The following is a 52,785-nucleotide window of genomic DNA, read 5'->3' as shown; positions in this document are numbered from 1 at the left end:
GTACAGCTCCTGCGCCTCCGTGCCGCTGTCGGGGGACGGGCCGCCGAGGCCGCCCGAGAGGACCGCGGCGGCCAGGTCCTCGGCCGCGCCGCCCGCCCCGTCGCTCTCCGCGATGGTCGTCAGCCGTGCCGCCGTGTCCATGAAGGTGGGGTCGATGCGGTGCACCGCCCGGTACAGCGGCAGGGCGGCGGCGCTGCGTCCGGTGCCCTCGCGGGCGCGCGCCAGCCAGTAGCGCAGTTCCTTGCGCTGCGGTTGTTCGCTGCGGCAGCGCATCAGCGCGGCGGCCAGCAGCGGTTCGGCCTGCCCGTACATCTCCAGCCGCACCCGGGCCATACCGGCGAAGAGGCCCGCCTCGATGCCCAGCAGCGGGTCGTCCACCAGGGGTTCGGTGTGGGCGACCAGCCCTTCCCAGTCCTTGGCGAGGTAGGCGCGGCACGCGTGCAGGAAGCGCACCTGCGGATCGGTGTCCACCGGCGGGCAGCCGGCCAGCGCACGGTCGAGTTCGGCCACGTGGCGCCCGTCCAGCCAGTGCGAGGCGTGCGCCAGCAGCAGGTCCCGTTCGCTCTCCAGCACCGGTTGCACCCACCAGCCCAGCCAGTACCAGGAGTTGAGGGTGCGTCCGTGGCGGCGGCGCTGCTCGCCGAACCGGTCCCTGTGGTGGTACATCCGCAGCAGCGCGGTGGCGGTGTCGGCGCGCAGGGCGTGCAGGCCGAGCCAGGCGTCGGCCATTCCGGGGTCGAGGCGCACCGCGGTGCGGAACTCCTCCTCGGCCTGGGCGTATCCGCCGACGGTGTAGGCGTCCACCCCGCGAAGCCACGCGAGTTCGGCCGGGGCGTGCAGGCCCTGGGGGTCCTGCGTGCCGAAGTTCATCACGTCCCCCACGAAACGTCCCCCGTCATCTGCCGGTTATCACCCGGGGTTCCCACGCTGTTTCGCATCGTACCCGCGTACAGGGCGCCGCCGAAGAGCGGCGTCGGAGCGGACTGGGCGCTCGGGGCGCCGGGGCGGGGGCGCCGGTGTGCGCGGCGCCGCGGTCCGCACAAGCGGAAGCTTCCGCAAGCCATCACAACCAGTGAGGCAAATACGGTGTGGTGCTTCCGTTTCCCGCGTCAGGGCAGAACGAAGCCCCCGGTCACGGGGGAACAACCGGGGGCTCCGTGTCTGAGGACGACCTGCGAAGGTCGTTGCTGGAAAAGTAATCGGTCCAAGGCGTATGGGTCAAGCCGCACGGTTGCACTCGGTGCCCCGGAACGTCGTCAACTGCCGTGTCCTGTACGGAGGGTCATATTCACCCGAGGGACCGGCGCCCCTCTGGCGCCCTCCAGCACCTCGTATCCCGTACGCCCCTTACCCTTCTCCCGTACCAGACAGTCCGCGAACGGCCGTGAGGGGTCCGCGGCGAAGTGGGCGCGCTCCGCGGGGATCCATCCGGCCCAGAAGTCCCGCTGCGCGGGGCCGTCCCGCTCCTGGCCGCGCCGCCAGGCGTCCTCGGGCGGCACGTCCATCCACAGCAGGAGGGCGAGGTACGGCCGCAGCGCCGCGCGCCCCGCGCCCACGCCCTCGACGAGGACGACCGGCGCGGGCGGCAGCACCGCCTCGCTGGTGTAGGCCCGCGCCACCCAGTCGTACACCTGGTAGCGGGCCCGTCCGCCCTGCTCCAGCGGTCGCAGGACCTGTGCGGTGAGCCGGTCCGTCCAGGCGAACAGGGCCTCGTGACTGGCGAGATCGTCCAGGTGCAGCACCGGTGCCGCTCCCAGCAGCGCCGCCAGCCGCCGGGCCAGCGTCGTCTTCCCCGAACCCGCGTGCCCGTCCACACCCACCAGCCGCACCGGGCCGCACGAGGCGGGCAGCGTGCCCAGGCGCCGCGCGAGCGCTTCGAGGGACAGGGAACCGGGCATTCCCCCAGCGTACGCGGTGCCCCGGACGGGTGTGCGACCCCAGGTCGCGCACCCGGAGGGCCGCCGTTCACAGGCCCGGCCAATGGCGACGGCGTGCCGAACGGCCGAAGCCCTGGCACACGCCTGTCCGAGCCGTAATAGTGGGCTTCCCGCGGGCGACCGCGTACCCGTCACAACCCGCCGCACCGATCCACCGACTGGGGGCACCACGCATGACCAGCAGATCCGCCACCCGCCGCACCGTTCTGGCCGCCGCCGTCGCCGCGGCGGCCTCGGCCGTCGCGGCACCCGCAGCCCTGGCAGCCGACACCCGGTCGGGTGGTTCCACGGGCACGTACGGACAGGGCAGGCCCGGCCGCCCGGGCCGGCCGGGGAAGGCAGGCACGGTGGACTTCCACGCCTGGGCGTCCCAGCGCGACTGGGCCGCGGGCGAGGCCGAGGGGACCCGGGTGCGCACCGGCGCCCGCCCCGGCATCGTCATCGCCGCGCCCGCGGGCCGCACCGACTACACCGACCCGCACACCGGCAGGACGGCCACCTGGGAGTACGCCACCTGGACCTCGCCCCGCCACACCAGCACCGTGCCCGCCGGAGAGGTCATCGCCTCCTGGAACGCCCACACCCCCCACGGCACCTGGCTGAGGATCGAACTGCAGGGCACCTACACGGACGGCAAGGCGACGCCCTGGTACACCATGGGCATCTGGACCTCCGGCGACGGTGACGACGTCCCGCGCCGCACCTCCGTGGACGGCCAGAGCGACGGCAGGAGCACCGTCTACACCGACACCCTCTCCGTCGACGACCTGGCGGGCGGGCTGCGGCTGGCCTCCTACCGGCTGCGGCTGACCCTCCACCGCGCGCCGGGCACGAAGGCCACCCCGACGGTGTGGCGGGCCGGCGCGATGTGCTCCGACGTGCCCGACCGCTTCGAGGTCCCCGCCTCCACACCCTCGCTCGGCAAGGCCGTCGAGCTGAAGGTGCCGCGCTACTCGCAGGAGATCCACAAGGGCCAGTACCCCGAGTACGACAACGGGGGAGAGGCGTGGTGCAGCCCCACCTCCTCGCAGATGATCATCGAGTACTGGGGCCGCAGGCCCACCGCCGAGGACCTGGCCTGGGTGAACCCCGACTACGCCGACCCCCAGGTGTGCCACGCCGCCCGCCACACCTTCGACTACCAGTACCAGGGCTGCGGCAACTGGCCCTTCAACGGCGCCTATGCCGCCACCTACCGCGACATGAACGCCGTCGTCACCCGCCTGGGCTCCCTCAACGACGCCGAAGAATTCATCGCCGCCGGCATCCCGCTGATCACCTCCCAGTCCTTCATCGCCTCCGAACTGGACGGCGCCGGCTACGGCACGGCCGGCCATCTGATGACCGTCATCGGCTTCACGAAGGACGGCGACGTCATCGCCAACGACCCGGCCTCACCCGACAACCCGTCGGTCCGGCACGTGTACAAGAGGCGTCAGTTCGAGAACATCTGGCTCCGGACCAAGCGCAAGGACGCAAACGGCAAGGTCAGGAGCGGTACGGGGGGTGTCTGTTACGTCTACTTCCCGACGAAGCTGACGGCGGCGCAGAGGCGGGTGCTGCGCGAGCACGGGCTCGGCTGAGCCCGCCGGGCAGGTGGCCGGTGTAGGCCGTGGCCGCCATCTGACGGCAGCGCTCGTGGCCGTCCTGCGCCGGACGACCGTACCGCTTGGCCGTGACCTTGACCGAACGGTGTCCCCGCCCGCGGGCCCTTGGTGAGGGGGACACCGTTCGTCAAGGTCACGGTGGCCCATTTGTGCCGCAGATCGTGAGGAGTGTAAGGCCGCAGGCGCAAACGCTTGATGGTCCGGTTCCACGACCTCCTCAGCAGATCGGCATAGGGAATCGTGCCGGTCTCGCTGAGAATGGGGAATCGGGAGTCCCGTAACTGCTGGTCGGGTGAGATGATCTTGCTGTGTCTGGTGTGATCACGGCGTCGGAGCCGTCCTGGACAGCTCCGTTCACCGGGCTGAGCCCGCGCCAGTTCGGCAAGCTGATCACCGCGCTCCGGCGCGAGGGTGCCGGCCCGGTGCGCAAGGGCCGGCCCTGGAGCGCCTGCCGCTGGAGGACCGCGTACTCCTGGTCGCCGCCTCCTGGCGCACAAACCTGACGCTGCGCCAACTGGCTCCGCTGTTCGGGGTGTCCAAGTCAGCCGCCGGCCGCATCATCGACCACCTCGGGCCCGCGCTCGCCCTCCAGCAGCGCAAGCGGTACCGCAAGGACACCGTGCTGATCGTGGACGGCACCCTCGTCCCCACCCGCGACCACACCATCGCCGAGCAGTCCAAGAACTACAGGTACTCCACCAGCCACCAGGCCGTCATCGACGCCGACACCCGGCTCCTCGTCGCGGTCGGCCGACCAGTCACCGGCAACCGCAACGACTGCAAGGCGCGTGGGAGCTGTCCGGCGCGGAAGAAGCCGTCGGCAAGAAGACCACAGTCATCGCAGACGGCGGCTACCGGGGCACCGGTCTGGTCATCCCCCACCGCCGCGAGAGGGGCCGGACCGGACTCCCGGCCTGGAAGGAGGAGCACAACGCCTCCCACCGCACAGTCCACGCCCGCGTGGAGCACGTCTTCGCCCGGATGAAGGGCTGGAAGATCCTTCGCGACTGCCTGACGACGAAGCGTGGGCTTGCTTTTGGTGTTCAGCTCCAGCTCGGTGAGGGGCGGTGTGGCGATTTGTAGGGGATTGGTTTGCCGGTGACGGCATCCAGGAGCACGCGGTTGCCGACGGGCCGGTCCAGCTTCACCGTCACCTTCTGCAGTATCGCCTGCTTGGTACAGCGGCCCTTCTTCTGGCCCTTGACGGAGGGCGAGAGCACCACACTGCCGGAGGTCTCCTGTACGTTCACCACAGCGCCGTCGTCACAGGCGCCATGGAAGGCGACCACGCCTACCGAGCGTCCGTCGGAGGAGATGCGGACGAGCCGGTGGAGTGGGAGTCCGGGGACGTCGCCGTCCCGTCCGATGGGGGGTTGGGGGAGCTTCGAGGGCGAGACGGCGGCTCGTTTCAGTGGAGAGTCGTAGCCGTCGAGGCTGAACAGCCAGGCCGGGATCGTCGCTGCTCCGCGGCTGGTGGCCACACGCATCGTGCCCAGCTTCACCTTGGTCACCGTCAGGGAGGGCTCAGCCTTCTTCTGGGAGGCGGCCAGGGACTCGTAAGCCTTCTTCGCTCCCCACAGCGGGCGGGTGAGCGAGCCGCCTTTATCCCAGACCACCCGCCCCTCGGGTCGGTTTGCGGTGGGCAGCTTTGCTCGAAGAACGAAGCTGTAGTCCTTGAACGCTCGGCGGTCGGCCGAGTCCCGTAGGCCACCCTGCGGGAGTTGGACCACCCCGTCGATGGGGTGGTAGCCAGCGCGCCACGCGGCGGCTGACGCCGACCCGTCCCAGGCGGCGGCGACCTGCCGGGCACGGTGCGCCTGGGCCTTTGCGGAAGCGGTGTTGGTGGCGGTGCCGACGCCCCGTGCACCGTCCCCGGGTTCCTGCTGACTGCCGCAACCGGGTAGGGCCCCCAAGCCAGCGGATAAGGCAACCACGACAAGCAGACTGAGGGGACGCGAAACCCTTGCCCGCATGTGACCTCCCGGAAAAATGGTGTGACCGACCGTCACGTCGCTATGACGGGACTGGCCGAGGGTGCGTTCCATCGGTTGCGGCACAGCAGACGCGTCTGTCAGTAGACGCGAAGACCGCGTTGTTCCAACACCCTCTGCACCGGCGTGAAGTAGTTCCGGTACGTGCCGCTGGAGGAGGAGGTGCACCTCGTCTCATCGGTACCGCCGGAGAGGAGGCCCAGGGCTGTCGTTCCTCGGAGTGCTGGTCCGCCGCTGTCGCCCCCGAGAGCGCAGACGTCCGACTCGAACATGTTCTTCAGCTTGACGCCGTCGATATCAACGGTCACGACCTGCTTGGTGACGCGACCCGTTGTGTCCTGGCTGGTGACGCCGACCCGGTCGATGTCTTCCCCCTGCGCGGGGAAGCGCGACCTGTCGACTTGCTTATAGACGCCGCCGTGGTATCTGACAGTGCCGAGGGGATTGATACCGTCAGCGTTCGCCCTGATGGTGGCCCAATCTCCCTGCGGGCCACTGAAGCCCCACGCGGTTTGCTTCCCGATCGTGGCGGAGTTCCACTCCATGACCCACGTATTACCTGTTCCTGGCACGCAGTGGCCGGCTGTGAGCGTGTAGATGGCGCCCGAGGAGTTCTTCGTGTTGAATCCGGCGCTGCAGCCATGGCCTTGGGAGACGATCCCGTTGGCTCCACGCAGATCTGTGGCCTTGAATGACAGCTTCTGCTCGATCCGTTCGACGCGTATCGCGCCCGGGTGTGCTGCTGCGACCGTCTCGATCTTTTCCCGGCTGTCAGCGGGGGCTCCGTCGAAGATCTCGACGGACACCTGATTGGTGCTCGCGTCGGCGCCCCACGCCGCGTTGCGGAGGCCCTCCAGCTCGTCGAGTTCTTGGTGAACGGAGGCGAGTTCGGCTTTGCTGCGGGTCACCAACTCGGGTGTCCCGCCAGCCTCCCGGACTGTCTGGGAAGCCTCTTCGTCGGTAACGGTGACGACGAAGCGTCCGTCCTTGTAGTACATGCCGCCGGTTCGGTCGTCGCCGAGCTTGCTCTCCAATGTTTGTGCTTGGGGAACGCTCGTAAGCGGCTGGGCGGGGTCAGGGCCGTGGTCTTCGGCGGCTGCTGGGACCGTTGCAGCGACAGAGGCCAGAAGCGCAGCGGAGCCTAACCCCGCGAGTCTCTTTCGGGCATGCCTCACCTGTGACCTCCAGAGGTGTGGGTTACGAGTGGAACGATCGTGCGAATCGAGACACCTGCGACCTTATGCGGCAAGGATGCTGTGTGCAATCCATTCCATACGAGGAGTGACATCGAGACTTTGCTCCACGTGGGGGGAGGGAGGGGATGACGCGGCCAGAGGCATCTCGCAGTCAAGTTCCCAGGCTCTGCCACAGCTTGGTGGCGCCGAAGATCACCCGGGCCTCCGGGACTCGGGGATGGGAAGCTGGCTTCGTCCTGAGCCCTGGAATGCTCGGGGGCCTAGTTGGTGGAAGGTGCCGGGGGCTCGCACGCGCGGTGGCCCAGCAGTTCCTTCAGACAAGGAGGCGATTCGCCAGACGCAGGGCTTTCGTGGCCAGAGACATGACGGCGTGCAGCCCGAGTACCTCGTGGAGCGTGGGACGGACTACAGCAGCCCAATCGTCATGAGGGTTGGCCAGGTGGCGAGGAGGACCTCGGCGCTGGCCAGGCCGAGGTAGGCGGTCACATCCATCCCGCTGTCGAGGTCCAGGTTCAGGTTCTCCGCTAGCCAGCCCCGCGCGGCCAGCCGCTTCGCCTTCGACCGCACTCCTTCGATCTTCGCCGGGACCGGTTCGAGCCCCAATGCCTCAGCGATCTGCCGACAGATCATCGGCGTCTCACGGAAAGCCAGGATGTGCATGATCCGCTGGTAGTCCGGCGACAGCGCCGTGACTGCCAGTCCGTTCTGCCGCACCGGCACCGCCGAGCCGGGCACCTTCCCTGACAGACGCACCGCCGGCTCCGGCACGGTCGGCCCGGCAGCCTCGGGCACCTGAACGACACCCGACCTACCCGACTCCGACAGCACCCGGCTCACCGTCTCCTTCGCGATCGCCAGGCGTTCCTGCATGGACTCGGCTTCCTTCAACTCGGTCACAAGCCGATCCACCTCATCCCGCAGTGACTCCACCCGCTGCCGGGCGACCAGCTCCCGCTCCTCAATCAACTCCACCACCGACGGCATCCGGCACCTCCACCGAAGAGACGACACAACGTGCCATCCCTGCTGCACGGAAGCTGGTCTCATGCCTGACCTGTGGAAACCCGACCGTCACATCCGGAAAGACAACGGCTTCTGAGGAAGCACGGGCTGTGCTGAGCCCGCCGGGCAGGTGGCCGGCGTACGCCGTGGCCGCCATCTGACGGCAGCGCTCGTGGCCGTCCTGCGTCAGATGGCCGTACCGGTCGGCCGTGACCTTGATCGAACGGTGCCCCAGTCAGGGGGACACCTCGTGAAGGGAGACACCGTTCGTCAAGGTCACGGTGGCTTGTGCGCCGGCGTGGACCATGCCGGCCGGGGCGGGGGTACGGCCGCATGCCGAAACGCTTGATGGTCGGGTGCTTGAGTGGCCCACTGGTGGGCGTAAGGGCCGCCTCGTCCGTTCGTCCGCACCGGGTCGACGGCAGTGCGCTTGTGCCGGGTGGGTGGTGTAGGTGAACGCGGATGTCGTGCTCCACCCGGGTGGCGAAACCCACCGCGTCCCGCTCGCGGTCGAAGGATTTCTCGCAGCGTGCGGGGAACCGCAGAGGGCAGTTGCCTGAGGTGGCACTGGTTCTGTGTCAGGGGCGGGCGTCAGGGTTGCGCGAAGACCGCCGGGGATGGCGTCAAGGCGCTGCCAGGAGCGCAGGAGGGCGCGGGGCGGCTCCCGCACGCTGGGATCTCACCACCACGGAGGTCCCCTCATGCCCCTCTCCTCCAGACGCCCGCGTTGGCCTCACGAGTACAGCTCCCCCGCAAAGCCGGAGCCGCCGGACAGCCGTCCCGCCCTCCCCTCTGGCCGGTCGGACTCCGTCCCCGCCGGCGAGAGGTACAAGCTGACCTCGCTTCAGGGACTGGCCGCGCTTTCCCTGGACGCGATGGCGTCCGTCTCCTACGGGCCGGAGGCCATCGTCCTGGTCCTGGCGACGGCGGGCGGCCACGGTCTGGGGTTCACTCTGCCCGTCACCCTCGCCATCGCGGCGCTTCTGACGGTGCTGGTCGCCTCCTACCGCCAGGTGATCGCCGCGTTCCCCGACGGCGGCGGTGCTTACGCGGTCGCCAAGAGGTATCTGGGCCGCCGCAGCAGTCTGGTGGCGGCCGCCTCGCTCGTTCTCGACTACGTGCTGAACGTGGCCGTGTCGGTCACCGCCGGTGTCGCCGCGCTGACCTCCGCTTTCCCCGCCCTGTACGACCAGAGGCTGTGGCTGTGCCTGGGCGTGCTGGCCATGGTCACCGCGGTCAACCTGCGTGGTGTCGTCGACTCGGCACGGATCTTCCTCCTGCCCACCGTGCTGTTCGTCGGCTCGATACTGGCACTGATCGCCATCGGGCTTTTCCGGGACGCACCGGTCTCCACGGCGTCCGCCGACGGCCACGTCCCGGCACTGGGCGACAACGCGACGACGGTCGGCGCCCTCCTGCTGCTGAAAGCGTTCGCTTCGGGGTGTTCCGCGCTGACCGGAGTCGAGGCGGTGGCCAACGCCGTACCGTCCTTCCGCGCTCCGGCGGCCCGCCGCGCCCAGCGCACCGAGGTCCTCCTCGGTGCGCTGCTGGGCAGCATGCTGATCGGTCTGTCGGTCCTCATCAGCCGGTTCCATCTGCAACCGGTCGAGGGCGTCACCGTCCTCGCCCAGCTTGCCGATGCCTCGCTCGGGCACAGCGCGGCCTTCTACGTCGTCCAGTTCGCCACCGTGGTCCTGCTGGCTCTGGCAGCCAACACGTCCTTCGGCGGTCTGCCGGTGCTGATGGGCCTGCTGGCACGGGACAACTACCTGCCGCACGTCTTCGGCCTCAAGGCCGACCGGCAGGTTCACCGCCACGGCGTCCTGGCGCTGGCCGTCGCCTCTGCCGCACTCCTGGTCTTCTCCGGCGGGGACACCAACGCGCTGGTTCCGCTGTTCGCCATCGGCGTCTTCATCGGCTTCACCCTCAGCCAGGCTGGCCTGGTACGCCACTGGTGCGGCGAGAAGGGCAACGGCTGGCGGGCCAGGGCCACGCTCAACGGCACGGGTGCGCTGCTCACCGGAACGGCGGCGATTGTCGTCACCGCCACCAAGTTCGCCGATGGCGCCTGGCTGATCGCCCTCGCACTGCCGCTGCTGGTTCTCGCCTTCACCCGCGTCCACGCCGCGTACGCGCGGATAGGCGAGCGACTGGAACTGGGCCGGATACCCCGCCCCCCGCATCGCGACCGCTCACTGGTGGTCGTTCCCGTCTCCGGGCTGTCCCGCCTCACCAGTGAGGCCCTTACGGTTGCCCGCTCGCTGGGCGACGAAGTCGTCGCGGTCACCGTCGCCTACGACGACCACGAGGCCCGCCACGCCACCGAAGCGCTGCGCCGCGACTGGGAACTGTGGCGGCCGGGAACACCCCTGATCGAGATCCCCTCGGCCACCCGCTCACTCGGCCGCCCACTGACCGCGTGGGTGGACGACTTGGCACATCAACGCCCCGGAACACGCATCACCGTGCTCATCCCCGAGGTCGAGCCCGCCCGGCCGTGGCAGCGGCTGCTCCACAACCAGCGTGGCGCTGTTGTCGCGCACGCGCTGCGGCGGGACACCGCCGCTGTCATCTGCCGGTTGCGCTTCCGCCTCGGCAAGTGAGCGCGGTCCCGTGCGCGTCGCGTCCGGCGGGCCGCTCAACGGCGGTTCCCGTACTCGCGGACGCAGGCACGCAAGCGGTGGAGGAGGCGACGGCCGGGGCCATCGCCTCCCGGTGGCACGGGCCGTCACCGATGTGAGTCGGACGCTGTTCGCTAGCCGTGTTCCGGAATGCCGGTCGAAGGTGACCTTGATCCGCCATTGACAGGCCTTTGGCGTGCATCGATCCTCCGCCTTCGACAGCGCTCGCCGTAGCTCGCGGGGGAGGGCCGGGGCGGCGCCACGCGACGCCGGGACCGCGGCAGGCGTGACCTTCGCCGGAAATTTCCGCCGCTCGGCGTAGCGGCCCGGGCAGCGGGCGGAGTGGGTGCTTACGCTCGTGCCGTGGTCAAGATCGCCGGCTTGCTGAAGCGCGTCGTGATCGGTCGCGCGCTGCGCAGCGAGGAGCTGGGGGAGACCCTGCTGCCCAAGCGCCTGGCCCTGCCGATCTTCGCTTCGGACCCGCTGTCGTCCGTGGCCTACGCCACCGAGGAGGTCCTGCTGGTTCTCACCCTCGGCGGTCTGGCCTACCTGCACTTCACCCCCTGGATCGCGGCGGCGGTCGTCGTCCTGCTGGCGGTGGTGGTGATCTCCTACCGCCAGGTGGTGCACGCCTACCCGAGCGGTGGCGGTTCCTACGAGGTGGCCTCGCGGAACCTGGGGGTCAACGCGGGTCTGGTGGTCGCCGCCTCGCTTCTCGTCGACTACGTGATGACGGTGGCCGTGTCGGTCGCCTCGGGTGTGGACAACGTCATCTCGGCGGTGCCGGAGCTTGCCGGGTACCGGACAGCGCTGGCTCTGGGCTTTGTCGCTCTGCTCACGGCGATGAATCTGCGCGGGGTACGCGAATCGGGGCGCGCCTTCGCCACCCCCACGTACCTGTTCGTCGGCGGCGTACTGATCATGGTGGGCACGGGCTTGTTCCGCTATGTGCTGGGTGACGCGCCGGTCTCGGAGAGCGCCCGGTACGGCATCGAGCCGGTTCCGGCGGACGCGGATCTGCGGGGTATGGCCCTGGTGATGCTCGTCCTGCGTGCGTTCTCCAGCGGCTGTACGGCCCTCACGGGCGTGGAGGCGCTCTCCAACGGGGTGCCGGCTTTCCGCAAGCCGAAGTCGAAGAACGCCGCGACCACCATGGCGGTCATGGGGATCATCGCGATCACGATGTTCGGCGGCATCACCACTCTGGCCGTCGTCGCCAAGGTGCACATCACCGAGGATCCCTGCCAGCTCACCGGGCTGGAGGGAAGCTGCGGCTCCTACCAGCAGCGCACAGTAATCGCTCAGCTGGCGGCCTCGGTCTTCGGCGGTGAGCACAGCCTCGGCTTCTACTTCATCCAGGCCGCCACCGCGCTCGTTCTGATCCTCGCGGCGAACACCGCCTTCAACGGATTCCCGCTACTCAGTTCGATTCTTGCCCAGCACCGCTACCTGCCTCGCCAGCTGCACAGGCGCGGTGACCGGCTCGCCTTCTCCAACGGCATCATCGCGCTGGCCGCCGCGGCCGGCCTGCTCCTATGGGGCTTCGAGGCGAACGTCACCAACTTGATCCACCTGTACATCCTGGGAGTGTTCACCTCGTTCACGCTGTCCCAGACCGGCATGGTCCGGCACTGGAACCGCGAGCTGCGCGTCGAGACGGACCCGGCACTGCGCCGCCACCATCAGATGATCCGGGTCATCAACGCGATGGGTGCGGTGACCACAGGCCTGGTCCTGGTCGTCGTGCTGGCCACCAAGTTCACCCAGGGAGCCTGGCTGGCCGTGGTCGCCGCCGTGGTCATGTGGCTGATGATGCACGGGATCAAACGCCACTACGACGCCACCGCCGCCGAACTGGCCGTCACCGACCCGCGGGCCGAACTCACTCCGCCCTCCCGCGTGCTGGTGATCGTACTGGTCTCCACCATCCACAAACCGACACTGCGGGCCCTGGCATACGCCCGCGCCTTCAAGCCCCAGTGGCTCGAAGCCCTCACCGTGGCCGTCGAGCGCGACGAGGAACAGACACTGGAGCACCAGTGGCAGGACCTCGACATCGACGTCCCCCTCACGGTTCTGGACTCCCCATACCGGGAGATCACCCGACCCGTTGTCGACTACGTCCGCTCCATCCGCCGGGAGAGCCCGCGCGATGTGGTCGCCGTCTTCATTCCCGAGTACGTCGTGGGCCACTGGTGGGAGAACCTGCTCCACAACCAGTCCGCGCTGTGGCTCAAAGCCCGGCTGCTCTTCACCCCCGGGGTCATGGTCATCAGCGTGCCCTGGCAGCTCACGTCCTCCACCCGCGCCGACCGCCCGGCTGCCAGGGCACCCGGCTCGGTCCGTCGTGGCGAACCGTCTCGCTGACGGACACCCCAGCCCACTCCCCGGCGGATGCGGACCGCCTCCCAGCGCCGGGACGGGCCACTAGTGACCTGAGTCAGAGGTTCGTCGTTGGTTGGGTATGAGTCGTCCGGGTCCGAAGATTCCGCCGTTGTCGCTCACTGATGCCCAGCGGACCGTGCTGGAGGGCTGGGTGCGTCGCAGAACAACGGCCCAGGCTCTGGCCCTGCGGTCGCGGATCGTGCTGGAGTGCGCTGAAGGTCACTCGATCATGGAGGTGTCCCGCCGGTCAGGGGTCGTTCCGGACACGGTCCGCACCTGGCGGCGCCGCTTCCTCGAACGGGGACTGGACGGTCTGTGCGACGATCCGCGGCCCGGCGTCCCGCGGAAGATCACCGATGCTGACGTCGAGCGGGTCATCGTCAAGACACTCGAGGAGACGCCGAAGAACGCCACCCACTGGTCCACCAGATCGATGGCAGCGGCGACGGGAATGTCGCAGTCGACGGTCTCGCGGATCTGGCGGGCGTTCGCACTGGCGCCGCACCGGTCGCAGACGTTCAAACTGTCCACCGATCCGCTGTTCATCGACAAGGTTCGTGACGTCGTCGGCCTCTATCTCGATCCGCCGGAGAAGGCACTCGTGCTGAGCGTGGACGAGAAGTCACAGATCCAGGCCCTGAACCGGTCCCAGCCCATCCTGCCGATGATGCCCGGCGTTCCCGAACGCCGCAGCCACGACTACCTCCGGGCCGGCACGACCACCCTCTTCGCCGCCCTGGAGGTCGCCACCGGGAAAGTCATCGGCTCCCTCCACCGCCGCCACCGGGCGGCGGAGTTCAAGAAGTTCCTGACCAAGCTCGACAAGGAAGCCCCCGAGGACCTCGAAGTCCACCTGATCCTGGACAACTACGCGACCCACAAGACGCCGGACATCAAGCGGTGGCTGCTGGCGCACCCGCGGTTCCACCTGCACTTCACACCCACTGGTGCTTCCTGGCTGAACCTGGTCGAGCGGTGGTTCGCCGAGCTGACCCAAAACAAGCTCAAGCGCGGCGTCCACCGCTCCGTCCAAGCCCTCGAACGCGACATCCGGACCTGGCTCACCGACTGGAACGAGGACCCCAAGCCGTTCGTCTGGACCAAGACAGCCGACGAGATCCTCGACAAGGTCGCCACTTACTGTCGACGAATCTCTGACTCAGGTCACTAGGACGTTGGGCTTGACCCGGCGTCAGGAGGAGTCGGAGGACCCGGTGGGGCCCGTTGAGGGTCCGGGGAGCTGTCACACGGCGCCGGGCGGCAGGTGGACGGCCATGATCAGGTGGCAGGTCCCCGTGCCCACCGCACCGCAGTAGGCACGGGGAGCATGGGCCCCGAACACGGCGGTCCGGCGTCCGTCCTCGACGGCATGCTCGGTACCGCCGACGACGAGCGTCATCCGGCCCGGCGATGACACCGATGGTCTCGGTCAGGCCCGCCTGGTGCGGAGGACCGGGGTAATCTCCGCCGGGTTCCGGCTTCCAGCACCAGACCTCGGTGGCCGTCCGGCCGCCGGCGACCGGCATGAGCTGGGCCGCGCCGCCGCGCTCGCCCTTCCGCAGGGGCACGACACCGTCGGCGTTCCGCACCCGGACGCGCTCTTCCGCGCGGTCTTCCCTCAGGGCCGAGACGGATACGCGAAGAGTGTCGTCGAGGCGGACGAGGGTGGCGGAGTTCGGATTGCCCTGAGCCTTCTCCGGTCCCCCCGCCACCACCTGAACCTTGCCCAGGAGCCACGAAGAGGAGAACCCAGGAGCCACGAAGAAGAAAAGAGGGGGGCATCATGACCACCGCTCCGCCGATCGCCGAGACCGAGCACCTGCCGCCCGTGCCCGAGTCACTTCCCGTTCGCGCCGGGTTCCCCGCCGAGGGATTCCTGGTAGACGTCCGCGTAGGTGGGAGAGTCCTTGATCAGGTCGTCGCAGAACGCGGCGACGTCGGTGCCGATGAGTTCCAGAACTCCTCTGCCCGCGGCGGCACCCTCCTCGAAGAAGCCGACGATCCCGGGGAGCAGCGGCCCGTCAGGCAGGCTGACCGGTCCGACCTTGAACAGGTACTTCTGCATCTCCTTGTAGACGATCTGATAGTCCGGCGGCAGTGCCTTGACCCGGGCAACGTGCGCCCGCCACTGCTTCTTGCCTTCGATGATGTCCTGGATGCCCACGTCAGTCTCCCAGTCGGCTCAGTTTTCTCGCGACGTTCCTGTTCAGCTGCTCGCGCCACCGGTCGCGATAAGTCCGGGCCCCTGCTCCGCCGGCCAGCGCCGTGCAGAAGCCCCGGACATCGTCACCGAGCACCTCGTGGGCGCTCTGCCCGTCCGCCGCCGACACCTCCAGCAGCCCCAGGGCGGAGTCGAGGATCGGCGTCAGGTTGCGGCCGGTGAAGTCCCCGTAGGGGAAGAGGTGGGCGACGATCTGTCCCCACGCCGCCCGGTAGTTGTCCGGCAGCGCCTCGACCCGGACTTCGAACGCCTTCCAGTCTCTGGTGAGATCGCCGCCCGTGGCCTTTTCCCAGAAGTTCATCTCCCGCCCTCCTTGAGCTTGTTGATGCGCGATGAGAGGTACTGCCATTTCGCCCAGAACTTCGAGAGTTCCTCGCGTCCGGCGTCGTTGAGCGTGTAGAACTTGCGCGGCGGACCGACCCCGGAGGGTCGTTTCGTCACCTGGACGAGTCCGTTCCTCTCCAGTCGCAGCAAGATGGTGTACACCGTCCCCTCGATGACATCGGTGAAGCCGAGTTCGTTCAGCTGACGGGTGATGGCGTACCCGTAGGTCTCCTCGCTGCCGATGATTTCGAGCACGCACCCTTCGAGCGTGCCCTTCAGCATCTCCGTCAGGTCCTCCATCGCGGGTGCTCCTCAGCGTTGATCGGTACTATGTGCTACCGAGTACTGCTATACGGTACCACCGAGTACTGGAGCCGGCCAGGCCATTGCGTACGGCGTGGTCAGCATGGTCATGGCGGCCTTCGACGCTGTGCAGAGCGGCGCGACGGCCCGGCGCTCGACGCGTTCGGTGTCGTGGGTGGCCAACGAAGGAGCCCATGCCGCTCGGCATGTTGACGATGACCGGGTTCGCGGACTTGCGCGGCAGAGGCGGGAACGCGTGCGTGACGCGGACGATCCCCACGACATCGACCTCGAACACCGCGCCGGCGTCAGCGGCCGTGATCTGGTCGGCGGCGTTGTGGGTGCCGAGGATTCCCGCGGAGGTTCAGCGGATGCTGGCTCGTCTCGGGGAGTTTCCCGTGGGCGTGTTCAGCGCCGACTGACCTCGCTGTCGTGGACTCCGGCATGGGCGGCGCTGTCGGCGACCCCCGGCGGACGGACACACGTCGAGCGGAACCTGGTGCGAGCGGTCGTCGACTCGGGGCCCGGAGGGCTCGCGGCCTGGCCCGTGCGGCAGGACGGCGACCGCCTCGCCGCCCATACGTCCGAAGCTCTCATGAGACCGAGCCGCGTTCGACGCCTGCCGCCCCGTCACCGGTGAGCCGGAAAAAGCGACATCAGGTACCGCACCAGGCGACAGGTTTCAGGGCCTGTGCCCGCGCCGTCGGCAGCGACCGCGTCGAACTGGGCAATGGCGCCGGCACCAGTGTGAGCAGGGCCGGAGGTGGTTCCCAGGGCGCGGCAGTCGCACTGCCAGAGGCTTCCGGACAGTGGCGGCCGGATGGCTGGGGCACCGGCTGCCTCCGCTTTCAACACGTTCACGGAATCGCTCAGCGCATCCGTTCCGGAATGCTCGCACCAGGTGTTGCAGTGGGAGGTGTTCCGGCTACCGGGAGCGTTGCGCGTGTGAGGGAGGCGAAGAGGCGCATGGTCGGACAATTCGACCAGCTGGGACCGATGTACGAGGAGATGTTCACGCTGCCCTGGCGGGCGCACATGGAGTCCGTCAGCGTGCTGCGCTCCCTCGGCCCGGTGGAGGGCCGGCGCGTACTGGACATCGGCTGCGGCACCGGCCTGTACAGCAGGGAACTGAAGCGGCGTGGAGCCGCTCAAGTGCTCGGGTACGACGTTTCCGAGGGCATGCTGGAGGTGGCCCGCCGAGCCGAGGAGCAACACCCCCTGGGTGTGCGGTACACCCACACGCCCCCGGCGCGTGAGCAGTTCGCGGGGCGGTTCGACCTGGCGCTGGGCGTGTATGTCCTGCCCTACGCCCCGGACTACGCCTCCCTCTCCGAGCAGTGCGCCCTCGCCGCCCGAGCGCTGCGGCCCGGCGGCCGGTTCGTCACGCTGCCCGTCAACCCGTCCTTCCACCCCGACGGGACCTTCTACGAACGCTACGGCCTGCGGCTGTGGGAGACGGAACCGCGGGCCGACGGCTCGAAGGTGACCTTGGAGCTGTGTTTCGGCCGCTATCAGGAGCGCGTCACGGCGTACTACTGGAGCCGCGGCACTTTGGAGCGGGCATTGCGCGAGGCCGGATTCGGGGACATCAACTGGCCCGGATTCACCGTCTCTCAAGAAGGGATCGCCGAACACAGCCATGACTTCTTCCAGCCGTACCTCGATCGCCCCCACGCCGCGATCATCGTCGGCCGCAAGCGCTGAGCCGACAGCTCACACGCTCGCTCCCACCGACCCCGAGGCCACGGCCCTCACGACCGGCCGGCTCGCCAGCGTGAGCGAAGTGCCGCCACACGTATGGGATGCCCTGGTGGGTCCGGACAACTTCTACCAGAGCCACCGCTGGCTGCGCGGGGTGGAGCTGGCCAGCGGCCCCAGCCCGATCCTCACCGCCTGGGACGGGAACCGCATGGTGGGCGCTCTGCCCACCTGGCCTGGCGAAGGTGACGCCCCTGGGCTCTTCTCCCTGCCCGAGATGTTTCCCGACTTCCGCATCTCCCGGCCGTCGCGCTACCTGTGGCTCGGCACGCGGCGCTCCGTCTACAACGAACTCATGTGCGTGCGGGGCGCGATCCGCACCGAGGTGCTGCGGCAGCTGCTGCACGGCGCTCTTGCCACTGCCGAGCAGGAAGGCCGAGCGGGCGTCGTCCTGCCCTACCTCGCAGCCGACGACGCGCGGGAGCTGGCTCATCTGCACCCGCGAGCACGCGCGCTGCTGCACGACGCGGATGCGAACATCGACATCCCGGTCGGCGGTGTGGAGGAGCAACTCCATCGGGCGACCCGACGTGACCGGGCCCGACGCCGAGCCGAGCTGCGGGCCCAGGACCGGAGGGGGATCACCGTCACATGGCTCCCGCTCGATGCGGGTGCCGAGTCCGAGGCGGCACGGCTGGTCACCCAGAACCGGCAGCGTTACGGGAGCAGCGCCGGGCAGGAGTGGATGGACCGTTCCTTCGCCGCGCAGGAGGAGTCCGGCGTGCTGGACCGCGCGGTGGGCTGCTTCGCGCTGCGCTACGGCCGCCCCCTCGCGGTAACCGTCTGCTACGCACACCACGACCGGCTGTACGCGCGGTATTACGGCTTCGACTACGAGCACGCCACACCCTCCGGCGAATACTTCGCCCTCAACTACGGCGCGTTGATCGACTACGCGGCGGCGTGCGGCTTCCGCCGCTGCCGACTGGCCGTATCCGCCCAGCAGCTCAAGGTGCGCCGCGGAGCCCGGCTCTCACCGCTGGCGGCCGTCGTGCTCCCGGCGGAGGGCGAAGCGTGCACGCAGGAGGCGGCTGACGCGCACAACCACCGGACGGTGAGCCGTTGGCGCGAGCTGTGCGGCAGCAGGCCCTGGGCGGTGGGAACGGAGTGGGACGCGTGGGAGACGAGGCCCCCGGAGCCCCCGGAGCCCCCGCGCCCACCGCGCCCCCGCGGGCGTCGCCGCAGGCTGTCACGGACGGTGGGGTAGCCGACGACACCCACCACGGCAGGCGGCAGCGCGCGCACCCGCACGCGGATGGACGGAAGGGGAGATCACCGATGCTGCACATGGTCTACCGAATCGAACTCACCGAGGAAGCCGAACGGGACCCCCAGGCTTTCTGGGCGTGGTTGCAGAAGCGCGAGCAGTGGTTCTACGACGGCCTCGACACCGTACTGGCCACCCGCTGGACGGTGAGGACCATCGGCGCTCACGTCCACACGCTGGAGCACACCGTGACCTTCGCCGACGAGGCCGCCTGGGGACAGTACCGGCGTGCGGTCTCGCAGCGGGGCCGCGACCCGGTGTGGGAGAAGCGGCGCACGGAACAGACCCGCTGGTGGCGGCTGCTGGACGCCGCGCTGCTCAGCGATCCGCCCGTACCCCTGGGATTCGACCGGACCCGGGAGGAGGCGGCCGGCTCGTGAACGCTCCAGAGCAGGCATCCCTGACCGAGCGTAGCTGCCGCCTTTTCACCCAGGGGCGCTTCATGACGCTGGCGACGGCCCATGACGGCACCCCCTGGGCGTCCACGGTCAACTTCGTCGCCCTGGGCGCACCGCTGCGGCTGCTCTACTACTCCCTGACCCGCGCCCGGCACTCCCGCAACATCGAGCTGAGCGCGCAGGTGGCCGGATCCGTCTTCATGACCGGTCTGCCGGGGTTCGGCCTGGACGGACTCCAATTCACCGGGGAGTGCCGGGCGGTGGACGAACCCGAACTGGAGGAGACCCACCAGCTCTACTACGAACTGAACTTCCCCGACCCCGTCACCCGGACAGAGTGGACCCTTCCGGTGTCGGAGTTCCGGGACGACGGACCACGCCGGTTCTATCTGGTCACGGTACGGGAACTGTGGCTGCTCGACATCGACCGCTGGCTCGCCGACAAACACGACCAGCGCGTCGCCGTCCCTCTGGACATCCTTCCGAACAGCCTCTCGACCGCATAGTGAAAAGGCCGGCCCAAGCCGACGCCGAAGGCGTCCTGGACCGGGTTGCCGCGGTCGCCTTTGTCGTCGGCTCGGGCCGGCCGGGGGGGGTGAACACCTTCTCCCGGATGCCGTCAGCCGCCCACACGCACAGCCGGTCGCGCACTCCCTTCCACACGAGCCGAAATGCGCGGGCTCGGGCAGAGCACCGGCCTGTGGGGGCTTCCGTGTGTCCGTGAGGTCAGCCTGCCGGTGGCCTCTCGACCGCGGGCCCCGGCCGGTCGTCGATGACGATCCTCACCGCACGCCGTTCCTCCGCGCCAGCAGACTCCGGCACCTGTTCCGCGCCCTCCAGCGCTTCCCCGATGCGCCGGTATACCTGGGCAGCCATCCGCCGCGTCCCCTCCGACACCGTCGGCTCTCTCTGCACCTGCCACAGTTCGTCCACCGCTGCCAGCAGCGACCGGCCCGACACGTCCACCTCCACCGTGCCGTCCGGTTGCTCCGAGATATCCGTCGGCAGCCGGAAGTGTTCGCCGCGGGATGCCCGCTCCACGATGAACGCCCACGTATCGCGGTGGCACACCACCTCGGCGCGAGCCACAGCCGCCGCCAGGCCCAGCAGCCGCACCCGAGCCAAGCCCTCCTCATCGTCAGTGTCGGCACCAACGGCACCAACGGCACCAGTGGCACCTGCGGTCGCCGCCGGGGACGCGGGGTGGTGCCGCAGCGCGTAGATTTCCGTCCGCATCGCCGCGGACGAGTCCCGCAGCCCCTCCACCTCCTGCCGCAGCCTGGCCAGATCCGCATGCACCTGCTTCAGCAGCCCCCGCGATTCCGCGTTCTGCTCTCGCAGTTCGGTGAATCCCGAATCCGCCTTCTCGTACACGTCCTTGACGGCTTTCTGCAGCTTTTCGACATCCGTCTTCCAGCCCAACCGAACCCCCCAACCGAATCGGCCCATCACGCCGGAATACTCCCCTTCCTGACGGACGGCGACGCGGCGAATTCCGGACGCAACACAAGGCTTTCGCCCAGGTCAGACGGAGGCCAAAGCCTAACGAGGTGCTACGGATTGACGGTGGCTCCGCGCAGTTCTTTGAGCGCGTCGGTCACAACCTCCACCGGATTGCCGAGCCTTCACCTTCCGGCCCCGAGAAGGCACGAGCCCGACAAGGCGCAAGCGGGAAAAGAAAGGAACGCTGTCCGGGGCGGCGCCCTCACGTGCGGCTGCGCGAGCGCCGGTGGCCGCGGGTGCTGCTGGTACGCCGGAGGCCGAAGGGGCCGGGCAGGTTCAGTGAGGACGTGCGGCGGCCGGTGGAGCCGACGGTGCGGCGCGGCCCGCCCCGTCCGCCGAGGGTGACCGACCAGGAGCGGCGGCTCAGATTGAGCCGCACCCCCGGCAGGACGCGGATGCTCTTGCGGAAGGTCAGTGACATCGGCCCCTCCTCAGGTCGCGCCCTGGGTGCGGAAGTCCAGCTTCCCGTCCGCCACATCGACCAGCAGCCGGCTGCGGGGCTCGAGTTCCCCGCTCAGCAGCATGCGGGAGAGGCGGTTGTCCACCTCGCGCTGGATCGTGCGGCGCAGCGGCCGGGCCCCGTACTCGGGCTGGTAGCCCTGGTGGGCGAGCCAGTCGACGGCGGCGGGGGAGAAGTCGATGGACAGGCCCTGGGCGTGGACCTGCCGGCGGGTCTCCTCCAGCAGCATGTCGGTGATCTGCCGCAACTGGGCGTCGTCCAGCCGCCGGAAGATGACGATCTCGTCGATGCGGTTGAGGAACTCCGGCCGGAAGTGCTCGCGCAGCGGGCGCAGGACCCGTTCGCGCCGGGCTTCCTCGTCGGCCTCCGCCCCCTGGCCGAAGCCGAGCACCGCGCCACGCCCGGTGATGGCCTCCGAACCGAGGTTGCTGGTCATCACGATGACGGTGTTGGTGAAGTCGACAGTGCGGCCCTGGGAGTCGGTCAGCCGCCCGTCGTCGAGGACCTGGAGGAGGATGTTGAAGACGTCGGGATGCGCCTTCTCCACCTCGTCCAGCAGCAGCAGCGAGTAGGGATTGCGCCGCACCGTCTCGGTGAGCTGCCCGGCCTCGTCGTGGCCGACGTACCCGGGCGGGGCGCCGACCAGGCGGCTGACGGTGTGCCGCTCCTGGTACTCGCTCATGTCGAGCCGCACCATCTTCTCGTCGCTGCCGAACAGGGCCTCGGCCAGGGCGCGGGCCAGCTCCGTCTTGCCGACGCCCGTCGGGCCGAGGAAGAGGAAGCTGCCGATCGGCCGGTTCGGGCTGGAGAGCCCGGCCCGCGAGCGCAGCACCGCGTCCGCGACCGCGGTGACCGCCTCCTCCTGGCCGACGACCCGCTGCCGCAGCTGCTCCTCCAGACCCAGCAGCCGCTCCTTCTCGTCCTTGGTGAGATTGCTGAGGGGGATGCCGGTCTGCCGGGAGATGATGTCGGCGATGTCCTCGACCGTCACCTGAGCGATCCCGTGGTCCGGCCGGTGGTCGGTCCGCTCCTCGTCCCGGCCGATGGCCTCCTCCAGCTCGGTGAGCCGGTCGCGCAGCTCCTTGGCCCGCTCGTAGTCCTCGGCGGCCACGGCCTGGTCCTTGTCGCGGCGCACCTGCTCGGCCTCCCGCTCCAGGGCGCGCACGTCGGTGCCGCGGGTGGCGGTGCGCAGCCGTACCCGGGCCCCCGCCTGGTCCAGCAGGTCGATGGCCTTGTCCGGCAGGCAGCGACCGGTCAGATAGCGGTCGGACAGCTCCACGGCGGCCACCAGCGCCTCGTCGGTGTAGCGGACCTGGTGGTGGGCCTCGTAGCGGTCGCGCAGGCCCCGCAGGATCTCGACGGCATCCGCGGAGCTGGGCTCGGGGACCAGCACCGGCTGGAAGCGGCGGGCCAGCGCCGCGTCCTTCTCGATGTGCCGGCGGTGCTCCTCCAGCGTCGTCGCCCCGATGACATGCAGCTCACCGCGCGAGAGCGGCGGCTTGAGCATGTTGCTCGCGTCCATCGAGCCGCCCTCGCTGCCGCCTCCCGCTCCCACGACGGTGTGCAGCTCGTCGATGAAGACGATCAGGTCGTCGGTGTGGGCGCGGATCTCGTCGATGATGCCGGTGAGCCGCTCCTCGAAGTCACCGCGGTAGCGGGTGCCGGCCACGATGCTGCCGAAGTCGAGCTGGACGACCCGCCGCCCCAGCAGGTTGTCGGGGACATCCCCCTCGGCGATGCGCTGGGCCAGGCCCTCCACGACGGCGGTCTTGCCCACCCCGGCCTCGCCGATGAGGACCGGGTTGTTCTTGCCGCGCCGGGCGAGGATCTCGATGGTCTGCGCGATCTGCTCGTCGCGGCCGATGACCGGGTCGATACGCCCCTCGCGGGCCAGGTCCGTCAGATCCCGGCCGTACTTGTCGAGGGTGGGCGTGCCGCTCTCGGCCGGCTGGGGGGCGCCCCGCGCCGGTGCCTCGGGCCCGCCCTGGCCCTGGCCGGGGCCGCTGCCGGGGGCGGCGGAGCGGGGGTCGAAGCGGGCGGCGTTGAGGATCCGGCCCGCCGTGGAGTCGCGGTTGGCGGCCAGCGCGACCAGCACGTGCTCGGCGCCGATGTAGGAGGCGCCCCGGGAGCGGGCGATGTCGTGGGCGTCCAGCAGCGCCCGCTTGACCGCGGGGCTCACGGACAGGGACGTGCGCGGCGGCCCCTCCTGGGCGTCGCGGTCGATCTCGGCGGCCAGGGCGTCGGGGTCCGCCCCGGCCCGCGCCACCATGGAGTGCGTCGGCTCCGAGACTAGGGCGGCGCGCAGCAGGTGCTCGGTGTCCAGGTCGCTGCTGCCGTGCTCGGCCGCATACGACGCCGCCTGCGAGATCAGCTGCCGGGCGGGTTCGCTCATCAGGCGGAAGAAGTCGAAGTAGCGCGGGTCGCCGCGCCGGCCGCCGCCCCCGGACGGGGTGCCCCCGAGGAAGCGTGCGACGAACTCTTCGAACGGGTCCCGACCGAAGCCCCCGGGACCCATGTACCCACTGGTCATGGTGCATCCGTCCCGCTGACCCGACCGAGCCGGGCCACGCTGTGTCGACTGCGATGTGGCTACTCGACCGGGGTTCCCTGGTGCGTTCCGACGACACCCGTGCGCCGGGACGCGTACAAGGGGTCACACGGGGTTGCCGCGCTGCCCCTGCGGCCCCCGCACGCCCCCCCGCGCGGCTCCTCGTGCGGCCGGATGCGTGGACGTTTTCTACCCTTTTGGTGTGATCCGGTCACCGGTGAGGGAAGCGCCGAGCAGCGCGGAGGGCGAGCGGTGACGGCAGGCGCCGTCACGCCCTGGCTCCTGTCCGCGGGGGTCCCCCTGGCCCTTCTGGCGCTGAGCCTGCCGGCCCGGCGCCTGCGGTGGCCCCTGGTGCCCTCGCTGCTGCGCGAGGCGGGGATCGTCTCGGCGGTCTTCCTCGTCTGGCAGCTCCCCACGCGGATGTCCGCCGGGAACCTCGACGCCGCCGTGGCCCGCGCCCGCTGGATCCACCACTGGGAGCAGCGCCTCGGCCTGCCCGACGAGGCGGCCTGGCAGCACGCCGTGCTGCCCCATCCGTGGCTGGTGCAGACGGCGAACTACTACTACCTCGCCATGCACTTCGGCGCGATGGCCGCCCTGCTCGTGTGGATGTTCTGGCGACACCGGGCGGACTACGCGCGCGTGCGCACCGGCATCGTGCTGGTCACAGTGGTCTCCCTGCTGGCCCAGACCGTCGCCGTGGCACCGCCGCGCCTGGTGGCCCGGCTCGGCTTCGCCGACACGGCCGAGCGCTACGGACAGTCGGTCTACGGCGGTGGACCGGGGAGTGTCGTCGCCGACGAGCTGTCCGCCGTCCCCTCCGTGCACATCGCCTGGGCGCTGCTGATCGCCCTGGCCGTCGTCCGGATCGGCCGGCGCGGAGTGCGCTGGCTCGTGGTGGCCCACCCGGTGCTGACGCTGGTCGTGGTCGTCGTGACCGCCAACCACTTCTGGTTCGACGCCCTCGCCGCGGTCGCCGTCGTGGTGCTGTGCATGGGCCTCGGCCGGGCCGCCAGGGCCTGCCGCCGGGCCCTCACCACAGCCGCCCGCCCGGCTCGCGCCGCCCCCGACCCGCCCGCCCCCACCCCGCGGCCGGCCGGCAGCCACGGCCCCGGCGCCGCCCACCGCGACGACGACCCACCCCACGAGAAGAGCCCCCGTGGCTGACGGGCCGGCGGGGGAGGGCTGCCGCATCCGGTATCCGGTATCCGGCATTTGGGATCCGATAGTCGGCATCCGGTGCCTGGCATCTGGTAGCTCGGCATCCTGGGTATTGCATACCGCATACCGCGCGTCGCTCACCGTGTCCGACCCGGCATCGTGTGTATCGCATATTGCATACATTCGCCGTCCAACCCGGCATCCGGCGACCCCGTATCGCATACCGCATACCGCACATCGCTTCCCGCCATCCGCCATCCCCCGTCCGCCGCCCGGCAGCAGGCCGCCCGACCGGGCTCAGGCCGCCTGCCACCGGCCGGGCCGCCGGGCTGTGCCGCGCCCGGTGGGCGGCGGCGCGTCCGCGTGAATCCCGCGGCCGTTGCGCCGCCGTCCGGATGTCGCGGCCCCGGGACGGCCACCGCCGGGCTATAACCCGCAGCAGACCGGCCGGGCCGTGGCAGAACGACGGCGGCGGCCAACCGGGTGAGAAGGGGTGCCGACGTGGTGATGACGACGGAGCGTGCCGAGGGCGGAGGGGCCCCGAGCGCCACCGGACCGGCCGCACGCGGACCGGGCGCGGTGGTGGTGGCCTGGCTGACGACGACCGACCACAAGAAGATCGGCGCGCTGTACATGTGCACCGCCTTCGTCTTCTTCCTGCTGGGCGGCCTCCTCGCGCTCGGCATGCGGACGGAACTGGCCCGGCCCGGCCTCCAACTGCTGTCCAACGAGCAGTTCAACCAGGCGTTCACCATGCACGGCACGATCATGATGCTGATGTTCGCGACGCCGCTGTTCGCCGGGTTCGCCAACGCCGTGATGCCGCTGCAGATCGGCTCTCCGGACGTGGCCTTCCCCCGGCTGAACATGCTCTCCTACTGGCTCTTCCTGTTCGGCTCCCTCATCGCCATCGGCAGCTTCCTCACGCCCCAGGGCGCCGCCGACTTCGGCTGGTTCGCCTACACACCGCTCTCGGGCGGGGTGCGCACCCCCGGGCTCGGGGGCGACCTGTGGGTGATGGGGCTGGCACTCTCCGGGTTCGGCACGATTCTCGGCGCGGTCAACTTCACCGCGACCATCATCTGCATGCGGGCCCCCGGCATGACGATGTTCCGGGTGCCGATCTTCTCCTGGAACGTACTGCTCACCAGCGTGCTGGTGCTCATGGCCTTCCCCGTGCTGGCCGCCTCGCTGTTCGCGCTGGAGGCCGACCGCAAGTTCGGCGCGCACGTCTACGACGCCGCCAACGGCGGCCCGCTGCTGTGGCAGCACCTGTTCTGGTTCTTCGGCCACCCGGAGGTCTACATCGTCGCGCTGCCGTTCTTCGGCGTGATCACCGAGATCATCCCCGTCTTCGCGCGCAAACCGATCTTCGGCTACATCGGTCTGGTCGGCGCCACCATCGCCATCGCCGGGCTCTCGGTCACCGTCTGGGCGCACCACATGTTCCCCACCGGGGCGGTGCTCCTCCCGTTCTTCTCCTTCATGTCCTTCCTGATCGCCGTCCCCACGGGAGTGAAGTTCTTCAACTGGATCGGCACCATGTGGAAGGGCTCGCTCTCCTTCGAGACGCCGATGCTGTGGGCGTTCGGCTTCCTGGTCACCTTCCTGTTCGGCGGGCTGACCGGTGTGCTGCTGGCCTCGCCGCCGCTGGACTTCCACGTGACCGACAGCTACTTCGTGGTGGCCCACTTCCACTATGTGCTGTTCGGGACCGTGGTCTTCGCCATGTTCGGCGGATTCCACTTCTGGTGGCCCAAGTTCACCGGGCGGATGCTCGACGAACGGCTCGGGAAGATCCACTTCTGGACCCTCTTCGCCGGCTTCCACACCACCTTCCTCGTCCAGCACTGGCTCGGCGCCGAGGGCATGCCCCGCAGGTACGCCGACTATCTGGACGCGGACGGGTTCACCGCCCTCAACACCGTCTCCACCATCGGCGCCGCCCTGCTGGGGCTGTCCACCCTCCCGTTCCTCTACAACGTCTGGAAGACGGCCAAGTACGGGGAACGCGTCACCGTGGACGATCCCTGGGGGTACGGCCGGTCCCTGGAGTGGGTGACCTCCTGCCCGCCGCCCCGGCACAACTTCTACGCCCTGCCCCGCATCCGCTCCGAGTCCCCCGCCTTCGACTTCCACCACCCGGAGATCTCCGAGATCGACCAGATGGAGAGCACCGGACGCCGGGACGTCCTGGAGGAGGGGAAGGGAATGGCGCCGCCTCTGGGGAGGCCGGATGACCGGTGAGCCCGACAGCCGCCCCGGCCCGGACCCCGCCGTCCCACCCGACTCCGCCGTCGCCCCGCCAAGCTCTGCCGCCCCACCGGACCCCGCTGCCCCGCTCCCGCCGGACCCCGCCGGCCCAGCGGGACCCGGCCCGGCGGTGGCCGCGCGGGAGGCCGCCCGTGAGGCCGCGCGGGGTGTGGATGAACTGGAGCGCTATCTGCTGCGGCGGGCCGAGCGGCACAACGCCCACGCCGACGCCCTCTCGTTCACCGCGGAGCTGCCCTGGCTGACTCCCGCACAGCGCGAGGAGGTCGTCCGTCTCTACGTCCGCGAACGCACGGTCCTCGCCCGGCACACGCAGCGCCTCATCGAGGCGGCACTGGAGGAGACCGCGGCGCGGGACGCCGCCGCCCGCGAGGCACTGCGGCGCCGCATGTGTGTGACGGTCAGCGCGCTGCTGGGCGCCCTCGCGCTCGCCCTCTGCCTCCTCGCCCTAGCCCTCATCCCCCCGCGCTGAAGGGCTTCGGCCGCTCAGCGGGGGGCTGCCCGTCGGGCCGTGGGTCCGCGTCCCGCCGGCCGGGCACCGGTGCGGTCGGCGGCACCGGTGCCTCCGGCGCGGGCAGGGCCGGCTCGGGCAGCGTACGGGCCAGCAGCCAGGCCAGTGCGGGCATGGCGATCAGTGGTGCGAGCGCGGTGCGGAGCGAGGTCGCGTCGGCCACCGCCCCGATGACGGGACTCACCAGCCCGCCGACGCTGACCGTCAGACCGAGGGTGACGCCGCTCGCGGTGCCGACGCGCGAGGGCAGATAGTCCTGGCCGAGGGTGACCTGGAGGGAGAAGGGCACGTACAGTCCCGCGGAGGTCAGCGCGACGAACACGTACAGCGCCGGGCCGGGTATCCACACCAGCCCCGCGACGGCCACCACCGTGACCAGGTAGGAGCCGCGGACGACGGTGACCCGGTCCCACCGGCCGGCCAGCCTGCCGCCCAGCACGGTGCCGACGGCCCCGCCCAGGTAGAGCACGAACAGGGCCGCCGTCCCCGCGGCGGTACCGCCCGAGGTGCGCTCCCGGGCGTAGAGGGACAGGAACGTGCTCACCCCGACGAAGGTGACGGACCGGCAGGCCACCGCCAGCGAGAGCCGGACGAACGCGCGCCTGTCGTCGGCGGCAGCACGCGCCGCCGTCCCGGCGCCGGGAGCGTCCGGCCTCCCCAGCGCCCGCAGGACCGGCAGGCACAGCGCGCTGCCGGCCAGCGCGGGCAGGACGAGGAGTGGCGTCAGGCGCAGCCCGCCCGCCGCGATGACGGAGGCGACCAGGAGGGGCGCGGCGGCGAACCCCACGTTGCCGCCGAAGGAGAACCAGCCCATCGCCGTGTGCCGCCCGCCGCTCGCGATCCGCGCGACGCGGGCCGACTCGGGATGGTAGGCGGCGACACCGATGCCGGAGACGGCCACGCACACCAGCGTCAGCGCGTAGGAGCCGCACACGCCGCTCAGCGCGATGCCCACTCCGCCCAGGAACGTGCTGACGGGCAGCAGCCAGGGCATCGCCCACCGGTCGGTCAGCGCGCCGAACAGGGGCTGGGCCACCGAGGAGAGCAGCGACGCGGCGAGCACCAGGCCCGAGGCGGCGGCGTAGGTGTAGGCGCGCTCGGCGACGAAGAAGGGTACGAGCGCCGCCACGGCGCCCTGGTAGACGTCCACACAGCCGTGCCCGACGGCCAGCAGCGGGACGGTTGTGCGGCGGCCTGGCCCGGCGGCCCGCGGCCCCCCGGACGTGGGGACGTCGCGGTGGCGGGGGAGGCGGTGTGGGAAGGCGGGGCGGGAGGAGGCGGAGGCGCGGCGGTATCTGGACACGGCGTTCATGCTCGGGCCACGGCAGGGTGTCCCGCTTCCGATAAACTGCCAACTCCTGATGGAAATCCGCCACGAGTCGAACGCGCCGACCCGGGCCCAGTGGCTGGGCCCCGGCGCCGTCATCGACGCGCACCGCCACGACGACCACCAGATCGTCTACGCCGCCCGCGGGGTGCTGGCCGTCACCACCGACGCGGGCTCCTGGGTGGCGCCCGCCAACCGCGCCCTGTGGGTGCCGGCCGGCACCGTGCACGCGCACCAGGCCCACGGCGCACTGGAGTTGCACCTGGTCGGGCTGCCCGCCACCGTGAACCCGCTCGGTCTGGACGAGCCGGCCGCGCTGGGCGTCAGCCCCCTGCTGCGGGAGCTGATCCTCGCCTGCACCCGGCCCCCGCTGGACGAGAGCCCGCAGCGGCGGCGGCTGCGCGCCGTGCTCCTCGACCAGCTGGCCGCCTCCGCGCAGCAGCCGCTGCACCTGCCGGCACCCACAGCGCCCCGGCTGAGGGCGCTGTGCGAGATCCTGTACGCCGACCCCGCCGACAACCGCACACTGGACGAACTGGGCAGGCAGGTCGGTGCGAGCGCCCGCACCCTCTCCCGCCTGTTCCGCGCGGACCTCGGCATGACCTTCCCCCAGTGGCGCACCCAACTGCGGCTCTCGCACGCCCTGTTCCTGCTGGCCGAGGACACCCCCGTCACGACGGTGGCGCACCGGTGCGGCTGGTCGTCCGCCAGCGCCTTCATCGACGTCTTCCGGCGCACCTTCGGCCACACCCCGGGCAGCCACAGTCCCTGACGTCCCCCGGGGCAGACACCGGACCAAACGTCACAGACAGGCGATATCGACGGCACCCGGCCCGGTGGGATGCGGCTCGGGAGCCGTGGAGAAGTCCGGTGCCGCCGGCTGGGAGCCGGCGGGGGAGGGGGCGCCGGAACCCGGGGGCGCCGTCGTCCGGAGCGGGTCCGGCTCCGGTGTGTCGCACCAGCCGAAGTCGGCGCCCCGGGAGGGGCCCACGGCCGGGAGGGCGGGCGCGCCGGGCGGGCGTCGGTCCTCGGAGCCGTCCGGGCCGGACGCCGGGGGAGAAAGCCACACCGTCAGCGCGCCGCCGCACACCACCAGCACCAGCCATGCGCTCCCGGCCCACTGCCGGAGGCGCCGTTCGTCCGCCACATCCGCCCCGTTCCGCCCCGCCCCGACTCCCGGGCGCTGTCGATCACTTCGCCGCGGCGCACAGTCTGCCCCGTGGCGGGGGCACCGGACAATTCGTGGGCGGCTCAGTCCGTGCGGACCTCCGCGCGGTCGCCGCCCCAGCGGGTGTGGAAGGTCCCCTCGCGGTCGGTGCGCCGGTAGGTGTGGGCGCCGAAGTAGTCGCGCTGGGCCTGGGTGAGCGCGGCGGGCAGCCGCGCGGCGCGCAGCCCGTCGTAGTAGGCCAGCGCCCCGGACATGCCAGGCACGGGCACGCCGTGCCGTGTCGCCGCGGCGACGGTCCGGCGCCAGTCGTCCTGCGCCTCGCCCAGCTCGCGCGCGAACGCCGGGTCGGCCAGCAGCGTCGGCAGGCCGGGCCGTTCGGTGAAGGCCGCGCGGATCCGGTCGAGGAACGCGGCGCGGATGATGCAGCCCGCCCGCCAGACGGCCGCGACGGAGGCGAGGTCGATGCCCCAGCCGTACTCCTCGCTGCCCGCCCGGACCATGTCCCAGCCCTGCGCGTAGGAGATGACCTTGGACGCGTACAGCGACTGCTCGACCTGCTCGGCGAAGCGGGCCGCCTCGCCGTCCGTCATGCGGCCGCGCGCGGCCCCGGACGGTGCGGCCTCCGGCCCCGGCAGCGCAGCCGCCGCCGTGCGCAGCCGGGTGTGCCCCGACTGCGAGCGCGCGAACACCGCCTGGGCGATCCCCGGCACCGGGACGCCCAGGTCCAGCGCGGTCTGGACGGTCCAGCGGCCGGTGCCCTTCTGCTCGGCCCGGTCGGCCACCACGTCCACGAAAGGCAGGCCCGTGTCCGCGTCCGTGTGGGTGAGGACCTCGGCGGTGATCTCGATGAGGTAGGAGTCCAGCCGGCCCCGGTTCCAGCCACGGAAGACCTCGGCGATCTCGGCGGGCGCCAGACCGGCGGCCTTCCGCAACAGGTCGTACGCCTCCGCGATCAACTGCATGTCGGCGTACTCGATGCCGTTGTGCACCATCTTCACGAAGTGGCCGGCCCCGTCGGGCCCCATGTGCGCGGTGCACGGCGTGCCGTCCGGGGCGCGGGCCGCGATCTTCTCCAGCATGGGGCCCAGCGCCCGGTACGACTCCGCCGAACCGCCCGGCATGATGCTGGGGCCCAGCAGGGCGCCCTCCTCGCCGCCGGAGATCCCGGTGCCGACGAAGTGCACACCGCGCTCGCGGAGCGCGGCCTCGCGGCGGCGGGTGTCCTCGAAGTGCGCGTTGCCGCCGTCCACGAGCACATCGCCGGGCTCCAGCAGCCCGGCGAAGCGGTCCAGCACGGCGTCCGTGGGCCCGCCCGCCTTCACCATCGCCACCAGGCAGCGCGGCCGCTCCAGTGCCGCGACGAACTCCTCGGGGGAGCTGGTGGGCACGAAGTCGCCCTCGTCGCCGAACTCCTCCACCAGTTCCCGGGTGCGGGCCTCGGTGCGGTTGTGCAGGGCGACGGTGAAGCCGCTGCGGGCGAAGTTCCGCGCCAGGTTGCGTCCCATGACGGCCAATCCGGTGACACCGATCCGGGCCGAAGCGCTCATGTTTGTGCACCCCTTTCGGAGCGTCCGTGACGGGTCCGGGCACGACCCTGCCCCGTCGATCGTCCCCCGACACGTCCCGGAGCGCTCGTCCGCACGGCGGAAACCGTCCCCCGGTGGGGCGCGACGGGGCCGTCGTTCCGGCCGGGCAGGGCGTCACCCGGCCGGGGCGGGTCTCATTTGGCGTCCGCGTAGCACTCGACGACGGCCGTGGTGAAGGGGAACCGGACGGGTGTCGGCCCGAAGGCGGCGAGGGCCGCCTGCCGCCCCGCGGCGTCGATCGCCTCGCGCACCCGTTCCGCCTCCTCGGCGGGGCAGTGCACGATGACCTCGTCGTGCTGGAAGAACACCAGTTCGGCCGCCAGGCCCGCGAGCCGCTGCCGCAGCGCCGCCAGCATCAGCACCGCCCAGTCGGCCGCGCTGCCCTGCATCACGAAGTTCCGGGTGAAACGGCCCCGCGCACGCGCCGCGGGCGAGGCGCCGCCCCCGGCACGCGCCGCCGTACCGGGCCCCGTGCCACCGGCCCCCTCTCCGGCGCGCCCCCCGGCCTCCGGACCCGTGCCGGCCGCCGCCTCCTCCTCGTCCCCCTCGCCCTCACCGCGCCCCACAGGGGGACAGGTGCGCCCCAGGTGCGTCCGCACCAGGCGCCCCTCCTCACCGGCGCGGGCCGCCTCGTCCACATAGGCGACGGCGGCGGGGAAGCGTCTTCGCAGCGCCGCCAGATTCCTCAGCCCGTCGCCGCTGGTCTGGCCGTAGACGGCGCCCAGCAGGGCCAGTTTGGCCTGGTCCCGGTCCCCGGAGAACGCCCGCTCGGACAGCGCCGTGTACAGGTCCCGCTCGCTGCCCGCCACCGCCATCAGACCCGGGTCGCGCGAGACGGCCGCCAGGACCCGCGGCTCCATCTGGTCGGCGTCCGCGACCACCAGCCGCCAGCCCGGATCGGCGACCACGGCCCGCCGCACCACCTTGGGGATCTGGAGCGCGCCGCCCCCGTTCGTCGTCCACCGGCCCGAGGCCGCCCCGCCCGGGACGTACTCGGCGCGGAACCGCCCCTCCCGCACCCAGGAGCGCAGCCAGCTCCAGCCGTGCGCGGTGTAGAGCCGGTAGAGCTTCTTGTAGCGCAGCAGCGGTTCGACCGCCGGATGGTCCACCTTCCGCAGCTCCCAGGCCCGCGTCGAGCCCAGCCGGATGCCCGCGCGCGCGAACGCCTGCAGCACGTCCGCCGCCAGATCGGGCCGCACCCGCACGCCCTGCCCGAACGCGCGCGAGATCTCCTCCTCAAGCTCCACCAGGCGGCGCGGCAGACCGCTGCCCGCGTACCGCTCGCCCAGCAGCTCCGCCAGCAGCTCCCGGTGGATCTCCGCGCTCCACGGCACCCCCGCGCGGCTCATCTCCCCGGCCACGAGCGTGCCGGCCGACTCCCCGGCCAGCAGCAGCCGCATCCGGTCCGGATGCTCGGCCCGCGCCGTACGCTCCGCCTGCGCCGCGTACACCTCCAGCAGCGCCTCCAGCGGGTCCACACCGTCCGGCAGCGGCACGGGACCCGTCTCGAACAGGGACGGCTGCGGGTCCGTCTCGCGGTGCGCGGGCTGCCGGTCCGGCGGTACCGGCAGCCCGCGCAGCCTCGCCCATGCGGCGGGCAGCGAGCGCGGGTCCCCGGCCCGGCCCTCGTGGCCCAGCAGCAGCGCCTCGGCCGCCTCCACGTCGTAACACCGCTCCACCCGGACACCGGCCGCCAGCAGCTCGGGCTGGACCTGCGTCGTCGCCCGCCACACCCAGCGCGCCACCTCCGGCCGCGCCCGCACGGCCGCCGCAGCCGACTCCTCCGTCCACACCGGCCCCGCCGGACGGCCCCGCCCGTCCAGCGGACACACCCGCACCCGCCCCCCGTCCGCCGGGGCCAGCGCCCACCGTGACGCGGCCCGCACCTCCGGCATCCCACCGCCGGCCCCCGTTCCTTCCATGCCGCGAGTGTCCCAGCCGCCTCTGACAACCCCGTCCCCGCCGCACGCCCGCCCGGTGCGGGCCGTCCCCTACGGCGCCGTTCCGCCCGCGCCGAGCGTCAGCCCCTCGACGTCGATGACGTCCGAGGTCACCAGCGCCTGCTCCGCCTCGACCCGGGTCATGAAGACGAAGGGCGGCACCACGGGCGGCACCGGGAGCGTGTCGGGGGTGAAGGTGAGGCAGACAACGCCCTGCAGACAGCCGCTGAAACGGGTGAGGTAGAGCGTCACATGGCCGCTGAGACCCAACGCGTCGGCCCCCAGGGACATCGCCGGGCCCTCGTCCCTGGTCCGGAGCCGGTAGTCCGACAGCGACGCGGCCCTCATCCGCAACACCATCACCTTCAGCGGGCCCGCGCTGGTGGGGAGGGCACGGACCCCGGCGAGCGTGAAGCCCTTCGGGGCGAACCGCGTCGTCGTCACCGTGGGCGGATCCGCAGCGACCGGCCCGGGCCCGGGCCGGTCGTGCGACGCTGCCTGGTTCTGGGGCGCCGCGCGCTGCTGTGGCGCCGTCCGGTTGTGGGGCGCTGCGCGGATCGGACCCTGGGGTGCTGCCTGGGCCTCGGGGGCCGTCTGGTTGTGGGGCGCTGCGCTGCTCTGGCGCGCTGCGCGGTCCTGGGGTGCCGCGCTGTCCTGCGGCGCCGCCTCGGTTCGCGGTACCGCTCGGGCATCGGGTGCGTGGCCTGCGGCGAGGGCGGCGACGAGAAACGCGGGGAGCGCGACGGCGAGCGAGCGCACCCCGTCGGGCAGGGCCCCACGGCCCGCCCCGCCGCGCCTGTCCGGTCCGCCTCGTGCGGCCTGACCGCCGCGCTTGTCCGGCCCGCCTTGCGTGGCTCGACGATCCTGCCTGTCTGCTCCGTTCCGTGTGGCTCGACGGCCGCTCCCGTCTGGTTCGCCTTGCGTGGCACGACCGTCCTGCTCGTACCGTCCGCCGTGGCCTTGCTGCCTCTTCTGGCCTTCCTGACGGTCCCGCTCCTCCGGACCTTCCCGGCCTTCCCGGCCTTCCCGGCCTTCCCGGCCTTCCCGGCCTTCCCGGCCTTCCCGGACCCCCGAATCCTGCGGCCCTTCCCGGCCCGCCCAGCTCTCCGGACCTTCCGGGCTCTCCGGACCCTCCAAGCCCTCCGGACCTTCCCGGTCCTCCAGGCTGCTCTCCGGCCCCTCCCAGTCGGCGGCCGCCCCGGGCCGCCGCCCGGTGGCCCGGCCGCCGGGGGGCGGCCCGCGTCCGTCTTCGTCCTTCGCGGCGGGCGCCTCCAGCGGCGTCCAGCCGAACCCCAGTGCGCTGCCCGCGATTCCCAGCAGGGTGCCGAGGAGGAAGCCGCCCAGATTGGTGGCGGCGAAGGAGAGCACCGACAGCAGCAGGGCGTTGAGGCTGACATAGTGCCGGGTGTGCGGGGCGAGCCACAGGAAGAGCCCGGCGACGGCCAGCGCGGTTCCGAGGCCGATGGCCGCCAGCCCGCCCAGCCCCAGGCTGACCAGCACGGTCAGCGGGGACAGCGGTACGGCGACGAGTTCGGCGCCGCCCAGGATCAGCAGCAGTCCGCCCCAGAACGGCCGTCGGCGGCGCCAGGCGCGTGCCCGGCGGCGCGGCCCGGGCCAGGGCAGCAGGGCGTCGAGGCGTGCGCCCAGCGGGGAGAGGGCGCCGGGCCGGCCGGGCCTGCGCACCGCGTTCAGAAGCACTGCTCGCCGCCCAGGCCGACGGTCAGTTTCAGTCCCTTCAGGCGGAAGTTGCCGCCGGTGGCCGACCAGGCGTGCGACTTGACGCCCGCCACGGAGATGTCTCCTGCCTGGAGGCCGAACCTGCCGCGTTCGCCCCGGACGCCGGGGACCGCGTCCAGCCGTGAGGCGTCGCGCCCGATCTCGGCCGTGCCGAACCGGGCGTCGCCGGAGAGGTCCTCGGCGTCGATGACCAGCTTGCTCGCGGTGACCTTGCCCGCGTCCCCGCCCGCCCGGAGTGTGAAGACGGCGGTGCCCAGCGGCGTCGGCACCCGGGCGGACTGGCAGATGCTGTCCAGTTCCGCCTGGTCCAGGCCGAGCAGCGCGACGGGATGGCCCTTGCCGTCCACGGTCCGGTCCACGTCCACGTGGGAGGCGAGACCGCTGCTGGACAGCTTGCCCGAGGAGACCTGGAAGCTGGTGCCGGAGACGGCGAACGAGGCCGCCAGGGCGCCCTGTGCCATCGCGGCGCCCAGGGCGGCGACAGCCACCATCGCAGGCAGGGCGACAGCCGCTGACCTGCGCCACGACGTTTGTCCCTCGGGCAGGTGCTTCCGCCGCCGACGGCGTGTGCTGACCTCGTGCATGACTGACTCCTCGTTCGCCGGAGAACCGCCGGGCACCGTGCGCGGGTTCGAGCGGCGCAGGTGCGAGGTGCGAGGTGCGAGACAGATGTGCCTGAGCTGCGAGAGGTGCCTGGTGCGGAGGGTGGTGCGGAAGAGTGCGGAGGGTGGTGCCGAAGAGCGAGGGTGCTGACCGGACAGTGCTGCGATAGGGAACTGCTGAGCACGGAGGGTGTCCGCGGCGCGTCGAGCGCGGTGTCCGGTGCGCGCCGCGAGGCGGGAGGGGCGGCAGCCCCGCCGCTGTGGTCCGCCGGGCACCGGGAGGGTGACCAGGCCGGGACGTGAGCCGGTGTCATACTTCCCGCATCCCACCGCACTTGGAGACTAGGGCCCGATTTGAACAATAGTCAACAGCGTGGCGCGCACTCCGTCCCCGCGTCCCGCCCCACCGAGCGGTCCCAGGCGCGCCGGGCCGAACTCCTCGCCATCGGCCGCAAGTTGTTCGCCGACACTTCCTACGACGCCCTGTCCATGGACGACATCGCGCGCAGTGCGGGCGTCGCGAAGGGGCTGATCTACTACTACTTCACCAACAAGCGCGGCTACTACCTGGCGATCATCGAGGACGCGGTCGCCGAACTCGTGGTCCGGGCGACCAGCGGGCGCGACCTCCCGCGTCTGGAGCGGGTCCACCGCACCATCGAGGGTTATCTGCGGTACGCGCAGCACCATCAGGCGGCGTTCCGCACCATCGTCTCCGGGGGAGTGGGCCATGACGAGCAGGTCCTCGCCATCCACGACAGGGTGCGCGACCAGTTGCTGACCGCGATCGCCGAGGGCGCCTGGGGGCGTACAGACGTCCCCGCGCTCGCCCGGACGGCCCTGGTGGGGTGGCTGTCCTCGGTGGAGGGCGTCACTCTGGACTGGCTCTCCCGCCCCGGCGAGCTGTCCCGCGAGGAGGTCAGGGAGCTGCTCACGCGTACCCTGCGCGGCACGCTCCAGGTCATCGAGGGCTTCGACCCGGCGCTGCCCGCGCCACCGGAGAGCGAGGAGCCCGGGCCGGCCGGTGGCGGGCGGTGACCGCGTGACGGTCCGCCCCGGGGTGTGCCATGGGGTGCGGGCTTCCCTCCGCCGGTCCAGCACCGGCCGACATATCCGTGCCGCTCCGGGACACTCGGAAGTGGACGGGTCTCCTCGGCCGAGAGGGAAACCATGGATATCTCAGGCGTCATCAGCGCGCTTGTCGTCGGCGTCGTCATCGGCGCCCTCGGACGGCTCGTCCTGCCCGGCAGGCAGCGGATCGGAATCCTGTGGACGATCGTGGTGGGCATCGTCGCGGCGCTCATCGGCACGGCGATCGCCGGTGCGGCAGGCGTCGACGACACGAAGGGCTTCGACTGGATCGAACTGGTCATCCAGATCGTTCTGGCGGCGCTCGGCGTCAGCCTGCTCGACCGGGCCCGCGCCGGACGCCGGGTGGGCCGGTAGGGAGCCGGCGAGGGTCGGTGGGGCCGACGGTCGGCAGGGCCGGCGGGCGGTCGGTGGGCCGGTAGCGCCTGCTGACGCGGGGCCGGCCGAACGGTCCCCGGGGACGGTGCGGGACGTGTGACGGCCCCGTGGCGTGCTGCCACGGGGCCGCCGTGCGACCGGTGCTAGCCCTTGCCCCCGGTCACTTGATGGCCTTGATCAGCTCTCCGTTCGCCGTGTCACCGCTCAGCTCCCAGAAGAAGGCGCCGGCCAGCCCCTGCTGTGCGGCCCAGTCGCCCTTGGCGGCGATCGTCTCGGGGGTGTCGTAGCTCCACCACTGGTTGCCGCAGTGGGCGTAGGCGGTGCCGCCGATCTTGCCGGTGGCCGGGCACCGGCTCTTGAGGTCCTTGTAGTCCTCGATGCCCTGCTCGTACTTGCCCGGCGCGGGCCCGGTGGCCTTGCCGCCCGGTGCCGACTGCGTGACACCGCTCCAGCCGCGGCCGTAGAAGCCCAGCCCGTACAGCAGCTTGCTCGTCGGTACGCCGATGCTCTTCAGCTTGGCGATGGTGGCCGCGGTGTTGAAGCCCTCCTTGGGGATGCCCTGGTACGAGGTAAGCGGGGAGTGCGGCGCGGTCGGGCCCTGGGCGTCCCAGGCGCCGAAGTAGTCGTACGTCATCGGCAGGTACCAGTCGACGTACTGCGCCGCGGTCTTGTAGTCGGTGGCCTCCAGTTTGCCGCCGGGGGAGGCGTCGGCGGTGATGGCCGCCGTCACCAGCTGGCCGCCGAACTTGGCACGCAGCGCCTGCATCAGGTTGCCGAAGGCGGCACGTCCGCTGGTGTCGCAGGTCAGGCCGCAGGCGTTGGGGTACTCCCAGTCGATGTCGATGCCGTCGAAGAGCCCCTTCCAGCGGGGGTCGTTGACCAGGTTGTAGCAGGACTCGGCGAACGCGGCCGGGTTCCTGGCGGCCTCACCGAAGCCGCCGGACCAGGTCCAGCCGCCGAAGGACCACAGCACCTTCAGGTTCGGGTGCAGCTTCTTGAGCTTCAGCAGCTGGTTGAAGTTCCCGCGCAGCGGCTGGTCCCAGGTGTCGGCCTTGCCGTCCACGCTCTGGTCGGCGGTGTAGGCCTTCTCGTAGTCGGCCCAGCTGTCGCCCACGGTGCACCTGCCGCCCTGCACGTTGCCGAAGGCGTAGTTGATGTGGGTGAGCTTGTTCGCGGAGCCCGAGGTCTCGATGTTCTTGACGTGGTAATTGCGCTGGTAGACGCCCCAGTTGGTGAAGTAGCCCACCGTCTTGCCCGCCAGGGCCGACTTCTTCGCCGAGGACGCCCGCGCCGCCGAGGACGCGGATCCGGGCGTCTGTGCGGCCGACGCCCGGTCGGCCGGTGCCTTCGCCGGGGCGGCCGGCTGCCGTGGGCCGGCGGAGGCGGTGGCCGAGAGGAGCGTCGTGGCCAGTACGGCCGCGCAGAGTGCGCCCAGGAGCGCGAAGAGCCTGCGGCGGCGGGGGAGCGGGGGACGGGTGCGCCCGCCGGGTCTGGCGTGGAGCGCAGGGAAGGAGTGATGTCTGTCCGGTCCGAGCATGGTTCACCTCGCGTGTGGGGGTGCGGGGGGGGGGGTGCTGCGGCCGTGCCTGTCGTACGTTCCGGGAATGTAGAAGGACTAGACCAGTCAGTCAATGGTTCGGACCAATTTCCGTTCGCGGAACCGCAGTACGCCGTTCACACCGGTCACCGGCGGCCTCGTGCGTCCGCGCCGGTGACGGGTGCCCCTCGATCGGGCATACTCCAACTCGCCGCAGCCGCTGGTCAGCCGACGTCGCGATCCGACGGTGCAGTATCACGGCAGGGCGGCGGCACCCCGGTCCGCTGGCGGACCGGTCGCTCCCGGCGGACCGCCACACCCTTGGCGCACCCGCCGCAGTTCCGACCCGAAGGAGAGCGCACCATGCCCAAGGACGGTTCCCGGCCGGTGGAACGTGAACTGCCCACCGACGAGGCACGCGACCTGCTGGGTCTCGTACGCGACGTGGTGCGGCGCGAGGTGGGGCCGTCGGCCGCCGAGGAGGAGGCCGCCGGCGTCTTTCCGCGCGAGACCTTCCGGCTGCTCTCCCGCTCGGGCCTGCTCGGCCTGCCCTACCCCGAGGAGTACGGCGGCGGAGGCCAGCCCTACCTGGTCTACCTCCAGATCCTGGAGGAACTGGCGGCGGCGCGGCTGACCGTCGGGCTCGGCACCAGCGTGCACGCCCTGGCCTGCCACGGCCTCGCCCGCTTCGGCAGCAAGGAGCAGCGCGCCGAGTGGCTGCCCGACATGCTCGGCGGCGGCCTGCTGGGCGCCTACTGCCTCTCGGAGCCCTCCTCCGGCTCGGACGCCGCCTCCCTGCGCACCCGGGCGGTGCGCGACGGCGACCACTGGGTGCTCACCGGCACCAAGGCGTGGATCACCCACGGAGGCGTCGCCGACTTCTACACCGTCCTGGCCCGCACCGGGGAGGAGGGGCCCCGGGGCATCACCGCCTTCCTGGTGCCGGGGGACGCCGAGGGCCTGAGTGCCGCCGCCCCCGAGCGCAAGATGGGGCTGAACGGATCGCCCACGGCGCAGCTCCACCTCGACGGCGTGCGGATCCCCGACACCCGCAGGCTGGGCGAGGAGGGCCAGGGCTTCACGGTGGCCCTCTCGTCGCTGGACGACGGCCGCCTGGGCATCGCGGCCTGCGCCGTCGGCCTCGCGCAGGCGGCGCTGGACGAGGCGCTGGCCTTCACCGCCGAGCGCCATCAGTTCGGCCGCCCTCTCGCGGACTTCCAGGGCCTGCGGTTCATGCTCGCCGACATGAGCACCCAGATCGAGGCCGGCCGGTCCCTCTGCCTGACGGCCGCCCGGCGGCGCGACGCGGGCGAGCCCTACGCGCGCGAGGCGGCCATGGCCAAACTCTTCTGCACGGACACCGCCATGCGCGTCACCACGGACGCGGTCCAGCTGCTGGGCGGATACGGCTACACGGCGGACTTCCCCGTCGAGCGGTACATGCGCGAGGCCAAGGTCCTCCAGATCGTCGAGGGCACCAACCAGATCCAGCGCATGGTGATCGCCCGCCATGTGGTGGGTCCGGAGAGCAGGAGCTGACCACACGCGGCGTGGGAGCAGGAGCTGACCACACGCGGCGTCCGGCACCCAGGGAGGCCACCCCATGACGTCAGCCGCACCCCGCCTCACCCGCCGCGGCGGCATCCGTACCGCCGCCGCGGCGGCGCTCGCCCTTCCCCTCGCGGCAGGCGCCGCGAGGGCGCACGCGGCGGCCGGACGGACCGCCCCCGCACCGGCGCCGCGGCCCGAGGGCGACGGCGGGTCACCGGCGCTGAGCACCATGACCTTCAACCTGCGGTACGCCTCGGACACCCCGCCGCACAGCTGGCCCGAGCGCCGTCCCGTCACCCGGGCGCTGCTGCGTCGGGAGCCGCCCCACCTCATCGGCACCCAGGAAGGGCTGTACGCGCAGCTCAGGGACATCGCGCACGACCTGGGCCGGTCCCGCTACGACTGGATCGGCACCGGCCGCGCCGGCGGCAGCCGGGACGAGTTCATGGCGGTCTTCTACGACGTGCGCCGGCTGCTCCCGCTGGAGTACGACCACTTCTGGCTCTCCGACCAGCCCCGCCTCATCGGCTCCGCGACCTGGGGCAACACCGTCATCCGCATGGTCACCTGGGTGCGGTTCCAGGATCTGGCCACCGGCCGCGAGTTCGTGCACCTCAACACCCATCTCGACCACCGCAGCCAGTACTCCCGGGAGCGCTCCGCCGCGCTGATCGTCCGGCGCCTGGCGGAGTTCGACGCGTCGCTCCCGCGGCTGGTCACCGGCGACTTCAACGTCCCGGCGCACGGCAACCCCGTCCACGAGACGCTGCTGGCCGACGGGAAGCTGGCCGACACCTGGGACAGCGCGGAGCGGCGCGGCAAGCTCTACGGCACCTTCCACGGCTACAAGCCGCTGGTCCCCGACGGCGACCGCATCGACTGGATCCTCGCCTCGCCCGGGGTGCGGGTGCGGCGGGCCTCGGTCAACACCTACGCGCGCCACGGCCAGTACCCCAGCGACCATCTGCCGGTGCAGGCCCTCGTCGAGCTGTAGCCCTCAGGCGCGGGCGGCCTCCCGCACCTCCTCGGCCACCTTCGTGCTGAGGGCCGCCCGCACCAGACCCGCTGCCAGCGGAGCCAGCTCGTCCTTCCCGACCATCCCGGCCAGCTTCTCGGCCGAGGCGGGCAGCCCCAGCTTCTCGGCGCCCTGGAGGGCCTTGCCGTCCAGGTAGGGCTGGTACTCGGGCCACACCGCCTGGGCCTCGCGCAGGAAGATCGAGACGCCCATGGGGCCGATGCCCGGCACCTGACGCAGGGCGCCCTCGGGGTCGTCGGCGCGCCGCAGCCTGCGCAGGTCGCCGCCCCACCGGTCGAGCAGCAGCTCGGCGCCCTCGCCCAGCTGGGTGGCGGTCCGCTCGTCGTAGCGGCGGTAGCCGCCCTCGCCCAGCGCGTCCACCCGCTGCTGCCAGTCGGCCTCGGCCATGCGCCGGGCGTCCTTCATGCCGTGCTTCCAGAACGCCCGCGCGCTGGCGACCGCGATGTCGGCCCGGATGCGGGCGCTCAGCAGCAAGGAGAGCACCAGCAACTGGTAGAGCGGCATGGGGGTGTCCCGCAGGGTGATGCCCGCCTCCTCGGCGTACGTCTTCCCGTGCCGCTTCAGCAGTTCCTTGACGACCGCCCGCTGCCGGGCCTGCTTCCCGCCGCCTCCGCCGTCGCCCGCGGCCCTCTTGCCGCCGCTCTTGGTGGCGCCGTCCTTCGTGCCGCTCTTGGCGCCGCCCGCCCTGGTCTTCGTGCTCGTACCGGCCATGACCGCCTCCTTCGAAACCGGGTCCCCTGCCGTGCGGACTCCCACACGGCAGCACCGGAGGTACGCGGTCACCTGTTCCTCGGCGGCACCCGGGCGAAAACCAGCCGGGCCCTTTCCCCTCTTCCCGCCCGGCGGACGGCTGCTAGCGGCGGGACGTGGCGGCCGGGCGGGCGGGGTGACGGCCCGTCACTCGGCGGCGGCCTTGGCCCGGTCGGCGTGCCGGGAGCCGGGGACGCCCACGTGGGAGAACGGCTGGGTGCGCCAGTCGAGCCCCTCGGGCAGCGTCAGCAGCTCGCTCACCGCGCGCTCGCGGGGCTCGCTGTCCCAGGGGGCCGCGTCCTGGACCGGGCGGCCCGAACCCTGGCAGACCGTCAGTCCGAACGGGTCCCAGGGAGAGGCGCACAGGCCGTGCCGGGGCAGCTTCTCCTCCTGGGCGAACACCGCGATCGCCTGGCCGCAGTCGGGGCACTTGACGCGGAGACCCTCGTACATCTCGTCCTCGAAGGCGGGTTCCGCCGGCTCGTCGAACAGGTCGGGACTCCCGGCCGGAGCGGCTTCGCCCTGGTGGGCGTCGTTGTGATGAGCGGCGTCCTGACGAGCGGAGCGGGTGGACTTCGTCGTGCGCATGTAATCCCCCTTGATGGAACGGCCGGGCTGGGCTTCGGCCACAGCAAGCACTTCCCGCCGTGCCGCGCGCATAATCGCCCCGCACGGCAGGACACCGATGCATAAGTGTGGCCTTCCTCACATACCTTGTGCTCGTGTCTTCCGGGCGTGGCGCCGCGTGCCACGGCGCGCCGCACCCGTGCGCCGGTGCGCGCGCTGCGCCCGCGACGCGGGGGCAGTACGGTGATCGGCTGTGGAGGAACTCGACCGTCAGATCGTGGAACTGCTCGTCAAGGACGGGCGGATGAGCTACACCGACCTGGGCAAGGCCACCGGCCTGTCCACCTCGGCCGTGCACCAGCGTGTGCGCCGCCTCGAACAGCGCGGCGTCATCCGCGGCTACGCCGCGCTCGTGGACCCCGAGGCCGTCGGGCTGCCCATGACGGCGTTCATCTCCGTCAAACCCTTCGACCCCAGCGCGCCGGACGACATCGCCGACCGGCTGGCCGACGTACCCGAGATCGAGGCGTGCCACAGCGTGGCCGGCGACGAGAACTACATCCTCAAGGTGCGGGTGGCCACGCCCATCGAACTGGAGCATCTGCTGGCCCGGATCCGCACCCTGGCCGGCGTCTCCACCCGTACCACCGTCGTCCTGTCCACCCCGTACGAGGCGCGGCCGCCGCGTTTGTGAGCGCGCCGTCGCACGGGCGGGTGACCCCGTGCGTCCGGGGAGGGCCGGGGGCGGGAGACTGTCCCCATGAGCGAGAGCACCACCCCCTCCCGGCCGCGCACCGTTCTGCTGCGCGGCGGCGAGGTCCACAGCCCCGCAGACCCGTTCGCGACCGCGATGGTCGTCGAGGGTGACAGCATCGCCTGGATCGGCTCCGAGGGGGCGGCCGACTCCTTCGCGGACGGGGTGGAGGAGGTCGTCCATCTCGACGGCGCGCTCGTCACCCCCGCCTTCACCGACGCGCACGTCCACACCACCGCGACCGGCCTCGCCCTCACCGGCCTCGACCTGTCCGGCGCCCCCACGCTCACCGAGGCCCTGGCCCGTGTCCGGGCGTACGCCGAGGCGCGCCCCGACGACCGGGTGCTGCTGGGCACCGGCTGGGACGCCGGCGCCTGGCCCGAGCAGCGGCATCCCGGCCGCGCGGAGCTGGACGAGGCGACCGGCGGCAGGCCCCTCTACCTGACCCGGATCGACGTGCACTCGGCGCTGGCCACCACCGCCATGCTCGACCTGGTGCCCGGTGTCACCGACCGCGAGGGCTACCGCGGCGACGCGCCGCTGACGGGCGAGGCCCACCACGCGGTCCGCGAGGCCGCGCACGCCACCCTCACCGCACGGCAGCGCACCGAGGCCCAGCGCGCGGCGCGGGCGCACGCCGCCTCCCTCGGGATCGGGTCCCTCCACGAGTGCGCCGGCCCCGGCATCTCCAGCGAGGACGACCTCGTCTCGCTGCTGGCACTGGCCGCCGAGGAGGCGGGACCGCGCGTCTACGGGTACTGGGCCGAACTCGTCACATCCGCGAAGGAGGCGGACCGGGTCAGGGAACTGGGCGCGGTCGGCGCGGCCGGTGACCTCTTCGCGGACGGCTCGCTGGGCTCGCACACGGCGCACCTGTGCGCCCCCTACGCCGACGCGCCGGGTACGGCCGGCCGCGGTCAGCTGGACGCCGACGCGATCGCCGCCCACGTCGCCACCTGCACCGAGGCCGGACTGCAGGCCGGATTCCACGCCATCGGGGACGCGGCGCTCCGCGACGTCACCGCCGGGGTCCGCCGCGCCGCCGAGACCGTCGGCCTGGCCCGCGTCCGCGCGGCCCGGCACCGGGTCGAGCACGCCGAGATGCTCACCGGGCGCACCATCGCCGACTTCGCCGACCTGGCGCTGACCGCCTCCGTGCAGCCGGGCTTCGACGCCGCCTGGGGCGGCGCGGACGGAATGTACGCGCGCCGCCTCGGTGCCGAGCGCGCCGCCACCCTCAACCCGTACGCCGCGCTCCTGCGCGCCGGGGTGCCGCTCGCCCTCGGCTCCGACAGCCCCGTCACCCCCCTGGGGCCCTGGGAGGCCGTCCGGGCCGCCGCCTTCCACCGCACCCACGAGCACCGGATCTCCGTACGCGGCGCCTTCACCGCCCACACCCGCGGCGGCTGGCGCGCCCTGGGCCGCGACGACGCCGGAGTGCTGGTGCCCGGCGCGCCCGCCGACTACGCGGTCTGGCGCACCGGCCCGCTCGTCGTCCAGACCCCCGACACCCGGGTCGCCAACTGGTCGACCGATCCCCGCTCCGGCACCCCCGGGCTGCCCGACCTCACACCGGGCACCCCCGCTCCGGTCTGCCTGCGGACGGTGATCGGCGGACGGACGGTCCACGCACGGCCGGACGAGTGACAGGGGGGACCCCGATACGGCCGAACGTGAGCCCCCCGGTCGGCCGCCCCGTCCCGGCTTCTTCCGCACTGACCTGCTGATTTGTCGAAACACCCCAGGTGGGCAGGCTGTTGACAGAAATCGCCCGAAGCCCGGTAGGTTCGGCCGCGTCCACCACAGGACGTCCGACCGCGGAGCTTCCGCGCTGTCGTCGAACGCCGCTGGGCCAGGGGTGGTGTACCGCACCGGCGCACCACCGCTGCGAGCCAGGTCCAGCGCCCGCGGCACGGGGACAGATGGTTTCCGCCGGTCGGCGGGTGTGACCCGGGACGGGGCCCGGACGCTCAGTAGACAACGGCTTTCGGTCGATCCGCAGCCAGCGGGTCCCAGGTCGGCCCGAAGGGCGTCGGGCCCCGATCCGCAGACCGTACGCACCGGGGCGCTGCCTCGGTGATGACCCTCCGCGACGCGCCGATCACCGTGCTCTTCCCGGCCCTTGCCGCGCGCCGCGCATCCCCCCGGGTTTCCCGGGCATTCCTCATCCCGCGCCCCGCCGCCGCCCCCGCGCGTTGTACGGTCACCTCACCACCGCACGACCTGCCAGGAAGGCCGCGACCTTGGTATCGGGCCCCGAGACCAGCCCCGCCTCCGCCCCGGACGGCTCCCGGGAGCGCAAGGCGGCACCCGCCGCGCCGCGCGGCGCGCCGGACGGCACGGCACACGCCGAGCAGCCGCACCCGGCAGGCTCCGCCGTGTCCCCGCAGCCCGGCGCCCGGGACGGCGCGCCGGCGAACGGCCCCGCGCCGCACCGCGCTTCGGACAGCGGCGGCTCCCGGGACCGCAGTGACGTTCCGGCACCGGAGGGGAACGCGGCCGGAGCCGGTGACTCCGCCGAGGCCGGTGCCGGTTTTGCGGAACCCGGTGCCGATTCCGCGGAACCACGGAAGACCGACGGGACGCGCGGCACCTTCGACCCGACGGCGGACCGGGAAGCCGCGCCCACCTCGGCGGCGGACCGCCCCGCGCGCCCGCCGCGGTGGCGGCGCCTCGCGGCGCTGGCCCGGCGGGAGGCCCGGTCCACCGCACTGGCCGCGCTCAGCGGTGCGGCGCTCGCCTTCGCCTTCCCGCCCTACGGACTCTGGGTGCTCTCCCCGGTGGCCGTCGCCGCGCTGAGCCTGCTGACCCGGGGCCGGACCGGGCGCCAGGGCGCCTGGCTCGGATTCGCCTTCGGCTGGCCTTTCTTCCTCTTCCTGCTGAAGTGGCTGCACGTCGTCGGCTGGGACGCGGTCGTGGGACTCGCCCTCGTCCAGGCGCTGTTCGTGCTGGGACTCGGCGCCGGACTGGCCGTCACCTCGCGGCTGGCGGCCTGGCCGCTGTGGGGAGCCTGCCTGTGGGTGACCGAGGAGTTCCTGCGCGACCGGCTCCCCTTCGGCGGCTTCACCTGGGGGCGCCTCGCCTTCGCCAACGCCGACTCCCCCTACACACCGCTGGCCGCGCTCGGCGGCGCCCCGCTGGTCACCTTCGCGGTGGCGCTGACGGGCACGCTGCTGGCCGCCGCCGCGCTCGCGGCCCTGCGGCTGCGCTCGCCCGCGGCCCGCACCGCCCGTGCGTACGCGCTGGGACTCGGCCCCCTCGCCGTCGCCGCGGCCGTCACCGTCGCCGGGTTCGCGGTGCCCGTGCCGACCAAGGCCGACGACACGGTGCGGATCGCCGTCGTCCAGGGCAACGTCCAGCAGCCCGGGATGCACTTCCTGGGCCGCCCCATGCAGATCCTCAACAACCACGTCGAGGCCACCCTCGACCTCGCCGAGCGGATCAAGCGGGGCAAGGAGCCCAGGCCGGACCTGGTGATCTGGCCGGAGAACTCCTCCGACCTCGACCCCTACAAGTGGCCCGAGGCGGGCGACCGGATCGAGGAGGCCGTCAAGGCCGTCGGCGTGCCCGTCCTGGTCGGCGCCCTCGTCGACCACCCCACCAAGGAGGGCTACGTCGAGAACCAGGGCATCGTCTGGGACCCGAAAAAGGGACCCGGCGCCCACTACACCAAGCAGCACCCGGTCCCGTTCGGTGAGTACGTGCCCTTCCGGGACCAGCTCAGCAAGGTGATCACGCGCCTCCAGCAGGTGCCCAGGGACTTCTACCCGGGCGACCGCACCGGGGTGCTCCAGACCGGCCCCGCACGGCTGGGCGACGTGATCTGCTTCGAGGTGGCCTACGACGAGATCCCCCGGGACACCGTCCGGGACGGCGCCCGCGCGCTGGTCGTCCAGACGAACAACGCCACCTACGGACGGACCGGCCAGCCCGAACAGCAGCTGGTCATGTCGCAGCTGCGCGCGGTCGAGCACGGCCGCGCCGTGGTGACGGCGGCGACCAGCGGCATCAGCGCCATCGTCGCCCCCGACGGCACCGTCCGGCAGCGCACCGGGGAGTTCACCCGGGACGTGCTCACCGGACAGCTCCCGCTGCGCGACGACCTCACCGTCGCCGACCGCGTCGGGGCCGCTCCGGAGTGGGTGATCGCTATCGTGGGCGTGCTCGCCTGCGCCGGGGCCCTGGTCCTGGGCAGGAGGCGCGGCACACCGGCGGGGGCGGCCACGTCCGCACCGGGCGGCGCGGACCAGGGGGAGGGCCGGGACGGCACCGGCCACGACCAGCAGGACGGACAGGCTCAAACGGAGGGGCAGCACCAGTGACGGACGGCGGACAGCGGCGGTACGGCCCCCTCGGAACGGCCCTGGTCATCATCCCGACCTACAACGAGGCCGACAATCTGGCACCCGTCGTCACCCGGGTGCGCGAGGCGGTGCCCGAGGCCCACATCCTCGTGGCCGACGACAACAGCCCCGACGGCACCGGCAAGATCGCCGATGAGCTGGCCGCCGACGACCCGCACGTGCACGTGCTGCACCGCAAGGGCAAGGAGGGCCTGGGCGCCGCCTACCTGGCGGGGTTCCGCTGGGGCATCGACAACGGCTACGGCGTACTGATCGAGATGGACGCCGACGGCTCGCACCCCCCCGAGGAGCTGCCCCGGCTGCTGACCGCCCTGGGCGGCGCCGACCTGGTGATCGGCTCCCGGTGGGTGCCCGGCGGGCGGATCGTCAACTGGCCGAAGTCACGCGAGTACCTCTCGCGCGGTGCCAGCACCTACTCCCGGCTCCTCCTCGACGTGGACGTACGCGACGTGACGGCGGGCTTCCGCGCCTTCCGCAAGGAGACGCTGGAGGGCATCGACATGGACTCCATCGCCTCCCAGGGCTACTGCTTCCAGGTGGACCTCACGCGACGCACTGTGCACGCCGGCTACCACGTGGTGGAGGTGCCCATCACCTTCGTCGAGCGGGAGCGCGGCGACTCCAAGATGAGCCGCGACATCATGGCCGAGGCGCTGTGGCGGATCGCCGCGTGGGGCGTCGAGGGCCGCGTCAAGAAGGCCATCGGGCGCACCAAGCGCTGACCGGACGCTGACTCGTCCCCTACACGACGCCAGGCACACTGGAAGAATGACGACGCGCGCACCCTTCCCGTACGAGCCCCACGGACAGGACTCGGGCGGTGCAGACGGCGGTCCCGGGCAGGGAGCCGGGACCCGCTCCGGCGGGACACCTCCGCCCCGGCCGCCCCGGTCGAGGGCCCGCACGCTGGTGCCGCTCGCCGTGGCCGCGTGGGCCGTCCTGGAGATCTGGCTGCTGACGCTGCTCGCGGACGCGGCGGGCGGGATGACGGTCTTCCTCGTGCTGGTCGCGGGCATCGTGCTGGGCTCCGCCGTGATCAAGCGGGCAGGCCGCCGCGCCTGGCGGAACCTGGCCGAGACGGTGCAGCGCGCCCAGGAGCAGGCCCGCGGCGGTGGCGAGCCCGGTGAGAAGGCCGCCCGGCAGGAGCAGGGCGGCAACGGGACGGCCATGCTCGGCGGACTGCTGCTGATGATCCCCGGGCTGGTCTCGGACGCGCTGGCGCTGCTGTGCCTCTTCCCGCCGACGGGCAGGCTGCTGCGCGGCTCCGTCCAGCGGTTCCTGGACCGGCGGAGCGGCTTCGCGCCGGGCACCCTCGGTGACGCCTACCAGCAGGCCCGTACGGCCGAGCAGCAGGTGCGGATGCACCGCCCCGACGGCAAGGTCGTCCAGGGCGAGGTCGTCCGGGAGAAGCCGGAGGGGGACGGGCAGGGGCCTCAGGGCCGCTGAGCGGGCGGACACCGCCGGCGGGCGCGGGCGCAAGCGAGAGGGCCCGGGGCACGCGCTGTCGCGTGGTCCCAGGCCCTCTCGCTCGTGTCGTCCGGCGGCGTGACCGGTCGGGGTCAGGCGGACTTGCGCTTGCTCCCGCCCGCGTCGTCGCGGGGATGCACCGCCAGGTTCATGGTGCCGGACCGCAGCACGGCGAGCCGCTCGGCGAGTACCTCCTCGAGCTCCTCCCGGGTCCGCCGCTCCATGAGCATGTCCCAGTGCGTCCGCGCGGGCTTGCTCTTTTTCTCCTCCGGACCCTCGCCGTCGACCAGGAGTGCCTGTGCGCCGCACACCTTGCACTCCCACTCGGACGGAATCTCGGCCTCTACCGAGAACGGCATCTCGAAACGATGGCCGTTCTGGCATGCGTACTCCACGGCCTGGCGCGGGGCCAGGTCGATGCCGCGGTCGGTCTCGTAGCTGGTCACCACGAGTCGCGTGCCGCGAAGAGCTCGCTCACTCATGAATTCGTGCCTCCCGGGCTGGTCGCCCACAGGACAGGTGTCGCTGTCGTCGTCATCCGGTCAACGTCCGGCCGCCGGTGAAGATTCCCGCTGGGGAGAACACCCACCCGTCACGCACCTCCACTCATGACGGAGGGGCCGCGCGCCGCCGCTCCTCGTGCCGCCGCTTCGTTGATCTGCGGTACCCCCCGGTGACCGGTTTGTCACAACTGACAGAAGATGTCACCCACTGTTCGCATCTCTTCGGCGTGCAGTAACGGTCCATCCGGTGGGCCAAAGGCGTACAGTACCGGGCCGACACCCGCACGTCTAAATCCGGCCCGGTGCGACGTTGCCCACCGCGGCCGTCGCACGTCGAACGGGTACCCGCGACAGCGGCGCGAAACCGAGTGCGGGGAAGAGCACCAAGGACAGGATCGCATGGCGGTGGTCGCCCGTCAGCCGGTACGTCAGCCCGGACACCAGCGGGCCCAGCCGGCTCGTCCTCCGGTCGCTCACGGTCACCGTCCACACCGCCGGTGAGCCAGGAGGGTGCGCTTGGCGCCGTGACGCGCGGCGTGCCTGCCGAGAAGCGCCCCCGCCGCCGCGAGCACCCGCACGAGCAGGACCGCCCCGATCAGTGCCGTCCCGTCCGGTCCCCGGCCCTCCGAACCGTGGACGGACGCCCGGACGATCATTGCCTGGACGCCGTCGTTGCAGAGGGGATACGCAGCCAGGAACAGCAGTGTGAGCGAGTAGCGGCGCAACTCCCGGAAGAGGGCGCTCAGTTGCCCGCATCCATGGCTCAACGAAGCACGTGGAGCGCCCTTCTGGGCCGGTGGGGGGGGCGGGCCGCTCGGTCCCGGCGCTCTTCGAAACCGGAGCCGGGAGACTACAGTTCGCCTTCCGCCGCCCTGGTGGCCGGAGGTGCCGCGCACCCGGGGCCGCGGGGCCCGCGGACCATCCGCCCACCCGTCCACGCGGAACGCCGAGAAGGAGACCGCACCTCATGTCCGCCTCCCGTGACCGCCCCCCGCGCGGCGAGACCGTCACGCACCACCGGATGGCGACCGTCGCCGGACGGCGCACGGCCTACCTCGACTCGGGCGGCACCGGGCCCGTACTGCTCGCCCTGCACGGGCACTTCGGCAGGGGACGCATCTTCGAGCCGCTCGCCGAGGCCCTCGCGGACCGTTACCGCGTCATCGCTCCCGACCAGCGCGGGCACGGCCGCACCGACAGCGCCGGTGACTTCTCACCGGAGGCGTACGCCGACGACGCCGTGGCCCTCCTCGACGCGCTGGACGTCCCGTCCGCCGCCGTCCTCGGCCACTCCATGGGCGGCGCCGTCGCGTTCGTGCTGGCGGCCCGCGCCCCGGAGCGCGTACGGGCCCTGCTCGTCGCCGACATGACGGTGCTCAACCAGGAGCCCGAGGCACACCCCGTGCTGGACTGCTCGGGATGGCCGCGCCGGGCGCCGAGCCGGGCGGCACTGGGCGCCGCGATCGAGGCGCACGGCATCCCGGACGCGGGCTACTTCCTCGACAGCGCCGTGGAGTTCCCCGACGGCTGGGGGCTGCTGTTCGACACCCGCGACATGATGGCCTCCCAGCGCGCCTTCGCCGGCGACCTGGGCGCGCACTGGCGGGCCTCCGGGCAGCCCGCGCTGCTGATGCGCGCGGAGCACAGCTTCCTGCTCTCCGAGCGGACCGCCCGCCGTATGGCCGGGGAACGCCCGCACACCGAACTGGTCACCTTCCCCGGCTGCGGGCACTGGCTGTACCGGGACGACCCGGAGCGCTTCGCCCGCACCGTCGCCGGCTTCCTGGACCGGGCCCTGGGGTGAGGGGCGGTGCCGGTCGAACGCGTCGCGTCGTGGAGGGCGACCGGGGGCCGTCGGCCGTCGTGTGGACGTCCGTCTCCAGGTGGCGGTAGCCGAATCGGCAGCGCGGGCGATGGCCGCGTGGGTGTTCTCCGGGCCGAAGGCAGCGCCGCCACGGCGGGCGAGGGCGAGCGGCCCCCGGGAGGCCGGGAACGGTGGACGGGGCGGTGGGCGCGGGCGGCGGTCGGCCGGGTGCGCGTCACCGGCGCGGTATCGCGCGCCGCCCGCCGCCTCGGGCCACCACCCGGGTGGCCGTACCCGTCCCGGTGCTGCCGGGCAGCGCGAAGACGCGGAGGAAGAACTGGGCGAGCGGTCCGATGGCCAGCGCGTACAGCACCGTGCCGACGCCCGCCGAGCCGCCCAGCAAGATGCCGCTGATCAGCACGACCACCTCGATGCCGGTGCGGACCAGCCGGATCGAGCGGCCGGTCACCTTGTGCAGTCCGGTCATCAGTCCGTCGCGGGGGCCGGGACCGAAGCGGGCGGAGATGTACAGCCCGGTGGCGGCGCCGTTCAGCACCACCCCGGCAACCAGCAGGGCGATCCGGGGGAGCAGGGCCTCGGGGGAGGGCAGCAGCCACAGGGTCGCGTCCATCGAGAGGCCCACCAGGAACACGTTGGAGACCGTGCCCAGGCCCGGGCGCTCGCGCATCGGCCACCACAGCAGCAGCACCAGTGCCCCGACGATGATCGACACAGTTCCGATGGACAGCCCGGTGTGCTCGGAGACGCCCTGGTGGAAGACGTCCCAGGGGTCCAGCCCCAGCCCAGCCCGCACCATCAGCGCCGCGCTGGCCCCGTACAGCACCAGCCCCACGTACAGCTGTGCGAGCCGCCGCGCCGGCTGTCTGCCGGGACCCGTGGACGCGGGCCCGGAACCCCCGGCCGAAGCGGACCCGGAACCGTCCGACGACGCTGACCCAGAACCTTCCGATACGGACAACGACCTACCCCTTCTCGTGTCAGTGGACCGACCCATGGCACTCTGTGGCATGGAAGCAGGCCGCATCTATGGCCAATCTGCGAGAGGTGGACCGAAAACCATGGCGCACTGGAACTCCGCGGTAGGAGCCCCGCAGCTCGCGCGCCTCCTGGGCTCGCAGCACACGGTGCGGCGCGGCCCCG

The 52,785-nt window shown here is 71.9% G+C and carries 46 protein-coding genes and 3 pseudogenes; 24 read left to right on the top strand and 25 right to left on the bottom strand.

Going from position 1 to position 52,785, the window contains the following annotated elements:
• Positions 1 to 870: pseudogene (locus tag FM076_RS04590) on the bottom strand (AAA family ATPase); the annotation flags it as partial.
• Between the two features lie 386 nt (positions 871 to 1,256).
• Positions 1,257 to 1,898 carry a uridine kinase family protein gene (locus tag FM076_RS04585; protein WP_173868647.1) on the bottom strand — a complete coding sequence of 214 codons (642 nt, stop codon included), beginning with the start codon at positions 1,896 to 1,898 and terminating at the stop codon, positions 1,257 to 1,259.
• A gap of 212 nt (positions 1,899 to 2,110) precedes the next feature.
• Here FM076_RS04585 and FM076_RS04580 point away from each other — a divergent pair, with 212 nt between their 5' ends.
• Together FM076_RS04580 and FM076_RS04575 are read left to right on the top strand one after the other, a co-directional pair.
• Positions 2,111 to 3,520, top strand: coding sequence for a peptidase C39 family protein (locus FM076_RS04580; RefSeq protein WP_173868646.1), 1,410 nt, complete (start codon positions 2,111 to 2,113; stop codon positions 3,518 to 3,520).
• 332 nt (positions 3,521 to 3,852) lie between these two features.
• A pseudogene (locus tag FM076_RS04575) lies at positions 3,853 to 4,627 on the top strand (transposase).
• Here FM076_RS04575 and FM076_RS34905 read toward each other — a convergent pair.
• From FM076_RS34905 to FM076_RS04560, 3 genes are all read right to left on the bottom strand, one after another.
• Positions 4,588 to 5,160, bottom strand: coding sequence for a hypothetical protein (locus FM076_RS34905; protein ID WP_345944892.1), 573 nt, complete (start codon positions 5,158 to 5,160; stop codon positions 4,588 to 4,590). The pseudogene FM076_RS04575 and the gene FM076_RS34905 overlap by 40 nt on opposite strands.
• A 455-nt stretch (positions 5,161 to 5,615) precedes the next feature.
• Positions 5,616 to 6,569: a S1 family peptidase gene (locus FM076_RS04565; RefSeq protein ID WP_173868645.1), complete on the bottom strand. Its 954-nt coding sequence runs from the start codon at positions 6,567 to 6,569 to the stop codon at positions 5,616 to 5,618.
• Positions 6,570 to 7,136: 567 nt separating this feature from the next.
• Positions 7,137 to 7,715: a hypothetical protein gene (locus tag FM076_RS04560; protein ID WP_173868644.1), complete on the bottom strand. Its 579-nt coding sequence runs from the start codon at positions 7,713 to 7,715 to the stop codon at positions 7,137 to 7,139.
• Between the two features lie 719 nt (positions 7,716 to 8,434).
• Between FM076_RS04560 and FM076_RS04555 the strand changes: the two genes are divergently transcribed.
• From FM076_RS04555 to FM076_RS04545, 3 genes are all read left to right on the top strand, one after another.
• A complete protein-coding gene (locus FM076_RS04555) occupies positions 8,435 to 10,336 on the top strand; it encodes an APC family permease (RefSeq protein WP_173868643.1) in 1,902 nt (633 codons plus the stop codon).
• A 381-nt stretch (positions 10,337 to 10,717) separates the two neighbouring features.
• Entirely contained in the window at positions 10,718 to 12,721 is a 2,004-nt protein-coding gene (locus FM076_RS04550; RefSeq protein ID WP_173868642.1) for an amino acid permease, read from the top strand.
• A 97-nt stretch (positions 12,722 to 12,818) separates the two neighbouring features.
• Positions 12,819 to 13,910, top strand: coding sequence for an IS630 family transposase (locus FM076_RS04545; protein WP_173868641.1), 1,092 nt, complete (start codon positions 12,819 to 12,821; stop codon positions 13,908 to 13,910).
• Positions 13,911 to 13,982: 72 nt separating this feature from the next.
• Here FM076_RS04545 and FM076_RS33390 read toward each other — a convergent pair.
• The 4 genes and pseudogenes from FM076_RS33390 to FM076_RS04525 all read right to left on the bottom strand — a co-directional run bounded on the left by FM076_RS33390 (position 13,983) and on the right by FM076_RS04525 (position 15,584).
• Positions 13,983 to 14,499 (bottom strand): annotated as a pseudogene (locus FM076_RS33390) (XRE family transcriptional regulator).
• 77 nt (positions 14,500 to 14,576) lie between these two features.
• Positions 14,577 to 14,903 carry a DUF1048 domain-containing protein gene (locus FM076_RS04535; protein WP_173868639.1) on the bottom strand — a complete coding sequence of 109 codons (327 nt, stop codon included), beginning with the start codon at positions 14,901 to 14,903 and terminating at the stop codon, positions 14,577 to 14,579.
• A gap of 1 nt (position 14,904) precedes the next feature.
• On the bottom strand, positions 14,905 to 15,261 hold the full coding sequence (locus FM076_RS04530; protein ID WP_173868638.1) for a DUF1048 domain-containing protein: 357 nt from the start codon (positions 15,259 to 15,261) through the stop codon (positions 14,905 to 14,907).
• Entirely contained in the window at positions 15,258 to 15,584 is a 327-nt protein-coding gene (locus FM076_RS04525) for a PadR family transcriptional regulator (protein WP_173868637.1), read from the bottom strand. The genes FM076_RS04530 and FM076_RS04525 overlap by 4 nt, the downstream gene beginning before the upstream one ends.
• A gap of 197 nt (positions 15,585 to 15,781) precedes the next feature.
• Between FM076_RS04525 and FM076_RS35250 the strand changes: the two genes are divergently transcribed.
• The 5 genes from FM076_RS35250 to FM076_RS04500 all read left to right on the top strand — a co-directional run bounded on the left by FM076_RS35250 (position 15,782) and on the right by FM076_RS04500 (position 19,516).
• A complete protein-coding gene (locus tag FM076_RS35250; protein WP_428814678.1) occupies positions 15,782 to 16,009 on the top strand; it encodes a hypothetical protein in 228 nt (75 codons plus the stop codon).
• A gap of 544 nt (positions 16,010 to 16,553) precedes the next feature.
• Complete coding sequence (locus FM076_RS04515) at positions 16,554 to 17,291, top strand: class I SAM-dependent methyltransferase (RefSeq protein ID WP_173868636.1); 738 nt, start codon at positions 16,554 to 16,556, stop codon at positions 17,289 to 17,291.
• Positions 17,292 to 17,370: 79 nt separating this feature from the next.
• Positions 17,371 to 18,552, top strand: coding sequence for a peptidogalycan biosysnthesis protein (locus tag FM076_RS04510; protein ID WP_173868635.1), 1,182 nt, complete (start codon positions 17,371 to 17,373; stop codon positions 18,550 to 18,552).
• A 71-nt stretch (positions 18,553 to 18,623) separates the two neighbouring features.
• The gene (locus FM076_RS04505; RefSeq protein ID WP_173868634.1) at positions 18,624 to 18,992 is read left to right on the top strand and encodes a hypothetical protein; all 369 of its coding nucleotides are present in this window, start codon (positions 18,624 to 18,626) and stop codon (positions 18,990 to 18,992) included.
• A 62-nt stretch (positions 18,993 to 19,054) separates the two neighbouring features.
• A complete protein-coding gene (locus FM076_RS04500) occupies positions 19,055 to 19,516 on the top strand; it encodes a pyridoxamine 5'-phosphate oxidase family protein (RefSeq protein WP_173868633.1) in 462 nt (153 codons plus the stop codon).
• Positions 19,517 to 19,736: 220 nt separating this feature from the next.
• Here the strand turns inward: FM076_RS04500 and FM076_RS04495 are convergent, their stop codons facing one another.
• From FM076_RS04495 to FM076_RS04485, 3 genes are all read right to left on the bottom strand, one after another.
• Positions 19,737 to 20,462: a hypothetical protein gene (locus tag FM076_RS04495; protein ID WP_173868632.1), complete on the bottom strand. Its 726-nt coding sequence runs from the start codon at positions 20,460 to 20,462 to the stop codon at positions 19,737 to 19,739.
• 253 nt (positions 20,463 to 20,715) lie between these two features.
• A complete protein-coding gene (locus FM076_RS04490) occupies positions 20,716 to 20,934 on the bottom strand; it encodes a DUF4236 domain-containing protein (protein ID WP_173868631.1) in 219 nt (72 codons plus the stop codon).
• Between the two features lie 10 nt (positions 20,935 to 20,944).
• Positions 20,945 to 23,503, bottom strand: a complete 2,559-nt coding sequence (locus FM076_RS04485; RefSeq protein WP_173868630.1) for an ATP-dependent Clp protease ATP-binding subunit — start codon at positions 23,501 to 23,503, stop codon at positions 20,945 to 20,947.
• Between the two features lie 270 nt (positions 23,504 to 23,773).
• Here FM076_RS04485 and FM076_RS04480 point away from each other — a divergent pair, with 270 nt between their 5' ends.
• From FM076_RS04480 to FM076_RS04470, 3 genes are all read left to right on the top strand, one after another.
• A complete protein-coding gene (locus FM076_RS04480) occupies positions 23,774 to 24,688 on the top strand; it encodes a phosphatase PAP2 family protein (protein ID WP_345944891.1) in 915 nt (304 codons plus the stop codon).
• 501 nt (positions 24,689 to 25,189) lie between these two features.
• Positions 25,190 to 26,929, top strand: a complete 1,740-nt coding sequence (ctaD, locus tag FM076_RS04475) for an aa3-type cytochrome oxidase subunit I (protein ID WP_173868628.1) — start codon at positions 25,190 to 25,192, stop codon at positions 26,927 to 26,929.
• A gap of 136 nt (positions 26,930 to 27,065) precedes the next feature.
• Positions 27,066 to 27,425 (top strand): hypothetical protein, encoded by a 360-nt coding sequence (locus tag FM076_RS04470; protein WP_173868627.1) that lies wholly within the window; start codon positions 27,066 to 27,068, stop codon positions 27,423 to 27,425.
• Here the strand turns inward: FM076_RS04470 and FM076_RS04465 are convergent.
• A complete protein-coding gene (locus FM076_RS04465) occupies positions 27,409 to 28,635 on the bottom strand; it encodes an MFS transporter (RefSeq protein ID WP_243274785.1) in 1,227 nt (408 codons plus the stop codon). The genes FM076_RS04470 and FM076_RS04465 overlap by 17 nt on opposite strands.
• 187 nt (positions 28,636 to 28,822) lie before the next feature.
• Here FM076_RS04465 and FM076_RS04460 point away from each other — a divergent pair, with 187 nt between their 5' ends.
• Positions 28,823 to 29,563 (top strand): AraC family transcriptional regulator, encoded by a 741-nt coding sequence (locus FM076_RS04460; RefSeq protein WP_243274784.1) that lies wholly within the window; start codon positions 28,823 to 28,825, stop codon positions 29,561 to 29,563.
• Positions 29,564 to 29,593: 30 nt separating this feature from the next.
• Here FM076_RS04460 and FM076_RS04455 read toward each other — a convergent pair whose 3' ends face one another.
• The 5 genes from FM076_RS04455 to FM076_RS04430 all read right to left on the bottom strand — a co-directional run bounded on the left by FM076_RS04455 (position 29,594) and on the right by FM076_RS04430 (position 35,713).
• Positions 29,594 to 29,938, bottom strand: a complete 345-nt coding sequence (locus FM076_RS04455; RefSeq protein ID WP_173868624.1) for a hypothetical protein — start codon at positions 29,936 to 29,938, stop codon at positions 29,594 to 29,596.
• 104 nt (positions 29,939 to 30,042) lie between these two features.
• On the bottom strand, positions 30,043 to 31,506 hold the full coding sequence (gene gndA / locus FM076_RS04450; RefSeq protein WP_173868623.1) for an NADP-dependent phosphogluconate dehydrogenase: 1,464 nt from the start codon (positions 31,504 to 31,506) through the stop codon (positions 30,043 to 30,045).
• A 173-nt stretch (positions 31,507 to 31,679) separates the two neighbouring features.
• Positions 31,680 to 33,467, bottom strand: coding sequence for a bifunctional 3'-5' exonuclease/DNA polymerase (locus tag FM076_RS04445; RefSeq protein WP_428814677.1), 1,788 nt, complete (start codon positions 33,465 to 33,467; stop codon positions 31,680 to 31,682).
• Positions 33,468 to 33,536: 69 nt separating this feature from the next.
• Positions 33,537 to 35,183 (bottom strand): DUF6114 domain-containing protein, encoded by a 1,647-nt coding sequence (locus FM076_RS33380; RefSeq protein WP_345944890.1) that lies wholly within the window; start codon positions 35,181 to 35,183, stop codon positions 33,537 to 33,539.
• Positions 35,174 to 35,713, bottom strand: coding sequence for a DUF6230 family protein (locus FM076_RS04430; protein WP_243274301.1), 540 nt, complete (start codon positions 35,711 to 35,713; stop codon positions 35,174 to 35,176). The genes FM076_RS33380 and FM076_RS04430 overlap by 10 nt, the downstream gene beginning before the upstream one ends.
• Positions 35,714 to 36,178: 465 nt before the next feature.
• On the opposite strand from FM076_RS04430, the gene FM076_RS04425 reads away from it, so the two are divergent.
• Together FM076_RS04425 and FM076_RS04420 are read left to right on the top strand one after the other, a co-directional pair.
• On the top strand, positions 36,179 to 36,862 hold the full coding sequence (locus tag FM076_RS04425; protein WP_173868621.1) for a TetR/AcrR family transcriptional regulator: 684 nt from the start codon (positions 36,179 to 36,181) through the stop codon (positions 36,860 to 36,862).
• Between the two features lie 132 nt (positions 36,863 to 36,994).
• The gene (locus tag FM076_RS04420; RefSeq protein WP_173868620.1) at positions 36,995 to 37,270 is read left to right on the top strand and encodes a GlsB/YeaQ/YmgE family stress response membrane protein; all 276 of its coding nucleotides are present in this window, start codon (positions 36,995 to 36,997) and stop codon (positions 37,268 to 37,270) included.
• 181 nt (positions 37,271 to 37,451) lie between these two features.
• On the opposite strand, the gene FM076_RS04415 is transcribed toward FM076_RS04420, so the two are convergent.
• Positions 37,452 to 38,828 (bottom strand): glycoside hydrolase family 18 protein, encoded by a 1,377-nt coding sequence (locus FM076_RS04415; protein ID WP_243274299.1) that lies wholly within the window; start codon positions 38,826 to 38,828, stop codon positions 37,452 to 37,454.
• A gap of 363 nt (positions 38,829 to 39,191) precedes the next feature.
• Between FM076_RS04415 and FM076_RS04410 the strand changes: the two genes are divergently transcribed.
• Positions 39,192 to 40,367 carry an acyl-CoA dehydrogenase family protein gene (locus tag FM076_RS04410; protein ID WP_173868619.1) on the top strand — a complete coding sequence of 392 codons (1,176 nt, stop codon included), beginning with the start codon at positions 39,192 to 39,194 and terminating at the stop codon, positions 40,365 to 40,367.
• Positions 40,368 to 40,431: 64 nt separating this feature from the next.
• Positions 40,432 to 41,373, top strand: coding sequence for an endonuclease/exonuclease/phosphatase family protein (locus tag FM076_RS04405; RefSeq protein WP_173868618.1), 942 nt, complete (start codon positions 40,432 to 40,434; stop codon positions 41,371 to 41,373).
• Between the two features lie 3 nt (positions 41,374 to 41,376).
• On the opposite strand, the gene FM076_RS04400 is transcribed toward FM076_RS04405, so the two are convergent.
• Together FM076_RS04400 and FM076_RS04395 are read right to left on the bottom strand one after the other, a co-directional pair.
• A complete protein-coding gene (locus FM076_RS04400) occupies positions 41,377 to 42,126 on the bottom strand; it encodes a hypothetical protein (protein ID WP_243274296.1) in 750 nt (249 codons plus the stop codon).
• Positions 42,127 to 42,312: 186 nt separating this feature from the next.
• Entirely contained in the window at positions 42,313 to 42,753 is a 441-nt protein-coding gene (locus FM076_RS04395) for a hypothetical protein (RefSeq protein WP_428814676.1), read from the bottom strand.
• A 232-nt stretch (positions 42,754 to 42,985) separates the two neighbouring features.
• On the opposite strand from FM076_RS04395, the gene FM076_RS04390 reads away from it, so the two are divergent.
• The 5 genes from FM076_RS04390 to fxsA all read left to right on the top strand — a co-directional run bounded on the left by FM076_RS04390 (position 42,986) and on the right by fxsA (position 49,296).
• A complete protein-coding gene (locus FM076_RS04390; protein WP_173868616.1) occupies positions 42,986 to 43,426 on the top strand; it encodes an AsnC family transcriptional regulator in 441 nt (146 codons plus the stop codon).
• 66 nt (positions 43,427 to 43,492) lie between these two features.
• On the top strand, positions 43,493 to 45,133 hold the full coding sequence (locus FM076_RS04385) for an amidohydrolase (protein WP_173868615.1): 1,641 nt from the start codon (positions 43,493 to 43,495) through the stop codon (positions 45,131 to 45,133).
• A gap of 596 nt (positions 45,134 to 45,729) precedes the next feature.
• The gene (gene lnt / locus FM076_RS04380) at positions 45,730 to 47,808 is read left to right on the top strand and encodes an apolipoprotein N-acyltransferase (RefSeq protein WP_428814675.1); all 2,079 of its coding nucleotides are present in this window, start codon (positions 45,730 to 45,732) and stop codon (positions 47,806 to 47,808) included.
• Positions 47,805 to 48,572, top strand: coding sequence for a glycosyltransferase (locus tag FM076_RS04375; RefSeq protein ID WP_173868614.1), 768 nt, complete (start codon positions 47,805 to 47,807; stop codon positions 48,570 to 48,572). Before lnt ends, FM076_RS04375 begins: the two co-directional genes overlap by 4 nt.
• Before the next feature lie 46 nt (positions 48,573 to 48,618).
• Positions 48,619 to 49,296: an FxsA family membrane protein gene (fxsA, locus tag FM076_RS04370; protein WP_173868613.1), complete on the top strand. Its 678-nt coding sequence runs from the start codon at positions 48,619 to 48,621 to the stop codon at positions 49,294 to 49,296.
• 113 nt (positions 49,297 to 49,409) lie between these two features.
• On the opposite strand, the gene FM076_RS04365 is transcribed toward fxsA, so the two are convergent.
• From FM076_RS04365 to FM076_RS34895, 3 genes are all read right to left on the bottom strand, one after another.
• Positions 49,410 to 49,799, bottom strand: a complete 390-nt coding sequence (locus FM076_RS04365) for an RNA polymerase-binding protein RbpA (protein WP_173868612.1) — start codon at positions 49,797 to 49,799, stop codon at positions 49,410 to 49,412.
• A 309-nt stretch (positions 49,800 to 50,108) separates the two neighbouring features.
• Positions 50,109 to 50,297 (bottom strand): hypothetical protein, encoded by a 189-nt coding sequence (locus FM076_RS34900; RefSeq protein ID WP_345944889.1) that lies wholly within the window; start codon positions 50,295 to 50,297, stop codon positions 50,109 to 50,111.
• Positions 50,298 to 50,299: 2 nt separating this feature from the next.
• On the bottom strand, positions 50,300 to 50,587 hold the full coding sequence (locus FM076_RS34895; RefSeq protein WP_345944888.1) for an MFS transporter: 288 nt from the start codon (positions 50,585 to 50,587) through the stop codon (positions 50,300 to 50,302).
• 200 nt (positions 50,588 to 50,787) lie between these two features.
• On the opposite strand from FM076_RS34895, the gene FM076_RS04355 reads away from it, so the two are divergent.
• Positions 50,788 to 51,624: an alpha/beta fold hydrolase gene (locus FM076_RS04355; RefSeq protein WP_173868611.1), complete on the top strand. Its 837-nt coding sequence runs from the start codon at positions 50,788 to 50,790 to the stop codon at positions 51,622 to 51,624.
• Between the two features lie 235 nt (positions 51,625 to 51,859).
• Here the strand turns inward: FM076_RS04355 and FM076_RS04350 are convergent, their stop codons facing one another.
• A complete protein-coding gene (locus FM076_RS04350; protein ID WP_428814673.1) occupies positions 51,860 to 52,477 on the bottom strand; it encodes a YczE/YyaS/YitT family protein in 618 nt (205 codons plus the stop codon).
• Positions 52,478 to 52,785 lie beyond the last annotated feature (308 nt).

Source organism: Streptomyces albus subsp. chlorinus (assembly GCF_013302895.1).
Lineage (GTDB): Bacteria > Actinomycetota > Actinomycetes > Streptomycetales > Streptomycetaceae > Streptomyces > Streptomyces chlorinus.
Note: the sequence above shows the minus strand (reverse complement) of the source record. Positions and strands in the feature narration are given on the sequence as shown.

Coding starts and splice junctions, on each gene's coding strand:
- FM076_RS04585 (WP_173868647.1), bottom strand. CDS start 1,898: ATGCCCGGTTCCCTGTCCCTCGAAGCGCTCGCGCGGCGCCTGGGCACG.
- FM076_RS04580 (WP_173868646.1), top strand. CDS start 2,111: ATGACCAGCAGATCCGCCACCCGCCGCACCGTTCTGGCCGCCGCCGTC.
- FM076_RS04560 (WP_173868644.1), bottom strand. CDS start 7,715: ATGCCGTCGGTGGTGGAGTTGATTGAGGAGCGGGAGCTGGTCGCCCGG.
- FM076_RS04555 (WP_173868643.1), top strand. CDS start 8,435: ATGCCCCTCTCCTCCAGACGCCCGCGTTGGCCTCACGAGTACAGCTCC.
- FM076_RS04545 (WP_173868641.1), top strand. CDS start 12,819: ATGAGTCGTCCGGGTCCGAAGATTCCGCCGTTGTCGCTCACTGATGCC.
- FM076_RS04530 (WP_173868638.1), bottom strand. CDS start 15,261: ATGAACTTCTGGGAAAAGGCCACGGGCGGCGATCTCACCAGAGACTGG.
- FM076_RS04525 (WP_173868637.1), bottom strand. CDS start 15,584: ATGGAGGACCTGACGGAGATGCTGAAGGGCACGCTCGAAGGGTGCGTG.
- FM076_RS35250 (WP_428814678.1), top strand. CDS start 15,782: ATGCCGCTCGGCATGTTGACGATGACCGGGTTCGCGGACTTGCGCGGC.
- FM076_RS04515 (WP_173868636.1), top strand. CDS start 16,554: ATGGTCGGACAATTCGACCAGCTGGGACCGATGTACGAGGAGATGTTC.
- FM076_RS04505 (WP_173868634.1), top strand. CDS start 18,624: ATGCTGCACATGGTCTACCGAATCGAACTCACCGAGGAAGCCGAACGG.
- FM076_RS04500 (WP_173868633.1), top strand. CDS start 19,055: ATGACGCTGGCGACGGCCCATGACGGCACCCCCTGGGCGTCCACGGTC.
- FM076_RS04490 (WP_173868631.1), bottom strand. CDS start 20,934: ATGTCACTGACCTTCCGCAAGAGCATCCGCGTCCTGCCGGGGGTGCGG.
- FM076_RS04485 (WP_173868630.1), bottom strand. CDS start 23,503: ATGACCAGTGGGTACATGGGTCCCGGGGGCTTCGGTCGGGACCCGTTC.
- ctaD (WP_173868628.1), top strand. CDS start 25,190: ATGACGACGGAGCGTGCCGAGGGCGGAGGGGCCCCGAGCGCCACCGGA.
- gndA (WP_173868623.1), bottom strand. CDS start 31,506: ATGAGCGCTTCGGCCCGGATCGGTGTCACCGGATTGGCCGTCATGGGA.
- FM076_RS04445 (WP_428814677.1), bottom strand. CDS start 33,467: ATGGAAGGAACGGGGGCCGGCGGTGGGATGCCGGAGGTGCGGGCCGCG.
- FM076_RS04430 (WP_243274301.1), bottom strand. CDS start 35,713: ATGGTGGCTGTCGCCGCCCTGGGCGCCGCGATGGCACAGGGCGCCCTG.
- FM076_RS04420 (WP_173868620.1), top strand. CDS start 36,995: ATGGATATCTCAGGCGTCATCAGCGCGCTTGTCGTCGGCGTCGTCATC.
- FM076_RS04415 (WP_243274299.1), bottom strand. CDS start 38,828: ATGCTCGGACCGGACAGACATCACTCCTTCCCTGCGCTCCACGCCAGA.
- FM076_RS04410 (WP_173868619.1), top strand. CDS start 39,192: ATGCCCAAGGACGGTTCCCGGCCGGTGGAACGTGAACTGCCCACCGAC.
- FM076_RS04405 (WP_173868618.1), top strand. CDS start 40,432: ATGACGTCAGCCGCACCCCGCCTCACCCGCCGCGGCGGCATCCGTACC.
- FM076_RS04400 (WP_243274296.1), bottom strand. CDS start 42,126: ATGGCCGGTACGAGCACGAAGACCAGGGCGGGCGGCGCCAAGAGCGGC.
- FM076_RS04395 (WP_428814676.1), bottom strand. CDS start 42,753: ATGCGCACGACGAAGTCCACCCGCTCCGCTCGTCAGGACGCCGCTCAT.
- FM076_RS04385 (WP_173868615.1), top strand. CDS start 43,493: ATGAGCGAGAGCACCACCCCCTCCCGGCCGCGCACCGTTCTGCTGCGC.
- fxsA (WP_173868613.1), top strand. CDS start 48,619: ATGACGACGCGCGCACCCTTCCCGTACGAGCCCCACGGACAGGACTCG.
- FM076_RS04365 (WP_173868612.1), bottom strand. CDS start 49,799: ATGAGTGAGCGAGCTCTTCGCGGCACGCGACTCGTGGTGACCAGCTAC.
- FM076_RS04355 (WP_173868611.1), top strand. CDS start 50,788: ATGTCCGCCTCCCGTGACCGCCCCCCGCGCGGCGAGACCGTCACGCAC.